General features: G+C 38.1%; 60 protein-coding genes (1 of these 60 running past the window's edge). 42 read left to right on the forward strand and 18 right to left on the reverse strand.

Features of this window, described 5'->3' with window-relative positions:
• The first annotated feature begins 49 nt into the window (after positions 1–49).
• From dnaA to PEPE_RS00065, 13 genes are all read left to right on the forward strand, one after another.
• The gene (gene dnaA, locus PEPE_RS00005; protein ID WP_011672763.1) at positions 50–1,390 is read left to right on the forward strand and encodes a chromosomal replication initiator protein DnaA; all 1,341 of its coding nucleotides are present in this window, start codon (positions 50–52) and stop codon (positions 1,388–1,390) included.
• Between the two features lie 177 nt (positions 1,391–1,567).
• The gene (gene dnaN / locus PEPE_RS00010; RefSeq protein WP_002833860.1) at positions 1,568–2,707 is read left to right on the forward strand and encodes a DNA polymerase III subunit beta; all 1,140 of its coding nucleotides are present in this window, start codon (positions 1,568–1,570) and stop codon (positions 2,705–2,707) included.
• Between the two features lie 220 nt (positions 2,708–2,927).
• On the forward strand, positions 2,928–3,155 hold the full coding sequence (gene yaaA, locus PEPE_RS00015; RefSeq protein ID WP_002833861.1) for a S4 domain-containing protein YaaA: 228 nt from the start codon (positions 2,928–2,930) through the stop codon (positions 3,153–3,155).
• Positions 3,155–4,279 (forward strand): DNA replication/repair protein RecF, encoded by a 1,125-nt coding sequence (gene recF, locus PEPE_RS00020; RefSeq protein WP_011672764.1) that lies wholly within the window; start codon positions 3,155–3,157, stop codon positions 4,277–4,279. The genes yaaA and recF overlap by 1 nt, the downstream gene beginning before the upstream one ends.
• Positions 4,280–4,283: 4 nt before the next feature.
• A complete protein-coding gene (gene gyrB, locus PEPE_RS00025; protein WP_002833863.1) occupies positions 4,284–6,230 on the forward strand; it encodes a DNA topoisomerase (ATP-hydrolyzing) subunit B in 1,947 nt (648 codons plus the stop codon).
• A 99-nt stretch (positions 6,231–6,329) separates the two neighbouring features.
• Entirely contained in the window at positions 6,330–8,810 is a 2,481-nt protein-coding gene (gene gyrA / locus PEPE_RS00030; protein ID WP_269668170.1) for a DNA gyrase subunit A, read from the forward strand.
• Between the two features lie 246 nt (positions 8,811–9,056).
• Positions 9,057–9,341, forward strand: a complete 285-nt coding sequence (gene rpsF / locus PEPE_RS00035; protein ID WP_002833865.1) for a 30S ribosomal protein S6 — start codon at positions 9,057–9,059, stop codon at positions 9,339–9,341.
• 35 nt (positions 9,342–9,376) lie between these two features.
• Positions 9,377–9,904, forward strand: a complete 528-nt coding sequence (ssb, locus tag PEPE_RS00040) for a single-stranded DNA-binding protein (protein ID WP_011672766.1) — start codon at positions 9,377–9,379, stop codon at positions 9,902–9,904.
• Positions 9,905–9,927: 23 nt separating this feature from the next.
• On the forward strand, positions 9,928–10,164 hold the full coding sequence (rpsR, locus tag PEPE_RS00045; protein ID WP_002833867.1) for a 30S ribosomal protein S18: 237 nt from the start codon (positions 9,928–9,930) through the stop codon (positions 10,162–10,164).
• A 202-nt stretch (positions 10,165–10,366) separates the two neighbouring features.
• Entirely contained in the window at positions 10,367–12,367 is a 2,001-nt protein-coding gene (locus PEPE_RS00050; RefSeq protein WP_002833868.1) for a DHH family phosphoesterase, read from the forward strand.
• Positions 12,368–12,372: 5 nt separating this feature from the next.
• Positions 12,373–12,825, forward strand: coding sequence for a 50S ribosomal protein L9 (gene rplI, locus PEPE_RS00055; protein ID WP_011672767.1), 453 nt, complete (start codon positions 12,373–12,375; stop codon positions 12,823–12,825).
• Between the two features lie 48 nt (positions 12,826–12,873).
• Positions 12,874–14,271 carry a replicative DNA helicase gene (gene dnaB, locus PEPE_RS00060; RefSeq protein WP_002833870.1) on the forward strand — a complete coding sequence of 466 codons (1,398 nt, stop codon included), beginning with the start codon at positions 12,874–12,876 and terminating at the stop codon, positions 14,269–14,271.
• Positions 14,272–14,363: 92 nt separating this feature from the next.
• A complete protein-coding gene (locus PEPE_RS00065) occupies positions 14,364–15,563 on the forward strand; it encodes an MDR family MFS transporter (protein WP_011672768.1) in 1,200 nt (399 codons plus the stop codon).
• A gap of 23 nt (positions 15,564–15,586) precedes the next feature.
• On the opposite strand, the gene PEPE_RS00070 is transcribed toward PEPE_RS00065, so the two are convergent.
• Positions 15,587–15,955, reverse strand: coding sequence for a DUF1304 domain-containing protein (locus PEPE_RS00070; RefSeq protein WP_002833872.1), 369 nt, complete (start codon positions 15,953–15,955; stop codon positions 15,587–15,589).
• Positions 15,956–16,198: 243 nt separating this feature from the next.
• Between PEPE_RS00070 and PEPE_RS00075 the strand changes: the two genes are divergently transcribed.
• The 6 genes from PEPE_RS00075 to PEPE_RS00100 all read left to right on the forward strand — a co-directional run bounded on the left by PEPE_RS00075 (position 16,199) and on the right by PEPE_RS00100 (position 21,819).
• Positions 16,199–16,930 carry a sulfite exporter TauE/SafE family protein gene (locus PEPE_RS00075; protein WP_011672769.1) on the forward strand — a complete coding sequence of 244 codons (732 nt, stop codon included), beginning with the start codon at positions 16,199–16,201 and terminating at the stop codon, positions 16,928–16,930.
• 326 nt (positions 16,931–17,256) lie between these two features.
• Entirely contained in the window at positions 17,257–18,741 is a 1,485-nt protein-coding gene (gene abc-f, locus PEPE_RS00080) for a ribosomal protection-like ABC-F family protein (RefSeq protein WP_011672770.1), read from the forward strand.
• A gap of 83 nt (positions 18,742–18,824) precedes the next feature.
• Positions 18,825–19,328 carry a TetR/AcrR family transcriptional regulator gene (locus tag PEPE_RS00085; protein WP_011672771.1) on the forward strand — a complete coding sequence of 168 codons (504 nt, stop codon included), beginning with the start codon at positions 18,825–18,827 and terminating at the stop codon, positions 19,326–19,328.
• Positions 19,329–19,330: 2 nt separating this feature from the next.
• A complete protein-coding gene (locus PEPE_RS00090; RefSeq protein ID WP_002833877.1) occupies positions 19,331–20,395 on the forward strand; it encodes an ABC transporter permease in 1,065 nt (354 codons plus the stop codon).
• Between the two features lie 3 nt (positions 20,396–20,398).
• Positions 20,399–21,076 carry an ABC transporter ATP-binding protein gene (locus PEPE_RS00095; protein WP_002833878.1) on the forward strand — a complete coding sequence of 226 codons (678 nt, stop codon included), beginning with the start codon at positions 20,399–20,401 and terminating at the stop codon, positions 21,074–21,076.
• Between the two features lie 170 nt (positions 21,077–21,246).
• The gene (locus tag PEPE_RS00100) at positions 21,247–21,819 is read left to right on the forward strand and encodes a helix-turn-helix domain-containing protein (protein ID WP_011672772.1); all 573 of its coding nucleotides are present in this window, start codon (positions 21,247–21,249) and stop codon (positions 21,817–21,819) included.
• A gap of 47 nt (positions 21,820–21,866) precedes the next feature.
• On the opposite strand, the gene PEPE_RS00105 is transcribed toward PEPE_RS00100, so the two are convergent.
• The 4 genes from PEPE_RS00105 to PEPE_RS00120 all read right to left on the reverse strand — a co-directional run bounded on the left by PEPE_RS00105 (position 21,867) and on the right by PEPE_RS00120 (position 25,106).
• Positions 21,867–23,051, reverse strand: coding sequence for a GNAT family N-acetyltransferase (locus PEPE_RS00105; protein WP_011672773.1), 1,185 nt, complete (start codon positions 23,049–23,051; stop codon positions 21,867–21,869).
• A 14-nt stretch (positions 23,052–23,065) separates the two neighbouring features.
• The gene (locus PEPE_RS00110; RefSeq protein WP_011672774.1) at positions 23,066–23,251 is read right to left on the reverse strand and encodes a hypothetical protein; all 186 of its coding nucleotides are present in this window, start codon (positions 23,249–23,251) and stop codon (positions 23,066–23,068) included.
• A 6-nt stretch (positions 23,252–23,257) separates the two neighbouring features.
• Positions 23,258–24,493: a PTS sugar transporter subunit IIC gene (locus PEPE_RS00115; RefSeq protein ID WP_011672775.1), complete on the reverse strand. Its 1,236-nt coding sequence runs from the start codon at positions 24,491–24,493 to the stop codon at positions 23,258–23,260.
• 256 nt (positions 24,494–24,749) lie between these two features.
• Positions 24,750–25,106, reverse strand: coding sequence for a winged helix-turn-helix transcriptional regulator (locus tag PEPE_RS00120; RefSeq protein ID WP_011672776.1), 357 nt, complete (start codon positions 25,104–25,106; stop codon positions 24,750–24,752).
• A gap of 136 nt (positions 25,107–25,242) precedes the next feature.
• Between PEPE_RS00120 and PEPE_RS00125 the strand changes: the two genes are divergently transcribed.
• From PEPE_RS00125 to PEPE_RS00135, 3 genes are all read left to right on the forward strand, one after another.
• Complete coding sequence (locus PEPE_RS00125) at positions 25,243–26,082, forward strand: aldo/keto reductase (protein ID WP_011672777.1); 840 nt, start codon at positions 25,243–25,245, stop codon at positions 26,080–26,082.
• Positions 26,083–26,102: 20 nt separating this feature from the next.
• A complete protein-coding gene (locus PEPE_RS00130) occupies positions 26,103–26,897 on the forward strand; it encodes an SDR family NAD(P)-dependent oxidoreductase (protein WP_011672778.1) in 795 nt (264 codons plus the stop codon).
• Between the two features lie 94 nt (positions 26,898–26,991).
• Positions 26,992–27,540 carry an NADPH-dependent FMN reductase gene (locus tag PEPE_RS00135; RefSeq protein WP_011672779.1) on the forward strand — a complete coding sequence of 183 codons (549 nt, stop codon included), beginning with the start codon at positions 26,992–26,994 and terminating at the stop codon, positions 27,538–27,540.
• Between the two features lie 59 nt (positions 27,541–27,599).
• On the opposite strand, the gene PEPE_RS00140 is transcribed toward PEPE_RS00135, so the two are convergent.
• Positions 27,600–27,935, reverse strand: a complete 336-nt coding sequence (locus tag PEPE_RS00140) for an ArsR/SmtB family transcription factor (protein ID WP_011672780.1) — start codon at positions 27,933–27,935, stop codon at positions 27,600–27,602.
• Positions 27,936–28,000: 65 nt separating this feature from the next.
• Here PEPE_RS00140 and PEPE_RS00145 point away from each other — a divergent pair, with 65 nt between their 5' ends.
• The 5 genes from PEPE_RS00145 (at position 28,001) to PEPE_RS00165 (ending at position 31,752) form a co-directional block, all read left to right on the forward strand.
• Positions 28,001–28,606 carry a cadmium resistance transporter gene (locus tag PEPE_RS00145; RefSeq protein ID WP_011672781.1) on the forward strand — a complete coding sequence of 202 codons (606 nt, stop codon included), beginning with the start codon at positions 28,001–28,003 and terminating at the stop codon, positions 28,604–28,606.
• Positions 28,607–28,731: 125 nt separating this feature from the next.
• On the forward strand, positions 28,732–30,021 hold the full coding sequence (locus tag PEPE_RS00150) for a LysM peptidoglycan-binding domain-containing protein (protein ID WP_011672782.1): 1,290 nt from the start codon (positions 28,732–28,734) through the stop codon (positions 30,019–30,021).
• A 23-nt stretch (positions 30,022–30,044) separates the two neighbouring features.
• Positions 30,045–30,512 (forward strand): hypothetical protein, encoded by a 468-nt coding sequence (locus tag PEPE_RS00155; RefSeq protein WP_011672783.1) that lies wholly within the window; start codon positions 30,045–30,047, stop codon positions 30,510–30,512.
• A 261-nt stretch (positions 30,513–30,773) separates the two neighbouring features.
• Positions 30,774–31,094: a DMT family transporter gene (locus PEPE_RS00160; protein ID WP_002833891.1), complete on the forward strand. Its 321-nt coding sequence runs from the start codon at positions 30,774–30,776 to the stop codon at positions 31,092–31,094.
• Between the two features lie 19 nt (positions 31,095–31,113).
• Positions 31,114–31,752, forward strand: coding sequence for a pentapeptide repeat-containing protein (locus PEPE_RS00165; protein WP_002833892.1), 639 nt, complete (start codon positions 31,114–31,116; stop codon positions 31,750–31,752).
• Positions 31,753–31,839: 87 nt separating this feature from the next.
• Here the strand turns inward: PEPE_RS00165 and PEPE_RS00170 are convergent, their stop codons facing one another.
• Positions 31,840–33,201, reverse strand: a complete 1,362-nt coding sequence (locus tag PEPE_RS00170) for an FAD-dependent oxidoreductase (protein ID WP_011672784.1) — start codon at positions 33,199–33,201, stop codon at positions 31,840–31,842.
• Between the two features lie 130 nt (positions 33,202–33,331).
• Here PEPE_RS00170 and PEPE_RS00175 point away from each other — a divergent pair, with 130 nt between their 5' ends.
• The gene (locus tag PEPE_RS00175; protein WP_002833894.1) at positions 33,332–34,012 is read left to right on the forward strand and encodes an EAL domain-containing protein; all 681 of its coding nucleotides are present in this window, start codon (positions 33,332–33,334) and stop codon (positions 34,010–34,012) included.
• Between the two features lie 35 nt (positions 34,013–34,047).
• Here PEPE_RS00175 and PEPE_RS00180 read toward each other — a convergent pair whose 3' ends face one another.
• A complete protein-coding gene (locus PEPE_RS00180) occupies positions 34,048–34,506 on the reverse strand; it encodes a DUF1836 domain-containing protein (RefSeq protein WP_011672785.1) in 459 nt (152 codons plus the stop codon).
• 127 nt (positions 34,507–34,633) lie between these two features.
• On the opposite strand from PEPE_RS00180, the gene trhA reads away from it, so the two are divergent.
• Positions 34,634–35,272, forward strand: a complete 639-nt coding sequence (gene trhA / locus PEPE_RS00185; RefSeq protein WP_011672786.1) for a PAQR family membrane homeostasis protein TrhA — start codon at positions 34,634–34,636, stop codon at positions 35,270–35,272.
• A 71-nt stretch (positions 35,273–35,343) separates the two neighbouring features.
• Here the strand turns inward: trhA and PEPE_RS00190 are convergent, their stop codons facing one another.
• Positions 35,344–35,877, reverse strand: a complete 534-nt coding sequence (locus PEPE_RS00190) for a GNAT family N-acetyltransferase (protein WP_002834251.1) — start codon at positions 35,875–35,877, stop codon at positions 35,344–35,346.
• A gap of 186 nt (positions 35,878–36,063) precedes the next feature.
• On the opposite strand from PEPE_RS00190, the gene PEPE_RS00195 reads away from it, so the two are divergent.
• Positions 36,064–37,335, forward strand: coding sequence for a cation:dicarboxylate symporter family transporter (locus PEPE_RS00195; RefSeq protein ID WP_011672787.1), 1,272 nt, complete (start codon positions 36,064–36,066; stop codon positions 37,333–37,335).
• A gap of 69 nt (positions 37,336–37,404) precedes the next feature.
• On the opposite strand, the gene PEPE_RS00200 is transcribed toward PEPE_RS00195, so the two are convergent.
• From PEPE_RS00200 to PEPE_RS00210, 3 genes are all read right to left on the reverse strand, one after another.
• Complete coding sequence (locus tag PEPE_RS00200; protein ID WP_011672788.1) at positions 37,405–39,198, reverse strand: glycerophosphodiester phosphodiesterase; 1,794 nt, start codon at positions 39,196–39,198, stop codon at positions 37,405–37,407.
• Between the two features lie 124 nt (positions 39,199–39,322).
• Positions 39,323–39,556 (reverse strand): hypothetical protein, encoded by a 234-nt coding sequence (locus PEPE_RS00205; RefSeq protein ID WP_011672789.1) that lies wholly within the window; start codon positions 39,554–39,556, stop codon positions 39,323–39,325.
• Positions 39,557–39,568: 12 nt separating this feature from the next.
• Positions 39,569–40,096, reverse strand: coding sequence for a CvpA family protein (locus tag PEPE_RS00210; protein WP_002834247.1), 528 nt, complete (start codon positions 40,094–40,096; stop codon positions 39,569–39,571).
• A gap of 273 nt (positions 40,097–40,369) precedes the next feature.
• Here PEPE_RS00210 and PEPE_RS00215 point away from each other — a divergent pair, with 273 nt between their 5' ends.
• From PEPE_RS00215 to PEPE_RS00230, 4 genes are all read left to right on the forward strand, one after another.
• Positions 40,370–41,059 (forward strand): VIT1/CCC1 transporter family protein, encoded by a 690-nt coding sequence (locus PEPE_RS00215; protein ID WP_002834246.1) that lies wholly within the window; start codon positions 40,370–40,372, stop codon positions 41,057–41,059.
• Between the two features lie 14 nt (positions 41,060–41,073).
• Positions 41,074–41,754 carry a VIT1/CCC1 transporter family protein gene (locus PEPE_RS00220; protein ID WP_002834245.1) on the forward strand — a complete coding sequence of 227 codons (681 nt, stop codon included), beginning with the start codon at positions 41,074–41,076 and terminating at the stop codon, positions 41,752–41,754.
• 155 nt (positions 41,755–41,909) lie between these two features.
• On the forward strand, positions 41,910–43,502 hold the full coding sequence (locus PEPE_RS00225; protein WP_041526978.1) for an Nramp family divalent metal transporter: 1,593 nt from the start codon (positions 41,910–41,912) through the stop codon (positions 43,500–43,502).
• Positions 43,502–43,933, forward strand: coding sequence for a universal stress protein (locus PEPE_RS00230; RefSeq protein WP_002834243.1), 432 nt, complete (start codon positions 43,502–43,504; stop codon positions 43,931–43,933). Before PEPE_RS00225 ends, PEPE_RS00230 begins: the two co-directional genes overlap by 1 nt.
• Before the next feature lie 55 nt (positions 43,934–43,988).
• Here PEPE_RS00230 and PEPE_RS00235 read toward each other — a convergent pair whose 3' ends face one another.
• On the reverse strand, positions 43,989–44,879 hold the full coding sequence (locus tag PEPE_RS00235; RefSeq protein ID WP_011672791.1) for a diacylglycerol/lipid kinase family protein: 891 nt from the start codon (positions 44,877–44,879) through the stop codon (positions 43,989–43,991).
• The gene (locus PEPE_RS00240; RefSeq protein WP_011672792.1) at positions 44,872–45,768 is read right to left on the reverse strand and encodes a LysR family transcriptional regulator; all 897 of its coding nucleotides are present in this window, start codon (positions 45,766–45,768) and stop codon (positions 44,872–44,874) included. Before PEPE_RS00240 ends, PEPE_RS00235 begins: the two co-directional genes overlap by 8 nt.
• Before the next feature lie 122 nt (positions 45,769–45,890).
• On the opposite strand from PEPE_RS00240, the gene PEPE_RS00245 reads away from it, so the two are divergent.
• The 3 genes from PEPE_RS00245 to PEPE_RS00255 are packed head-to-tail and all read left to right on the forward strand — an operon-like array spanning position 45,891 to position 48,080.
• Complete coding sequence (locus PEPE_RS00245; RefSeq protein WP_011672793.1) at positions 45,891–46,445, forward strand: DapH/DapD/GlmU-related protein; 555 nt, start codon at positions 45,891–45,893, stop codon at positions 46,443–46,445.
• Entirely contained in the window at positions 46,445–47,194 is a 750-nt protein-coding gene (locus PEPE_RS00250; RefSeq protein WP_011672794.1) for an SDR family oxidoreductase, read from the forward strand. The genes PEPE_RS00245 and PEPE_RS00250 overlap by 1 nt, the downstream gene beginning before the upstream one ends.
• A gap of 19 nt (positions 47,195–47,213) precedes the next feature.
• Entirely contained in the window at positions 47,214–48,080 is an 867-nt protein-coding gene (locus tag PEPE_RS00255) for an aldo/keto reductase (protein ID WP_011672795.1), read from the forward strand.
• Between the two features lie 74 nt (positions 48,081–48,154).
• Here the strand turns inward: PEPE_RS00255 and PEPE_RS00260 are convergent, their stop codons facing one another.
• From PEPE_RS00260 to PEPE_RS00270, 3 genes are read right to left on the reverse strand one after another with little or no spacing between them, the layout of a single operon-like run.
• Entirely contained in the window at positions 48,155–48,898 is a 744-nt protein-coding gene (locus PEPE_RS00260; RefSeq protein ID WP_011672796.1) for a hypothetical protein, read from the reverse strand.
• A gap of 1 nt (position 48,899) precedes the next feature.
• Positions 48,900–49,604 (reverse strand): ATP-binding cassette domain-containing protein, encoded by a 705-nt coding sequence (locus PEPE_RS00265; RefSeq protein WP_002834232.1) that lies wholly within the window; start codon positions 49,602–49,604, stop codon positions 48,900–48,902.
• Positions 49,597–49,974, reverse strand: coding sequence for a GntR family transcriptional regulator (locus PEPE_RS00270; protein WP_002834231.1), 378 nt, complete (start codon positions 49,972–49,974; stop codon positions 49,597–49,599). The genes PEPE_RS00265 and PEPE_RS00270 overlap by 8 nt, the downstream gene beginning before the upstream one ends.
• 161 nt (positions 49,975–50,135) lie before the next feature.
• Here PEPE_RS00270 and PEPE_RS00275 point away from each other — a divergent pair, with 161 nt between their 5' ends.
• The 3 genes from PEPE_RS00275 to PEPE_RS00285 all read left to right on the forward strand — a co-directional run bounded on the left by PEPE_RS00275 (position 50,136) and on the right by PEPE_RS00285 (position 53,369).
• Positions 50,136–51,311: a serine hydrolase gene (locus tag PEPE_RS00275; protein WP_011672797.1), complete on the forward strand. Its 1,176-nt coding sequence runs from the start codon at positions 50,136–50,138 to the stop codon at positions 51,309–51,311.
• A 21-nt stretch (positions 51,312–51,332) separates the two neighbouring features.
• Positions 51,333–52,217: a zinc ribbon domain-containing protein gene (locus PEPE_RS00280; RefSeq protein WP_011672798.1), complete on the forward strand. Its 885-nt coding sequence runs from the start codon at positions 51,333–51,335 to the stop codon at positions 52,215–52,217.
• 126 nt (positions 52,218–52,343) lie between these two features.
• Complete coding sequence (locus PEPE_RS00285; protein WP_011672799.1) at positions 52,344–53,369, forward strand: linear amide C-N hydrolase; 1,026 nt, start codon at positions 52,344–52,346, stop codon at positions 53,367–53,369.
• 81 nt (positions 53,370–53,450) lie between these two features.
• Here the strand turns inward: PEPE_RS00285 and pnuC are convergent, their stop codons facing one another.
• Entirely contained in the window at positions 53,451–54,203 is a 753-nt protein-coding gene (gene pnuC / locus PEPE_RS00290) for a nicotinamide riboside transporter PnuC (protein WP_011672800.1), read from the reverse strand.
• A 500-nt stretch (positions 54,204–54,703) separates the two neighbouring features.
• Between pnuC and PEPE_RS09360 the strand changes: the two genes are divergently transcribed.
• A complete protein-coding gene (locus tag PEPE_RS09360; RefSeq protein ID WP_080504369.1) occupies positions 54,704–54,796 on the forward strand; it encodes a KxYKxGKxW signal peptide domain-containing protein in 93 nt (30 codons plus the stop codon).
• Positions 54,772–57,671: the 5' end (the start) of an LPXTG cell wall anchor domain-containing protein gene (locus PEPE_RS09305; protein ID WP_011672801.1), read on the forward strand. 4,105 nt of this gene lie beyond the right edge of the window; only the first 2,900 of its 7,005 coding nucleotides appear in the window; it begins with the start codon at positions 54,772–54,774; its stop codon lies off the right edge, out of view. Before PEPE_RS09360 ends, PEPE_RS09305 begins: the two co-directional genes overlap by 25 nt.

The raw sequence follows: 57,671 nt of genomic DNA on the forward strand, positions 1-57,671 counted from the left end.
TTTTTTATGTTAAACTTAGTGAGCTAAAAATTTTGGAGGAATTGAAAAAGTGCCTAACTATATTGACCTTTGGAACAACATTAAAAATAGTTTCGAAAAAGACGACTCCATGTCAAAGGCCAGTTTCGGTGCTTGGGTAGAAACGGCAGAACCCATTTCATTAGAAAACCACATAATGAAGATTAAGGTTCTTTCGAGTCTACATCGAGATTACTGGACAAAGCATTTGATCGAGAAGTTTGTCGAATATGCCTACCAGTTCACTGATCAAGACATTACGCCTGAATTCGTAACGGAAGATGAATTCAAGACGCAGCAGGCGGAAAGGTCCGCTACCTCTAAAAAAGAAACCAAAGCTTCTACTGAAGATACCCAACTTAATAGTAGATATACTTTTGATACTTTTGTTATTGGTAGTGGTAACCAAATGGCGCATGCAGCTGCGATGGCTGTATCAGATGAACCTGGCGTTCTATATAATCCGCTCTTTTTCTATGGAGGAGTGGGACTTGGAAAAACCCATTTAATGCATGCGATTGGGCATCAGTTATTAGAAAATGATCCCAAAACTCGCGTTAAATATGTAACAAGTGAAGCCTTCACTAACGACTTCATTAATTCGATTCAAAAGAATAAGACGGAAGAGTTTCATGAGAAGTATCGTAACGTTGATCTTTTATTAGTAGATGATGTGCAGTTTTTTGCGGATAAAGAAGCAACTCAAGAGGAATTTTTCCATACATTTGAGGCCTTGTATAATGCCCAAAAACAAATCGTGTTGACATCCGATCGCTTACCAAATGAAATTCCGAAGTTGCAAGAACGTTTGGTATCAAGATTTAAGTGGGGACTTTCAATTGATATCACGCCCCCTAATTTAGAAACTCGAATTGCAATCTTGCGGGAGAAGGCTCAAGCAGATAACGTTGAAATTCCTGACGAAACCTTGGAATACATCGCTAATCGTATTGATTCAAATATTCGTGAGTTAGAGGGGGCGATGGCTCGAATCCAGGCTTACGCTAAATTGCAAAACGCAGCGATTACCACCGATTTAGCTTCAGACGCTCTTCGCAGTTTGAATTTCGGTAGCAACCTTAGCCATATTACGATTCCAATGATTCAAGACAAGGTCGCAAAATATTTCCATGTTACAGTAGCTGACCTTAAAGGAAAGAAACGGATGAAATCCATCGTTATTCCACGCCAGATTGCGATGTATCTATCCCGTGAATTAACTGAAAGTTCATTGCCTAAAATTGGAACAGAATTTGGTGGTAAAGATCATACTACCGTTATTCATTCCTTTGATAAGATCAAAGCTGAACTAGAAAAAGATGAGGAACTTGCTCGCCAAGTTGGAGATTTAAAAAGTGAGCTAAAACCTTAAATTGTGGATAAGTGTTAATAACTTCGAAAGTTATCCACAGGTAGTCCACAGGCTAAAAGTTAAATTATGACGGCTAATTTGAGTTATTAACAGTTCCAACAGCCCTTATTACTACTACTATCTTTTTATTATTAATTAATATATAAAACAGAGAGCAACATAAAGGAGTTTTGTAAAATGAAATTTACCATCGCTCGAAATACATTTATCAAAAAATTAAATGCGGTTCAAAGAGCCATTTCTTCTAAAACCACGATTCCAATTTTGACTGGATTAAAAATTGAAGCAGAAGAAGATCGTTTAATTCTAACTGGAAGCAATACTGACATTTCTATCGAAACCACCATTTCAACTAACGATGAAGAAGCTCATCTTAATATCGAAAGTACCGGAGCGGTAGTTTTAACAGCCCGTTTCTTCGGAGATATTGTTAAAAAATTACCAGACAACACTATGTTACTTGAGGTAAAAGACGGTTTTCAAACGACCATTACGTCAGGTGCTTCTGAATTTAAGATTAATGGTTTAGATGCTAATAACTTCCCTCATTTACCAGAAGTTGATAGTCAAACAACCATTACTTTAAAAGCTGATGTATTTAGCGAAATGATTAATGAAACAGTTATCGCAGTTTCTAATCAAGAAAGTCGTCCAATCTTAACTGGGATTCATTTTACGATTGAAGGAAATAAATTATCAGCCGTAGCAACGGATAGTCATCGTTTGAGCCAACGGGTAATTAATCTCCCAGAACCAATTAAAATGCCTGAAGATATTATCATCCCTGGGAAGAGTCTTTTAGAACTTTCCAGAATGTTAGATGATGAAATTGATACAATTACACTTCAAATTTCAGAAAACCAAGCATTATTTACATTTGATGAAACTTTATTCTATTCACGTCTATTGGAGGGCTTGTATCCAGATACATCCCGTTTAATTCCAAAGGAAAGTTCAACTGAAATGGAATTTGAAGCTCCAGAATTGTTAGCTTCGATTGAACGGGCTTCATTGCTTTCACATGCTGGACGCAATAACGTGGTTAAATTAACGATTAACGCGGCTAACAAGCAAGCAATCATCTCTGGTGATTCTCCTGAAGTCGGTAATGTAGAAGAAGAAGTGGTTACTAAAGATATTGTGGGTGAAGACCTTGAAATTTCCTTTAACCCAGACTATTTGAAAGATGCGCTACGTTCATTTGGACATACATCAATTAAGATGGCCTTTACTTCAGCATTACGTCCATTTACTTTGGTACCAACTGAAGATCAAGAAAACTTTATTCAATTAATCACACCTGTTCGAACATTTTAATAAAGTAACGCTATGGAGTTTGAGAAAATTAATTTCTCAAACTCTTTTTTTGGATAAATCTGGTTAAAAACGCGTATACGTAAATTTGAGAAAAAATAACCCGTTTAAGGCAAAAAACATTCAGAAGGGTTAAATTCGCTGAGAAGCCGTTTTAAGACAGATAAAATTGTTTTTTAGTTAAAATAAAGGTATAATATTATGAGATACGTGGGGTGATAGTATGCAAAAAGATGTTGAAATAAACACAGAGTTTATTACTTTAGGACAACTCTTGAAAGAAGAGGGTATTATTGGCACTGGTGGACAAGCTAAGTGGTTTTTACGTGAAAATACCGTCCTGGTTAACGGAGAACACGATGATCGCCGTGGAAAAAAACTTTACGAAGATGATGTAGTTGAAGTTCCAGATGAAGGTTCTTTCAAGATTACAATGAAATCTGGTAACTAATGTATCTGAAGACACTGGAGTTACATAATTTTCGTAATTATGCTGATCTTGTTGTCGAGTTCGGTTCGGGTATCAATGTTCTATTGGGTGAAAATGCACAAGGCAAGACTAATCTATTAGAATCTATTTATTTCTTAGCTTTGACTAGAAGTCACCGAACCAATAGTGATCGAGATTTGATTAGTTGGAAAACCAAAGCAGCGCGAGTATCAGGGAGTGTCCAAAAAGAACACACCGTTACACCGCTTGAAATCAATTTATCTTCCAAAGGGAAAAATGCCAAAGTAAATCACCTTGAGCAAAGCCGTTTATCGCAATATGTCGGCCAGCTTAATGTGATTTTGTTTGCGCCTGAGGATTTATCAATTGTAAAAGGATCTCCAGCAGTTCGCCGTAAGTTCATTGATATGGAATTTGGACAGATGAGTTCGAAATATCTATATAACTCGGCGCAATATCGATCCGTTCTGAAACAGCGAAACCAGTACATTAAACAGCTACAGTTCAATCCTAAGGGTGACCAAGTTTATTTAGATGTTTTAAGTGATCAGCTAGCAGCCCATGGAGCTGAAATCATTTTCCAACGCATTCAATTCTTGAAGAAGTTGGAAAAATGGTCCCAAGAGGTGCATAAGGAAATCTCGCAGGGAAAAGAAAAATTATCTTTTCAATATGTTTCGCCGATCAGTAGTGATCAAGCCGATACTACTGAAAAAATCTATGCAGCACTACAAGCCCTTTTCCAAAAGCAACGTGAAAAGGAGCTTCAACAAGGTAAAACTTTAGTGGGGCCACATCTTGACGATGTACGATTTATGGTTAATGACAAAAACGTATCGACGTTTGGTTCACAGGGGCAACAACGAACCACGGCCCTGAGTGTTAAATTAGCAGAAATTGATTTGATGAAAGAAGAAACCGGAGAATATCCGGTTCTTTTACTTGATGATGTGTTATCTGAACTTGACGATAGTCGTCAAACACACCTGTTAACTGCCATTCAAAACAAAGTACAAACTTTCATCACGACCACCAGCCTTAGTGGTGTTGCGCAACAATTAATTAATGAACCCCATGTCTTTAATATTGATCACGGAGTTTTAATGCAGAGCAAGGAGGAATAAGCTTTTGGCAGACGAAAAAGAAACGAAAGCAGAATTAGCCAGAGAATATGATGCGAGTCAAATTCAGGTTTTAGAGGGGCTCGAAGCAGTTCGTAAACGCCCAGGGATGTATATTGGGTCGACTAGTTCTCAAGGACTACACCATTTGGTTTGGGAAATTATTGATAATGGTATTGATGAAGCTCTTGCAGGATTTGCAGACAAAATTGATGTGATCGTTGAAAAAGACAATAGCATTACCGTCACTGATAATGGACGTGGGATTCCGGTTGATATCCAAAAGAAAACTGGAAAACCAGCTTTAGAAACAGTCTTTACGGTCCTACATGCCGGAGGTAAATTCGGCGGTGGCGGTTATAAAGTTTCTGGAGGATTGCATGGTGTGGGTGCATCCGTTGTAAATGCGTTATCAACGGAATTAGATGCGCGCGTCATGAAGGACGGTAAAATCTACTACATTGATTTTGCGCTAGGAAAAGTAAAAACACCGATGAAAACGATTGGTGATACTGAACATCCTGACGATCATGGAACTATTGTTCATTTCGTTCCAGATCCAGATATTTTCCAAGAAACTACCACATATGACATTAATATCTTAAAAACACGAATTCGTGAATTAGCCTTTTTGAACAAGGGTCTACGGATTACTTTGAAGGATATGCGTCCTGAAAAGCCAACTGAAGACGACTTCTTGTACGAAGGTGGGATTCGCCACTACGTTGAATACTTAAACGAAGGCAAAGAAGTAATTTTCCCTGAACCTATCTATGTTGAAGGGGTTACAAAAGGTATCACTGTTGAAGTAGCTATGCAATATATCGAAGGTTATCAAAGTAAATTGTTAACTTTTACTAACAATATTCATACCTACGAAGGCGGTACCCACGAAGAAGGTTTCAAACGTGCTTTAACACGAGTTATTAACGATTACGCTAAAAACAACAATATTTTAAAAGAAAATGATGATAAATTGTCTGGTGATGATGTTCGAGAAGGTTTGACGGCAGTAGTCAGCGTTAAGCATCCTGATCCTCAATTCGAAGGACAAACGAAAACAAAATTGGGTAACTCAGATGCTCGGACAGCTGTTAACGAAGTGTTTGCTGAAACTTTCAATAAATTCTTATTGGAAAATCCTAAGGTTGCACGTCAAATTGTTGATAAGGGAATCTTGGCAGCAAAAGCACGAGTTGCCGCTAAACGAGCTCGTGAAGTTACGCGTAAGAAGAGTGGCCTAGAACTCAATAATCTTCCTGGTAAATTAGCTGATAATACTTCTAAGGATCCTTCAATTAGTGAATTATTCATTGTCGAGGGTGATTCTGCCGGTGGTAGTGCTAAGTCCGGACGTTCGCGTCTCACACAAGCTATTTTGCCAATTCGTGGGAAGATTTTGAACGTTGAAAAAGCCACTTTGGATCGGGTTTTGGCCAATGAAGAAATTCGTTCACTCTTTACAGCGCTCGGAACTGGATTTGGTGAGGACTTTGATGTAAGTAAAGCCAACTATCATAAATTGATTATCATGACCGATGCCGATGTCGATGGTGCTCATATTCGGACACTATTATTGACGCTGTTCTATCGTTACATGCGTCCAATGATTGATGCAGGATTTGTTTACATTGCTCAACCACCGCTCTACCAAGTACGTCAAGGTAAGATGATCCAATATATCGATTCTGATGAAGAATTAGAAACAGTACTTGGACAATTATCACCATCACCAAAACCTGTAATTCAACGTTATAAAGGTCTTGGTGAAATGGATGCTGAGCAACTTTGGGAAACAACCATGAATCCAGAAAATCGACGCTTGTTACGAGTTTCAGCCGAAGATGCTGATGCTGCAAGTGGTGATTTTGAAATGTTGATGGGTGACAAGGTTGAACCACGTCGTAAATTCATTGAAGAGAACGCTGTGTTTGTTAAAAACTTGGATATCTAAAAAGATTATTAAAAGTTAGACAGCCCAAAAAATAAGGGGGAAAACGAATTGTCAGAAGAATTGTCAGGACGAATTACAGATGTCAATTTAAGTAGTCAAATGCGTACATCATTCTTGGATTATGCCATGAGTGTTATTGTTGCGCGTGCTTTACCTGACGTTCGGGATGGACTAAAACCCGTCCATCGTCGTATTTTATACGGGATGAATGAGTTAGGAGTTACACCTGAAAAGCCATATAAGAAGTCAGCTAGAATCGTTGGGGATGTTATGGGTAAGTATCATCCTCATGGTGACTCTGCAATTTATGAATCAATGGTCCGGATGGCCCAAGACTTTAGTTACCGTTACATGCTTGTTGATGGACATGGTAACTTTGGATCTGTCGATGGGGATGGCGCTGCTGCTATGCGTTATACCGAAGCTCGAATGAGTAAAATTACATTGGAAATGCTACGTGATATCAATAAAAATACCGTGGATTTCCAAGAAAACTATGATGGAACGGAACGCGAACCATCAATTTTACCAGCACGTTTCCCAAACTTATTAGTTAACGGAGCAACTGGGATTGCCGTGGGGATGACGACGAATATTCCACCACATAATTTGTCAGAAGTCATCAGCGCTATCCATATTTTGATGAATAACGAAGATGCAACAACCGCCGACTTGATGGAAGCTGTCCCTGGGCCAGACTTCCCAACCGGTGGAATTGTGATGGGTAAATCGGGAATCCGTAAGGCATATGAGACTGGACACGGTACGATTATTTTACGGGCGAAAGTTGATATTGAGACTGAAAAAAATGGTCGCGAACGCATTGTGGCTACAGAATTACCATACATGGTCAATAAGGCTAAATTGATCGAACGCATTGCTGAATTAGCTCGTGATAAACGAATTGAAGGAATTACTGATGTAAATGATGAATCCGATCGTGATGGACTTCGAGTTGTCATTGATGTTCGTCGTGATGTCAGTGCATCTGTAGTTTTGAATAATCTTTACAAGATGACATTAATGCAAACGACCTTTGGATTTAATATGTTGGCCATCGTTAATGGTGCTCCTAAAGTATTAGGCCTAAAGGAAATTTTGCAACACTATCTTGTTCATCAAGAAGAAGTTATTCGTCGACGGACTGAATTTGATTTGAAGAAGGCTGAAGCAAGGGCGCACATCTTAGAAGGTTTGCGGATTGCTTTGGACCACATCGATGAAATTATTGCGATTATTCGTAATTCACAAACGGCTGAGGTTGCTAAAGATAAATTGATGAATAACTATTCATTATCAAGTAAGCAAGCTCAAGCAATCTTGGATATGCGTTTGGTGCGTTTGACAGGACTAGAACGTGAAAAGGTTGAAGACGAGTACAACAAGGTCATGGCAGCAATTACGGATTACCGTGATATTTTAGCTCACCGTGAACGAATTAACGAAATCATTTACAAAGAGTTACTTGAAATTCAAGAGCGCTTTGGGGATGAACGTCGGACAGAATTGATGGTCGGTGAAGTTCTTAGCCTTGAAGATGAAGACTTAATCGAAGAAGAAGATGTCATGGTTACTTTAACCCATAATGGTTACATTAAGCGAATGGCTACGTCTGAATTTAAGACGCAAAATCGCGGTGGTCGAGGAATCCAAGGGATGGGTGTTCATGATGACGACTTTATCGAACATCTGGTTTCAACTTCAACCCATGATGTACTCTTATTCTTCACCAATGCCGGTAAGGTTTACCGGATGAAAGGTTACGAAATCCCTGAATATAGCCGAACCGCTAAGGGAATTCCAGTAATTAACTTGCTTGGAATTAGTAGCGGAGAAAATATTCAGGCTGTAATCAATATTGGACGTGATAACGGTGATGAAGATAATGAAAATCGTTACCTCTTCTTTACAACGTTAAACGGTGTGACAAAACGAACACCGGTTGCTGAATTCCTAAATATCCGCAGCAATGGGCTTAAGGCCATTAGCTTGAAGGAAAATGATGAAGTAATTAACGTGGTTATTACCGATGGCGAGCAAAACATTATTATCGGAACGCATAACGGATACGCGGTAAGCTTTAAAGAAGCAGATGTGCGTTCAATGGGACGTTCTGCTACTGGGGTTCGCGGAATTCGTTTACGAGATGAAGATTATGTCGTCGGTTCAGCAATCTTGAAACCTGAAAGCAAGGTCTTGGTTATTACTGAAAAGGGTTATGGAAAACAAACTCCGGCTAGTGAATACCCAATTAAAGGCCGCGGCGGTAAAGGGATTAAGACTGCGAATATCACCGAAAAGAATGGTCCATTAGCTGGATTAGTAACGGTAGAAGGAACGGAAGATGTTATGTTGATTACGGATCGTGGGGTTATGATTCGTTTCGACGTTAATAATGTTTCAACTACAGGTCGGGCGACCTTAGGGGTTCACGTAATCAAGACGGATGAAAATTCTAAAGTTGCTACAATGGCAATTGTTGATGAAGCACCAGTTGATGATGAAAACCAGACTCAAACTCCAGCAACTGAAGCAGCAGAAACTGAAAGTGTAACTGTTGAAGAAAGTTCTGAAGAATAAATTTAATTAAAAAAGCTGATTGAAGTGATTTTTCACTTTTTAATCAGCTTTTTTAATTAATAAAATGAATTAGAAAATTTTGGTGTATTTATCATTTGTATATCGTTAATTAGGATTTTTTGTTATTGCGTCCACTAAAAATGGATGGTATAATACTTATTTGTGAGTTGCCAGCTTTTTTGGCAAACTCTCCTTGCTTTCTACGTTGTGATAGAAGGCCATAAGTCCATGAGGAGGTGTAAATCAATGAAAAACTACGAAATCACATACATCATCGCTCCAAATCTTGACGATGCAGCTAAGACAGCTTTAGTTGACCGTTTTGACAAGATTTTGACAGACAATGGTGCTGAAATTGTTGATTCAAAAGACTGGTCAAAACGCCGTCTAGCATACGAAATCGGTGGTTTTAACGACGGTATTTATCATATCGTTAACGTTAAGGCTAGCGACGACGAAGCTTTGAACGAATTTGATCGTCTATCTAAGATTGCTGACGGAATTCTTCGTCACATGATCGTTGTACGTTAATAATAACAACTAAAAACTAGGAAGGAGCGGATATTATGATTAACCGAACAGTGCTTGTCGGACGCCTAACAAGGGACCCTGAACTACGATATACAGGTAGTGGAGCTGCAGTAGTAACTTTTACAGTTGCTGTTAATCGTCAGTTTACTAATTCACAAGGTGAACGCGAAGCTGACTTTATTAATTGTGTTATGTGGCGTAAAGCTGCAGAAAACTTTGCTAACTTCACTCGGAAGGGTTCATTAGTTGGTATCGACGGACGGATTCAAACCCGTTCTTATGAAAACCAACAAGGCCAACGAGTTTATGTTACCGAGGTTGTAGCCGAAAACTTCTCTCTTCTTGAATCACGTTCATCTTCTGAACGTCGTCAAGGTGGAGAAAATAATTTTGGCAATAATCAATCTGCCCCTTCACAACAACCAACATCATCCGGAAATCCATTTGACGGAGGACAATCGAATAATAGTGGTGCACAACAACCTAACAATTCGAACCCTAATGACCCATTTGCTAATAGCGGTCAGTCAATTGATATTTCTGACGATGATTTACCATTCTAAAATAATAGAGGAGGGCAATCATTATGGCATTTCAAAAACGTGGTGGCCGTCGTCGTCGTAAAGTCGACTACATTGCTGCAAACCATATTGAATACATCGATTACAAAGACACAGAATTGTTAAAACGATTCATTTCAGAACGTGGTAAGATTTTACCTCGTCGTGTCAGTGGTACAAGTGCTAAGAACCAACGTCGTTTGACTATTGCAATCAAGCGTGCACGGATCATGGGCTTGCTTCCATTCGTTGCTGAAGACTAATCTTTAGCTATATAAAGTACCATTCAGGCCGAGGCTTGAATGGTACTTTTTGTTTAAATAAAATTAGGGCGGTGATGGATCATAATTGGTCAATTATGGCTCTATTTTTATTAGAATAACCTTCCAACAAACGATTTTAATTATTGGTTATAAGTATGGTAAAATCAGAGATAGTTAGACACAATTTTTTAGGAGAAGTGCTATGAAATTAGTAGATCATCTACCTGCATTTATCCGTAACCCGCGGGTCGGGATTTTAACAGCAGTTATTATTTTGCTGTCGTTGATTGGGCTGGGATTAGCTTTTTATATTAACTTATTAATCGGCATCATCATGCTAGTATTGGTTATTGTTACTGGCATTTTTAGTGTTCGCACGTTGCGTTTACTGAGTGATGAGACTGATAAATATATTTCTGAATTGTCGTTTCGAATTGATCAGGCTGAAGAAGACGCTACGTTGTCTATGCCAATTGGAATTTTAATTTATAGTGAACAGCATCGAGTGGAATGGGTTAACCCTAATTTCCAAAGTTATTTTGAAGGACAAAAACTTTTGGGACATCCATTGGATGAAATTGATGAAGATTTGGCGAAGATTATTGAAGAACATCAAGATGACGAGAAAGTTAGCCGTGTGAAATGGAACGATCACGTTTTTGATATTTCAATTCAAAAGGATGATCGCGTAGTTTACTTCCTAGATTCGACTAAATACGCGAAAATGGAAGAGCAATTCGATGACCGTCAAGTGGTAATTGGTCAAATCTTTATTGATAACTATGATGAAATTACACAGTCGATGGCTGATTCGGAAGTTTCTAATTTAAACAACTTTGTTACCAACCAGATTTCTAGTTGGGCGCAATCGTTTGGGATGTATTTAAGGCGCGTTGATGATGATCATTTCTTTGTCATCATGTACAACGAAACGTTAGCTAAGGTGGAAGAGGATAGTTTTAAGCTCTTGGATACTATCCGAGAAGCAACTTCTAAACAAAACTCTCCAGTTACATTAAGTATCGGGATTGCTTACGGGGATGATAATCTTAATAAGCTTGCCGATGTTTCGCAAAGTAATCTGGATTTAGCGCTAGGACGAGGTGGTGACCAAGTTGTCGTCAAAGCTGAAGATGAACAAGCTCGTTTCTACGGCGGTAAAACTAATCCGATGGAAAAACGGACTCGCGTTCGAGCGCGGATGATTGGACAAGCCGTTCAAGAATTAATGAACCAAGCAGATCAAGTCTTTGTAATGGGGCACTCCCATGCGGACTTAGATTCAGTGGGTTCAGCGCTCGGGATTCGGCGAATTGCGCAAATGAATAAAAAAGAGTGTTGGATTGTCTTAGACCAAGAAGGCGTGCATTCGGATGTAGCGCGTTTGATTGAAAAAATGGATGAGCATGAAGACCTTAAAGAGTCCATTATTAGTGCAGATCAAGCCGTAGAGCTCGCTAATAGCCAAAGTTTGTTAGTGATGGTTGATCATTCTAAACGTTCCATAACGACATCTGAGGAGCTATTTGATAAGCTTAGTAATCGGGTGATTATCATTGATCATCATCGCCGTGGAACGGAGTTTCCAGAAAATCCCGTGTTGGTTTACATTGAACCATATGCATCATCGACGGGTGAGTTGATTACGGAAATGTTTGAATACCAGTCCCATGATGGTGAACCAATTCAACCGATTGAGGCCACTGCTATTTTGGCAGGGATTGAAGTGGATACTAAATCGTTCACGGAACGTACGGGGACAAGAACTTTTGATGCAGCCAGTTATCTTCGTTCAGTGGGGGCTAACGAGAAGACGATTCGTTACCTCTTAAAAGAGAATGTTGATAGCTATATGCAACGAAACCATTTAATTGATACAATGCAGTTTATTGAAGATAAATATGCAATTTGTACCGGTGAAGATGATCGAATGTATGATCCAGTGATTGCGGCTCAGGCAGCCGATTCACTACTGAATATTTCAGGCGTAGAAGCCTCATTTGTGATCACACGTCGTGGAGACCATGCTGTGGGTATTTCGGCGCGAAGCGCAGGAACGGAAAACGTCCAGGTTATCATGGAAAAACTTGGTGGAGGCGGTCATTTAGCAATGGCAGCAACTCAGATAGAAGATGTGAGTGTTGAAGAAGCCGAGCAACAATTGGTTGAAATTTTACAAGAAAATCAAAAAGATGAGGAGTGATTCTGATGAAAGTAATTTTTTTGGAAGATGTCAAAGGTAAGGGGAAACGTGGCGAAGTTAAGAACGTTTCCGATGGTTACGCCCAAAATTTCTTAATTAAAAATGGTAAAGCTAAAGCTGCTACAAGCGCTGCGGTAAGCGAATTAAAGGGTCAAAAAAAGGCCGAAGCTAAGCATGAAGCTGAAATTTTGGCTGATGCTGAAAAGCTTAAAACGGTTTTAGAAAATGATAAGACCGTGGTTGAAATCAAAGCCAAGGCTGGAAAAGATGGCCGTCTATTTGGTTCAATTCCGAACAAACAAATCGCTACGGCCCTTGAAAAACAATATAAGATTAAAATTGATAAACGCAAAATTGAGTTGAGCAACCCCATCCGTAGCATGGGCTACACAAACGTTCCCGTTAAGTTACACCAAAAGGTAACAGCAACGATTCGGGTGCATGTAGCTGAGCAATAGGATTACTAAGGCTCTCAACTCAGAGTCTAATTCGTACGGGAGAGTAACATGGACAACGGTATTTTAGAAAATCAAACGCCTCCGCAAAACATTGAGGCCGAAAAGGCGGTTTTGGGAGCTGTTTTCTTAAGTTCAGATGCATTGATTGACGCGATGGAATACGTCACGGCGGAAGATTTTTATAAACACGCTCATCAAGTTATTTTTAAAGTGATGGTTGATTTGAACGATGCGGATGAAGCCATTGACGCATTGACAGTCAACAATGCACTTGAAGAACATAATCAAATCGAAGATGCCGGTGGAATTACTTACATTGCTGAATTGGCAGGATCAGTTCCAACCGCAGCCAATGTCGGCTACTACGCTAAGATTGTTCAAGAAAAATCTTTATTACGAAAATTAATTAAGACAGCAACAGCGATTGCTACAAAAGGTTACACCCAAGATGACGATGTGGCTAATATCTTGGACGAAGCTGAACGTGAAATCATGGATGTTGCTGAAAACCGTAATCAAACGGGTTTTAAGCCAATTGCAGATGTTTTAACAACTTCAATGGAAGAAATTGATCGTCTTTATCAAAATGACGATGAGATTACCGGATTACCAACCGGATTTAAAGAGTTAGATAAAATTACTACTGGATTACATGCAGATGAATTAATTATTCTTGCAGCGCGTCCAGCTGTCGGTAAGACTGCGTTTGCGTTAAATATTGCGCAAAATGTGGGTACTAAGACTGACAAATCAGTGGCTATTTTCAGTTTGGAAATGGGAGCTGAACAGCTGGTAAATCGTATGTTATGTGCGGAAGGAAGTATTGATGCAAATCATTTAAGAACCGGTCAGCTAAATGAAGAAGAATGGCAAAATTTAGTGGTGGCGATGGGTTCTTTAGCTAAGGCAAGTATCTATATCGATGATACTCCGGGAATTAAAATGTCGGAGATTCGTGCAAAATGTCGTCGTCTAGCTAAAGAGCAAGGAAACCTTGGCTTAGTTGTGGTAGATTACTTGCAGCTAATTGAAGGTTCTGGAGAAAATCGTCAGCAAGAAGTTTCAGCTATTTCACGACAACTTAAAAAACTCGCCAAGGAACTAGGCGTACCGGTCATTGCGCTTTCACAGCTTTCACGTGGAGTGGAACAACGCCAAGATAAGCGCCCGGTAATGTCTGATATCCGTGAATCTGGTTCAATTGAACAGGATGCGGATATTGTAGCGTTCCTATACCGTGATGATTATTATGAACGGGAAGATGGCAATGAAGACGCAGATCGAGACCAAGATCCACGGGATGAAGAAGATCAAAATGTTGGTCCCGTTGAAGTTATCATTGAAAAAAACCGTAGTGGGGCTCGTGGTACGGTAAATCTGTTGTTTATTAAGTCGTACAATAAATTTTCTTCGTTAGCTTATATGCCTGAAGCGGGAGCGCATTAGGTATTTGAAAAATGAGATTCATTATTTTCAAGACTGGTTTAAGACTTTTTAGTCTAAATCAGTCTTTTATTATAAAAATTAGGGGAGGAATTATGCGCGAATTAAAATTAAAGTGGTTATTATTAGGAGTTTTGATTGATAGTATTGCGATGAGTTCAGTGTGGCCACTAACAACAATTTATATGAACCAAGAACTAGGCCATTCATTAGTAATGGCAGGGATTGTTTTATTTTTAAACTCAGTTGCTAGTATTTTAGGATCTTTTGTTGCCGGGCGCCTTTATGACAAGTATGATAGCTATTATTTAATCTTAGGTGGAATTGCATTTACCTGGATTTCGTTCTTTACGTTGATTTTCTTCAACGGCTGGCCAGTATATCCGATTGTATTGGTACTAATCGGATTTGGAACAGGTTGGATTGTTGCCTTAAATAACTCAATGGGAACATCAATTAAGAGTAAAGATGGCCGATATGTTTTTAACATGCTATATTTCGTCCAAAATTTAGGGGTCATGCTAGGTACTGCTATTGTGGGAGTTTTATTTAAGCACAGTGTCACGCCGCTTTTCACCATAGCAACCATTATGTTTACGGTATTTTTCATTGTAGCGTTCTTTACTTACCGAATTCCACAAGAAGATCGCCCTGCTCAAGTAGTACAAGAAGACGATCATGAGAAAACTAAAATGCCAAAAGTTAACTTGACAATTATCATGGCATTTTTCATTAGTTTGGTAATTATGTGGATTTTCTATCAACAATGGAATAGTACGGTTTCGATCTATATGCTAAAATTGCACATTCCGCTTCGTTTATACAGCTTTTTATGGACGGTCAATGGATTATTCATTTTAATCGTTCAAGGGCTTCTCAGCTCCAAAGGGGGGCGTTTACTGAAGGATCCATATCATCAAGTCTATTTGGGGATTGCATTTTTTACCCTATCTTTTGGAATTCTAGCCGTAGCACACGAATATTACCACTTTGTAATCGCCATGATTGTTTTAACCATTGGAGAAGCAATTGCCTTTCCATCGATTCCAGCAATCGTTAACAGTCTTTCACCTTATGACCAAAAGGGAAAATATCAAGGTCTAGCAAGTGCTTTTCCTTCGGCTGGCCGGGCAATCGGTCCCTTAGTTGGTAGTATGATAATTGAATCAACCTCATTTGTTTTCCTTTATAGTTTAGGACTATTTACAATTTTAATTGTTTTAGTAGTCATTGCGTTCATTATTGAAGGCACTAAACGGAAAGCAATTTTATACGAATCTAATAAAAAAGGATAGCCTCTAAGGCTATCCTTTTTTATTTAGAAAATAAATAATACCAAAATCAAAGTAATCAAGGCAGGTAAACCTTGGACTAAAAGAATCTTTTTGGCGACGGTGAGAGCACCGTATGCTGCTAAGATAAAAATGCTTGCTAGGAAAAAGATGAGCATCATCTTCATAATAGTTCCTGTTGGAATAAAGAGTGCCAAGAAGAGGGCTAAGGCCACGAAGCCGTTATAAAGACCTTGATTGGCTAACGCCGTTCGTAAATGAGGGCGTTGAACTTCCACTAAGGGAATTTCAAAGGTTTTGGCAAGAAATGCACTAGAACCCAATAATTCAATGCCCATGATGCCAATATGCTCAATGGCTACGAGTGCAACTAAGATAACTGTTAATATATGCAAAATATTCAACTCCTTGTGTCCACCATTATAACGCATCCGTATCTTTTTTGATTAAATTGAAGTTCAGCAATGGAGTTTGAAGCAAAAAATGAACTTCAATTTTAAGGTAGAATGGTCAAAGAACACCAATTGAGTAATGGAAATCTTAATTTTATCGACGTCTAAAAATTAGTTTACGCCGTTGTCGATTTTGTTTTTTCCATATACAATTAAGTCTTGTAATGACTGAAATGAGGAATTGAAATGATTATTTTAGGGGTATTGCTAATAGCATGGGTTGGAGCACTAACGCGTACAGTTTTCGGATTTGGGGAAGCTCTAGTTTCGATGCCATTATTGGCATTAATTGGGTTTGATCTACAGACCAGCACCGCATTAATCGGAGCGGTGGGATTACTAGTTGCTTTACCAGCCACGATTCGTGAGTGGCATCATATTGATTTTAAAGCGGTTCGTCGATTAGTGACAGGTTCACTAATTGGAGTACCTCTAGGAATTTTAGTCATCAAGAAAGTCCCTGCCGCAATTGTGTTACATGGCTTAGGAATTTTTTTAATTGCTTACGGGATTTATAGCTTGTGGCATAGTTTTTCAGGTCGAGTCGGGCGCCCCCATCTACAAGCACAAGGCTATGATTATTTGACCGGAATTATTTCAGGCGCGCTGGGTAGTGCATACAACAGCCATGGTGTGCCAGTGGCCGTATATGGAACTTTGAAAAAATGGTCAGCCCAACAGTTACGGGCCATTCTCCAAGCTCACTTTTTATGTGTGGGAATCTTGGTCGTTGCAAGCCATCTAGCAGCGGGTTTTTGGTCGATAGATGCGTTGGAAGTATTAGCTATGGTTATTCCAGGCTTGCTAGTAGTGGTACCTTTTGGTAATTGGCTAGTAGCGCGAATTGCTCCCGAAAGAGCCATTAAACTTGTGTACGGGGCGCTAATCATTTTTGGAATATTATTAATGACTAAATAAATAAGCGTTACACTAATTTTGGTCTTATTTTAATATCAGATTACAAAGAGAGATATTTCTTGAAAAAAAACGCATTCATTGTTAAGCTAAGGCTAGTTTATTAGGAAGGGATGTCGATGGGATTGAAGATTACAGACTAATTTTGGAAATATTGGAATGACGATTTCTTTATTTTCGGGAGTAGTTTGTAGTTTTTGATACATTCGATGTGCCGACCAAAAATAAATTTTTATTGGTATTATGCACTTTGTATTGCATCAGGCCTGCACACCTGGTGCTTTTTTATGCCTTAAAACGAACTACTCCTCGAAAGAGAGGAGACATAAATGGGAATAATACAATTAAAAAACGTAAGCTTTAGCTACGATAACCAAATAAAACCGGTTTTTGACCAAGTAGCGTTGGAAATCGATGCGAGCTGGAAATTAGGTCTGGTTGGCAGAAATGGGCGTGGTAAAACAACGCTGATGAAGATTTTGCAGAATCAGGTTGAATATGAGGGGAAAGTGGAAACCAACCTGAAGTTCAATTATTTTCCAGCTAAAATTACTGAACCACAGGATTCGGTGCGAATGATCCTGATGAAAATTACTGGTCGCGATTACTCTGATTTCTGGGAGGTTGAGCGAGAATTAGACCAAATTGGACTTGCTGAAGAAATTTTAGAGCAGACTTATGCATCACTAAGTCCGGGGCAACAAACTAAAGCCCTTTTAGCAGCCATGTTTGCAGATCAAAATTCATTTCAATTGATTGATGAACCAACGAATCATTTGGATGCTGCTGGCCGCGACCTTTTAGCTAAATATTTAAAACAAAAACAAGGATACATTGTGGTTAGTCATGATCGTTACTTTTTAAATCAAGTTATTGATCATGTTATTTCAATTGATCGTGCTCAAATTAGTAGCTTTAAGGGGAATTATGAAACCTGGGCAGCTGAACGTGCCAATGCGGATGAACGTGAAATCAGTTTGAATGCCACGATGAAAAAAGATATAAAAAAATTAGAACAGGCCACGCGCCAAAAGCAAGAGTGGTCCCGAGCAACGGAACGTAAAAAAGCTGGCGCTCCGGATAAGGGTTTTGTAGGTCATAAAGCAGCTAAAGTGATGAGCAAAGCCTTGAATATTCGGGATCGGGCTGAGAAAAAATTAACAGATAAGAAACAGTTACTAAAGAATATTGAAATTCAGGATGAACTTCAATTGAATTATCAACCGTATCTTGGACCCCAAAACAATGCTTTACTAGAAGCGGATAGTTTAGTTTTACAACGAGCTGGAAAACTATTAAATCAGCCACTTAATTTTGAACTAAAGAAGAATGAGCGGATGGTTATTCAAGGCGAAAATGGTTCTGGAAAATCAACTTTAATTAAGGCAATGTTGGGACAAAATGAACTAATTGCTGAAGGTAATCTAAAAATACGCGAAAATTTACGAATATCATATTTACCACAGGACTTTGACCAACTCCAAGGCACACTAGAACAGTTTGCTGCCGAAAAGGAGGTTGAAGTTCAGGACTTGCTGGCAATGCTGAGAAAACTGGGTTTTGAACGTACGATGTTTGATTATCGAATTGAGCAGATGAGTATGGGACAGAAGAGAAAAGTTGCCTTAGCTCGGTCGCTGTGTGAAGAAGCCAATCTATATATTTGGGATGAACCCCTAAACTACCTAGATGTAATCACACGGGAACAAATTCAAAATTTAGTTTTGAAGTTCAAGCCCACCTTATTAGTGGTGGAACATGATCGAGAGTTTGTCCAGAAAATTGCAACGCAGACCGTTAACTTAAAAAAATAAGCAAATAATTTTGACACGGTGTCACTTTGTGCTATTCTAGCATTGTTGACACGGTGTCATTTTTATTTTAAGGAGGTGGAGGAGTGGCTTCAGATGTTTTACAGAAGTTGAAACCGGATAAAAGAACGGCCATCGAAGAATCGCTATTATTGGAATTCACGCATCATCCGGTTACAGAAGCACAAGTTGCTCGCATCGTGGAAGGTGCCGGAATTTCACGTGGTGCATTTTATAATTATTTTAAAGATGTACCAGATGCTTACCGTTATTTATATCAAATCGCAATTCAGGATATCCACCAGGCAATTCGGCAAAATGAAAGGCGTGGCGAAAATTTGGTCGATGAAGCTCGCCAATTTATTAAGAATACTCAGAATAGTAAGTATTACAAGCTATTTCAAATGCACTATCACTACAACGAAGTTTATGTGACCAGATTAGTTGCACCACTTGAACCGCATGCTGAGATACAGTGGGCGGAAATGACACTAATCCACGATACAATTCGTTGCGCACTGATTGAACCAGGGACTACCGATGCTCGATTACACCAATTAGAAAAAGTCCTAAAAATTCTGGAGGAATAATTATGTTTCTAGCTTTAAAAGAAATCAAAAAAGAAAAATTACGATACAGTCTAATTATCGGAATGATTGTTTTGATTAGTTATTTAATTTTTATTTTAACTAGTTTAGCACTAGGTTTAGCTCATCAAAATACGGATGCCATTAACTCCTGGAAAGTAGAAACAGTAGTTTTAAACCAAGATGCCAACGTTAATTTAAGTCAGTCGTTGGTGACTGATCAACAAGTAAAAGATCAAAAATTAACTAAAAAAGATGCCTTGATTGGACAAGTTGCGGTAGTAGCTAAAGACCAAAAGGGGAAGCAGGCTAAGATTTCTTCTAGTTTTGTTGGAATTGATAATGATCAATTCATTGCTAAAGACTTGAAACTTACTAGTGGGCATAAAGTGAAGCAAGACCACGAAGTAGTGGTAGATGAAAAATTCGAACAAAGTGGTTACCGACTTGGCGATAAAATCGAATTGAATGATGCAGATAAAGCATTTAAAATTGTCGGTTTTACTAAGAATGCGAAGTTAAATATTGCACCAGTAATTTATGGGAAATTATCCGATTGGCAAGCGCTTAAGCATGCTACACCACAGACTAAGGCTAGTGCAATTGTTTCTAAAACTAAGAATTTAAAGGTTAAGGAACCGCTAAAATCTTACAAAGTTAAATCCTTTATTGAGAAGCTTCCAGGTTACTCAGCTCAGAATATGACCTTCTCACTGATGATAGGATTTTTAATGGTCATTTCTTTAATCGTCATTGCCATCTTCCTATACATCCTTACTATCCAAAAACTTCCAAATTATGCCGTTTTACGAGCTCAAGGAATCCCAAGTAGCGTGTTAGTTTGGAGCACGTTAGCTCAATCACTAATTTTGGTGATTAGTGGAACCATTATTGGAACGGCTCTAACAGCTGCTACAGCTGCTATTTTACCTGCTGCAGTTCCAATGGCATTTGATATTCCAATCCTTGCATCAGTAGCCGTAGGATTGGTAATCACAGGGCTGTTAGGGGGCTTGTTACCAATACGAAGTGTACTAAAACTAGACCCAGTAAGTGTAATTGGAGGATAAATGATGACTGCAATTGAAATGAATAATATCAACCAAATTTATGGAAAAGGGATTGCTAAAGTTCACGTATTACATGACGTTAATTTTAAGGCTGAAGCTGGGACATTGAGCTTGATTATTGGTCCCAGTGGTTCTGGGAAAAGTACATTCTTAACCATTGGGGGCGGGTTGCGGACTCCAACTACTGGACAAGTTAAAGTGAATGGACAAGATTATCAAACTAGTTCCCGTAAAGACCTTGAAAAATTAAGACTTAATAACATTGGTTTCGTTCTACAAAATTACCATTTATTACCATTTCTAACGGTTAAAGATCAATTCAAATTGGTCGATAAAGTAAAAAAAGAAGGTAATTTATCTAAAGAAAGTTTAGATAAATTATTGCAACAACTAGGAATCGAAGATTTAGTTGATAAATTTCCAACAGAGTTATCAGGTGGTCAGCAGCAACGAGTGGCGATTGCTCGGGCCTTGTATCCCGATCCTGCCATTATCTTAGCTGATGAGCCAACGGCGGCTTTGGATAGTGAACGGGTTAAAGAAGTTGGTCGTTTATTTGCGGATCTAGCACACGATCGTCATAAAGCGGTAGTAATTGTTACCCATGATATGCGCTTAAAATCGTATGCTGATCAAATGTTCGAAATTAACGATGGTGTTTTAAAAGAATCAACGTTATAAGTAATAAAAATGATGATAGAAATTTTTTCTATCATTATTTTTTTAACCCAAATTTAACTTCAAAAGGAATAAAATGAAGTTAATAAAACTTGATTTTTAAGCCATGTAACAGGTTTGTTGCTTGGTTTTTAAAATGACTGTGGCAGAGTAGAACTAGAAGGGGTGGTTGGATGTCAATCGGAACAACGTTACAAAAAATACGGCAAGCACGAGATCTTACTCAACAAGAAGTGGCGACACAAATGTATGTTACCAGACAAACGATTTCACGTTGGGAACAAGGAAAAACGATGCCAAATATATATGCTTTAAAAGATCTTGCGCAGTTGTATAATGTTTCGCTCGACCAATTGGTTGCAAGGCATCCCTCTAATTCGAAAGAGGAAGCAGGTCATAAAATGAAAAAAATTAATTGGTTAGCATTATTTGGTTTTTTCTGGTTCAACGTTATTGTCACCATGGGAGTTGTCTTGGCAGTTGCCGGAATCTTATGTGGTCTTTGGATTTCCATCATCGGCTTTATAGTGTCTCCAGCCTTATTAGTAGGTGAATGGCTGGTTGTCCATATGATGGGATGGGTAACTCCTGTTAGTTTAAACTTGTATCAAATCCCGCTGACATTGATGCTTTGTGCAATCGGATTAGGCGCTTTTCCATTGCTAAAGCAGCTGACGATGTATTTAGTAAACTTTTTTGAAAAATATATTAGATATAATCTCCGTTCTATCTATACTGAAAAATGATAAAAAGGCAAATCAACTGACGTTGGTTTGCCTTTTTAAAGTTTGATTTAAAAGTAATCCCATAGCATAGGTGGTTCTTTACGTAAGGTAGCATCTAAATTTGTGATAGCCTCATAGCTACCGCGAATCGCTCCAATTCGATTAAGTTCATTTAAGGAACGATAACCTAATAAAACTTTAGTGAGTTCTTGAATAGATATACGAATGTCAGCCATATTATTTTCGTTATCACTAATTTTCTCAAAGCTAGTGCCATTGGCATTGATTAAAAGACGCCAAATTCCGTTATTAGCCGGAAGCATTTTATCAGCAACTGCAACACGAGTGCTTTTGATTTTCTTTAAGAATGGATAGTGATTAATGAAGGTTTCAAGGTTAATAATGCGAGCCATCATGTAAGGCTTAATCTGAACTTCAACATTGGATGGATTCTTTAGAATGTCAGGATGGCCTAAAGGGTCACCACTGGCGTATTCGAAAGTTGAAAACATCGACTCATGTTGGCAGACAAAGCGACTTAGATACTGGAAACTTTCCCAATTAGTAAACATGATTTCTTGAATCGAGAAGGTAGTATCAAGCCCCTCGTAGATAACGTACCCCGCAGATAAATGGTCTTCAGAGAAGTAGACGCCCACCTGCCAATGAGGATGCTTGAGAACGAGATAATCCCACCACCAATCCTCACGAATTAAACCAGCATTGTGGCTGTTGGGATTATTAGCATAAACTTCCTTAATAAATGGAATAGCTTCGGCTAAGGTTAAACGTTCAATACTACCAATCTTTTTGTCAATCTTTACTCTCGGTAAGTCGGTGTTTTTAACCCGATAGATGGTACGATCAAAAACTTCTTCATACCCAAAACGACGATAGAAATCGTATGAAAATGGAGCAAGATATGAGAGAGCAACGTTGTCTTCTAACATATCGTTAAAAGCTTGTTGCATGAGTTGGGTAATTGCTCCGTTACCGCCGTATTCGGGATAACTCATGACATCGCCAATCCCATTCATCTTGTATTTCACACCATGAAAGTTAACGTGAAATGGAATACTTAACATCCCGCTTCCGAGTTTTCCATTATGTTTGATTCCATATTTTAAAGCATGGTTGTAGCGATGGTCAAAGAAAGCTCGTCGTCCGTTTGAATCTAAGTTCGTAAAGGCGTACAGGTATAGTTGATAAAATTCTTCCAAATCTTTTTGGGTTAACTGTTCTAATTTATCCATGTCGTTGGGCCTCATTAATTTTTATTAACTGCTTTTCGTTTTAGAAGTGCTCCTAGTACTACAAATACTATTATACCAGCGATTTCAACTACTCGATTAGTTAGGGTTGAAGTTAAATGAAGTTGGGTCATCGCAATAGCAAGAGCTGCAATCAAGATCGCACCTACTACACTATATTTTAATAGAATTTTGATTTTCATGAAAGATTAAGCCTCACTTGCTTCTTGGGCAACCATTTGTTTTTCAGCCACTTTGAAGAAGGGATAGTAGATTGCTCCGGCAATGACTAGTTCAATTGCTGACCAAACTCCTGCACGCCAATCCCAACCAGTTGCCATTAAAGGTCCGATAATTGGTGGCATGGTCCAAGGAACCATCATTACGGCTGGGCGAACTAAATGGACGCTCATCAAAATGTAGGTTAGGACCGTTAAAATTTGAGGAATCACAATAAAAGGAATCAAGGTGATTGGATTCATAACTATTGGGAAACCAAAAATTACGGGTTCATTAATTTCAAATAAGGCACCGGGGAAGGCAACTTTACCAAGTTCTCGATAAGCCTTACTCTTGGATGAAAGCATCCAAAATACAAGCATAATGGTTGCACCGGTTCCACCAACATTAACAAATAAACTAGAAAAACCAGATGATGTTAAGTATGGTATAGCTTGATGGTGTGCGTAAGCTATACCATTAGCTGTTAGAAATTGAAGGAAGATTGGATCCGAGATCCCTTCGAGTGTCATATCCCCATGGATACCAGCTACCCACAAAACACTAACTAATAACGTGTAGAACATAATTCCTGGTAGACTGTTCATAGCAAATAATAGGGGATGGAAGATGCTTTGAACAAATAGATTAATATCAAAATGAAGGGGAACTCGAAGCCCCCAGAATAATAGCAAAACTAAAAAACCAGGAATTAGTGAAACAAATGATTGGCTAACAGCAGCTGGAACACCATTTGGCAGTTTAATAACCCAATTTTTTTTAACGAATAAGTTCAAAATCAAAACGGAAATAAATGAACAAACAATCGCTGTAAACAAGCCAGATGAAGCGAAGTTTGCAGTATCGAGGGTGTATTTACTGTTGAATGAAGCCACGATAAAAGCCATCGTGGAAAGTCCAGCGCCATTGATAGCGTCTAACTCCAAAGCTTTAGCTAATTCGTAACCAATTCCGATGGCAGCTAACAATGAAATGATTCCGAAAGAACCATTAACTGCAACTCCCATGGCGTCCATATATGGTTTCATAAAATTCGTCCAGGCAGGGATTGGAATATTAGCAATAATTAAGAAAATTGAACCACTAATCACAGCCGGTAGGGTTAATACTAGTCCGTTACGAATGGAAACCAGATATTTATTATTCCCCGCTTTAGCAAGTGGTGGCATTAGGACATTTTGTAACCAGTCCATAAATTTATTCATGAAAAATCTCCTCCTTTATATTTTGGTAACAAAAACAGTATAGTGATAAAAATCATTAATGTAAACCCTTACAAATGATATATAACTAAAAAATGACACAAAAATGCTAAATGTGATGATATTTTAATTATTTTTACTAAAAAATATAATGGAATATACCAATTAACGTTACGAGATAATTTTTTATTTAATAAATTATCAGTGAAATAAAAAAGCGCTAATTATCAGAGCAGTACCGATAATTTAGCGCCCCTTATTAATCGACTTTCACGAGTGCTACGTCTTCACCTTTAGCTTGTAAAGTGCTAACGTGCATTTCGCCCCAACTACACAATGTGTCGAGCAATTTTTCAAGCGATTTTCCATAATCGCTTAGGTAATATTCCACTTTAGGTGGAACGGTGTTGTATGATTTACGAACTACAATGTTATCCTGTTCCAACTCCCGAAGTTGTTGGGTTAACATTTTTTGACTAATTCCTTGGATATTACGCCGTAATTCACTAGGACGTTGTTGTCCATGGCGGAGGTTACATAGGATGATGGGCTTCCATTTACCGCCGATAACATCCATTGTCGCTTCCACACCAATATTATAAATTCGTTTTGTCATAAAGTTTCGCTCCTTTTTTGCCAGTATAACACAAAGCATACTTTTTGGTATGTATAGCACAATAAAGTGGGTACTAGCTGAATAGAAACAGTTTAGTTATAGTTAAAATTATAATTGAACTTCAAAGGAGAAAAAAATGATTAATTCTTTAAACGATCGCATAATGTTAAATAATGGAACTGCAATCCCAGGGCTAGGTCTGGGAGTTTTTCAAATTCCAGATGCAGATACGGCTCAAGTAGTTGCAAATGGAATCAAAAATGGTTACCGTTTAATCGACACAGCACAGATTTACGGAAATGAAGCGGGAACTGGAGCAGGCATTAAAGCCGGGTTGACGGCAACTGGTTTGAAGCGAGCCGATTTATTTGTCACTTCTAAGGTTTGGAATGACCACTTATCGTACGATGAAACGATAGCAGCCTTTGAGAGTAGTCTAAAGAAGTTAGGTTTAGATTATTTGGATCTTTATCTAATTCATTGGCCAGGAGATAATGCATTTCAAGATGCATGGCGAGCACTAGAAACTTTATATAAACAAGGAAAGATTAAAGCGATTGGTGTAAGTAATTTCCAAATTCACCATCTCCAAGCTCTAGCGGAATTTGCTGAAATTACACCGGTGATTAATCAAATCGAAACTCATCCGCAATTAAGTCAGCTCGAGATGCGAGAATATGCAGCTAAACATGATATCAAAGTCCAAGCTTGGTCACCTTTGATGCAAGGAAAAATCTTAGACAACGCTGTGTTAGCTAAGATTGCCCAAAAGTACAATAAGTCTGTCGCTCAGATTGTCCTACGGTGGGATGTTCAACAAAATATTTTGTTAGTAGTTAAATCAGTCCGTGCCGAACGAATGCTAAGTAACGCGCAGATTTTTGATTTCGAATTAGCACCGGAAGATATGGACCAAATTAATGCTTTGAATGAAAACTTGCGCGTCGGACCTAACCCAGATGAATTTGATTTTTAGATTTTAGAAGGAGGTAAACTATGGATTTACATTTAACACATAAATTAGCTTTGATTACCGGCTCAACTAAAGGGATTGGGAAAGCCATTGCTACAGAATTAGCCCGTGAGGGGGCTGACGTAATCATTAACGGACGGAATCAAGATGAGGTTGATCAAGTCGTGGCTGATATTAAAACCCAATTTCCAAATACTAATCCGCAAGGTGCAGCTGCTGATATTGCCAATGAAGCTAGTCGAACACACCTCTTTGAGCAGTATCCCAAGGTTGATATCTTAATCAATAACATGGGAATCTTTCAACCGATGGAATATGCCGATATTGATGATGCTACATGGAATAAATTTTTCCAGATTAACGTATTAGCTGGGAATGCTTTAGCTAAATTTTACTTGCCTAAAATGTTAGATCAGGATTTTGGAAGGATCATTTTTATTGCTAGCGAAGAAGCCGTGATGCCATCGGGAGAAATGCCTCAATACAGCATGACTAAGACCATGAATTTGTCGTTAGCTAAGAGCTTATCGAAACTAACGGTTGCTACACATGTGACGGTTAATACCATAATGCCAGGTTCGACATTAACTGAAGGGGTACAGCAAATGCTAGAAGATATGTACGCTGATAGTGATTTGCCTAAATCAGAATGGGAAGCGGACTTTATGAAAAACCATCGTTCCCGTTCTCAAATTCAACGTTTGATTCGTCCGGAAGAAATTGGCCGTTTTGCAGCCTTTGTTGCTAGTCCAGATGCATCGTCATTTTCTGGTGAAGCATTGCGGATTGATGGTGGATTAGTGCCAACTATTTTTTAAAACGCCAACGCATATCATTATCAATTAACCACTAATTTCTCTATACTGTAGTTAAGGTATTGTTAACGCTTTAAATACGACAAGGAGGAATTTTATGGCAAAAGAAATCGGCATTATCGTTGGTAGTTTGCGTGAAGGTTCATTAAATCGACTTGTGGCAAAAACATTTGAAAGTATCTTACCTAAAGAATACGAGGCAACGTGGATTGAGATTGGCGATTTGCCATTGTATAACGAAGATTTAGATCAAGGTGAAATCCCAGCAGAATGGCAAAGGCTACGTGATACTGTGCAAAATGTAGCAGGGGTAATGTTCTTTACTCCTGAATATAATCGTTCGGTACCAGCGGCTTTAAAGAACGCAATTGATGTTGGTTCTAGACCCATGGGCGAAAACGTTTGGGGTGGCAAACCAGCTTTGGTTGTATCGGCTTCCCCTGGAGCAATTGGTGGGTTTGGGGCAAACCAACACCTTCGCCAGTCTTTGGTATTTGTTGATATGCCAACCCTTCAACAACCGGAAGCTTATATTGGTAATGTTCCGCAACATCTGGATGGTGACCATTTTGATCAATCGACTACGCAATTCTTTAGTACCATTCTTGATTCATATTTAGATTTTTTAGAGCGTTTTACTAACTAACTTAAACTAAATTATGCAAATAAAAATAGCCTAACCAGACGGAAATTCCGTGGGTTAGGCTATTTTTCATTGTGCTTTTTCCCCTTTAGCACGTGATCAGCATGTTCAAGAGTTTCATTAACAATATCTAAGATATGCGGATCATCGAGTTCATAAAAAATCGATTTACCATCACGTTTAGTTGAAACTAACTGGTATTTACGCAAATCTGATAGATGGTGAGAGACCAACGACTGATCGAGATGGAGAAGTTCTACAATTTCAGAAACACTGAGGCTCTGCTGCGACAGAATGTATAAAATTTGAAGTCGCACCGGGTTTTTAAGCAAGCTAAGAATTTTTTGGGTCTCAGCGAGCATCACATCGTCAATTAATTTTATATTTTTTTGCTTCATATTAACTTCCTTTCATATGAATATGTTATCATATGTATGTAAAATAAGGTTGGGGAGGAAAAGCGATGATAAAAGATATTTTAACAGGTGTAACTGCATATATATCAACTAGTATAGACTATTTAATCGTTTTGATGGTCGTATTTGCGATGGTTCCTAAAAATAAGCGTATTTTAGTTTACTTTGGTGATATTGTTGGTACAACTGTTTTAGTTTCAGCAAGTTTAATGATTGCATTGGTTTTAAAGTCCGTCCCCGACGAATGGATACTAGGATTGCTGGGATTAATACCAATTGCTATGGGTATCAAGTTGATAGTTGCGGGCGCTGCTGACGATGAAGATGTGATTCAAAAGCAAATCAACAATCGGCGCGGCGTAATCTTGAATGTTGCTTTTATTACAATTGCGACTTGTGGAGCGGATAATATTGGAATATATGTCCCAATATTTACGCAGTTGAGCGTGGCTAGTTTAATAGTTGTTTTACTAACGTTTGTAGTTATGATGACCTTGTTTGCGCTATTAGGATATCTATTAGTTTGCCTCCCAACAGTGGCAAAGATTTTTGATCGATGGGGAACTTTAGTAACCATTATTGTTTACATTGGATTGGGAATCTATATCCTCTTTGAGAGTGGAACTATTCAACATTTTATTAATCTGATATAAAGTTAATCACAGTCTATGAACTATGCTTTTTTACTCTATGGTATAAAAGTCATTGAGTATTAGGAAGTAAAAGCTTACTATAAAAGGTATATATAGTAATTAAAAAGTCTTTTGGAGGAGTTTTTATGAATAAAAAAAGAATCACTGGTGCAGCTTTAGCTACTGCGCTTTTATTTGCACCTTTAGCTATCCAAACTTCTACAGCAATGGCCGATAGTTTTTATACACAACAAACCAATGCTGAACGTGCCGATATTACTAACTGGGTAGCTAATACGACTGAAGACATTAGTAATAATATTAGTGCTCAACATATTGATACTAACAATTTGCATGGAAATAAATACGTAATTCAATGGGGAGACACACTTTCTGGTATTTCAGATGCTACAGGCATCTCCATGGCTAAATTAGCTTATGATAATAATATACAAAATATCGACTTAATCTACGCTGGTGATACCTTAGTTCTAAATCGTGATGGTGAAGTACCATCGGATTGGCACTATTATGGTGATGGTGTTTATGTTGCTAAGACCAAGGTAACTATCAATAACTTCGTTGATAATAGCCATAACACGGTAAACATTAATGTTTCACCAATAAGTCATGAAGAAGGAAGTTCATCTAGTAAATCAAAAGATGATAGTAACGAATATATATCTGATTTAGATCCAGATGGTAAGAAGGGTGAAGCAGCTAGTGATACTGATAGTTCATCAGATTCTAAATCAAGTTCTAAGAATCATCATTCAGATTCTAAATCAGATAGCGATGAAATGGATGAAAGTGACTTCTCAGATGCAGTTAGCAATGAAGTATCTAGTAAGTTAGGTTTGAATGATGGCAAGCTAACTGTAGACTTCACTGGTAAAGATGATGACTCTGATTCAGATGTTAATACTGATGATACAAGTGACGACTCTGATTCAGATACAGAAGATGTTTATGATAATAATCAAAATATTTCAACCGGTAGTGATAAGCTTACAGATGAAAACGCTGAAAAATTAGCTGACAAGATTGTTGCACAACTTAAGGCTGATGGTAAGACTAAAGATATCGATAAAGCGGATAATGTTGAATTGATGATTGAAGCTAACGATGATGACTTTAGTTTCAACGTAACTTTAACAACTACCGATGATTCCGATTCAGATGAAGACAGCAATAGTGATGATAGTGATGCTGATACAGATAGTGAAGGTGCAGATTCAGAAGATACCGATACAGATTCAGAAGACGTAGACTCAAGTTCTGATGAAAGCTCCGATGAAGATACTGACTTTGATGACGAATCAGAAGACGCTGATACAGATACTGAAGATGAAGATCAAAACTCAAGTTCTGAAGACGAAGATAGTAATAACCAAGTCACAACTAATGATGACGAAAATACAGATACTGAAGAATAATTAACCGAGAGGAACTTTGGCTGATGAAGAAGAAATGGACAATTATTGGGATCATCGTTGCTGTGATCGTAATCGTATGTGGCGGTGTGTACTGGAATATGGGACACTCCGTAGCTAAAAAAATACCGGGTAACACTTATCTTTACCAGAGTGTTTCAAAAGATAAGACTTTATATGTTACCTTTGCTAAGAGTGGTGATCGGGCCGTAGTTAATTCCGATAAGGCTACTGCCCTCAAGGCAGGTAAGAGTCAACAAGATTTTGACAAAGAATATAAGGCTCAATCTAAGTTAACTTCTTGGAATTATAAAGCTGAAGGTGGAACTTTAACTCTGGCTCAAGAAACTAAAGATGGTAAAATTTCACAATGGCAATATAACGGAATTTTAGCGACAAGTAAGAAATTTACTGCCCACAGTTTTACTTATCAAATTGCTAAAGCTGGACAAGGTCAAGTGAAGAGTAAGACGGTATTTGAAAAGATTAATTAACTTAATTTAAGTTAAATGAAACTGCGCTAAAAGGTGATAAAAGCCTCCAAAGAGGATTTCACCTGATGGTACAGTTTTTGGTTACTCTAAGCCTAAAGTAGTAGATTAATTAGGACATAGCTTGCTGGAAAATTAAAAAGTTGCTATGATTAGGTTAAATTAAAACGGAAATCACCACCGGGTGGTCAGGCATTTGTAAAGCTCATTAGGTCAATGAAGAGCTTTACGGATGCCTTTTTTATTTTTTAGGAGGAATTGAAGATGACATGGTTTTATTTAGTTTTGGCAGGTATTTTTGAAGTCGTATGGGCAACTACTATGAAGCTCAGCGAAGGATTTAGTGTTCTAACATATGGAATCGCGACCGCAGTGGGGATGATTATGAGCTTTGTATTTTTATCATTGGCGATTAAACAGATGCCTCTTAGTTTAGCTTATCCGATTTGGACGGGAATTGGTGCAGTGGGTTCAATCATTGTCGGCGTAATCTTATTTCATGATCAAATTCCTAATATTACGTGGGTTTTTATTATAATGTTGATTGTTGGGATTATAGGAATTAAGATGACTGCAGGACATTAAAACGGCGGAGGATGTAGGAGTGCAAAAACCTAAAATAGTTATTGATAATTTACCAGAGGAGTCATTTTTTGAGATTTACAAGGATGAAGACCGGATGCTGATAAATCATCAAATTAGAAATCAAAATGCTGAAAAGCAATTCCTTGAACGGGGCATCATCGAACAATCTTACTTTGAACACGTTAAGTTTAATCAAAGTGATTTTTATCGGCTAGAGTTAACCGACTCGATTTTTGTTGGCTGTGATTTTTCAAACTGTAAAATGGAAGAAGCAGTTTTTTATCGATGTGAATTTAGAAATTGCAAGATGCTAGGGATCAACTTGAATGGCGCAATTTTTAACAACGTTCTGTTAGATGGGACGAATATGCAGTTAGCAGCTCTAAATCAAATGAAAGTTAAAGATACAATGTTCAATGCCTGCAATCTAAAAGATAGTAGTTTTGCTGAAAATAAACTACAAGGAGCAGTTCAATTTGAACATTGTGAAATTGACCAAATGTCCTTTTATGATACATCGCTGAAGCATGTTAATCTCAGTACATGTTTTTTTGAAAAAATTGATGTAGAAGAGCGTTTAATTAGAGGAATGCAGGTCAATGCTACTCAAGCGGCCCAAATTGCGCAATATCTATTAGGTTTACGTGTAGAATATTAAAAAACTACGACTTTAGGTAATTTTCGAAGTGAATTTCGTACTTCGAAGGATTCATTACCTTTTGTCGTAGTTTATTTGTTATTATTATTATGTTCGTAAGTAACCATTTTCTTGTTTAACAGCTAATTGACCAACTAGATTTAAGTAATTGAAAGGTTGATCAAAGTTTGGAGAAAATAGCATATCTATAAAGGATAATTCGTCAATCGTGCCGTGATAATGCATTAAGGCTGAGATTGTATCCGCAGCTTGAGAAACATCATGTTTGCTCCATAGTTGTACTCCCAGAACCTTACGGGAGTTACGATCGTAAACTAATTCGATTTCAACTTTGTGAGCATTAGGCATAAAGTCTGGACGGTAGCTACCTTTATACGCCACTTTAGTAGCGTTAATTCCAGCATCCAAAGCCATGGCTAAGGTCACACCACTACAAGCTAAAGTGCGTCCGAAGATTAGCATTCCAGTTGTTGATTGGGTACCAATTGAACGGAGGCGTTTATCTAACACATTAATACCAGCCAAGGCCCCTTGGCGAACGGCTTGTGATGCTAATGGCATGTAAACATCGGTTTGCAAACCATTATGTTTAACTGAAGCAGCATCTCCAGCAGCAAAGATATCAGGGTTAGATGTTTCCATATAATCATTAACGACGATTGCTCCATTAGTTAGTTGATCTACTTTACCTTGTAATAAATCAGCTTGAGGAAGTAAGCCAGTACAAATTACAGCCATATCTACTTCAAACGCTTCGTCGGCGGTTTTTACGATTAAGGTATCGTTAGCGCCATCTTCGAAGGATTTAACAATCGTACCAGTTTTGACCTGAATGCCTTTATCTTCTAAAAGATTGGTAATTTTGTCAGCAATTTCAGGTTCGATATGACGGTCTAGTGGAGTCTCTTTTTTATGGAAAAGAATAACCTCGTGGTTAGATTTATTGTAACCTTCAGCTAATTCAACACCAATATAGCCACCGCCAATAATAGCGATTCGTTCATCATTTTGGGCTTCGTCACATAAGTCACGAGCTTCTTCATAAGTCTTGCATAGCTTTACTTTGGGATTTTCAACGCCTTGAATAGTAGGAATAGACGTGAGTGAACCAGTAGCCATGATTAACTTATCGAAAGATTCGGTAGTGAATTCTTTAGTCTCTAAGTCTTGAGCAAAGACGGTATGTTCTTCGACATTAATATCAATCACATCGTGGCGTAGACGCATGTCTATCCCCTGAGCCCGGTAGTAGTCGGGATCAGCATACATCGCTTCATCAAGATTAGATATTGTTTTTCCTAATGTTAAGTAAGTGGCGCATGATAAGTATGAAATTGTATCGTGTCGTTCGAAAACAGTAACGTCCGCTTGTGGGTGGTATTTCAAGATTTCATTGACCGCTGCAATACCAGCATGGGTACAACCAACGACGATTATTTTTTCTGTCATCTGTAATGACACCTCTTTTTTATGGTATGAATTATGAATTATAGTATTTATATAGTATACTATAACTTAAACGTTATACATAGTATAGTATATGATTAATTTTTTTAAATTATCGAAGGAGGTATTCTAAATGCCTAAGTATCGTTTTTTTGCGCAACAACAAATTAATACAGCAACGAATGCCGTTTTAGGATACGAACTATTAATTAAGGAGCTAACTCCAGATGGCTGGCGCCTACCAAGTTCATTTATTGATATTGATACAAAAGTTTTTGCTAACTTATTGATAGAAACAACTAAAATATTAGGCCAAAAGGTTCGCTATTGTTCAGTTAACGTTAACCGTGACCAATTAATGAATACTGATATTGCAGAAGCAATCATCGAAAGTCAACGTCAACTTTATCCAACCAAGTTAATCGTTGAATTAACCGAAGATGTTAGTGAACGCGAATACACACCTACAGAAATAAAAGAGCAACTTGAACGCTTTGTCAGCAAAGGAATCCAAATTTCACTTGATGACGTGGGTACAGGACACAATCAGTTTGAAGATATTGAAGACTTCCTTCCCTTAGCTTCAGAAATTAAATTTGCCGTTCAAAACTTTAAGTCTACAATTCAAGATCCTAAAATCAAACAAAAGGTCCGTTTCTGGAACGCGATTAGTTCTGAATACAATATTCATTTGGTATTGGAAGGCATCGAAGACCAAGCAGACAATCAGCTAAGCCAAAGTTTTGGTATTAGCCGCCGCCAAGGTTATTTCTTCAGTAAACCACAATTACTAAGCCTTCCAGGCGATAAATAAAAGTCAAAAAAACTACTAACCTCAAAAGTTAGTAGTTATTTTTTTACAATTTTTTGCTCTAAGATAAGCTTATATAAAACGGTTCGAATAGCTATTTCTAATTGAGAAAATGACGCGACGGGTTCTTCTAAATGGCTGATTTCATGATTAAAACGCCTAATAAATTGGTTGAAGTAGGTTTCAATATCATCTGTAGCTAGCAATTGTTTGATAGTATCTAGCGCAAAAGCAGTTTTAAAAATGCTAATCATCATAATAGAAGCAATGTGGCTAGCGTTGTACTTCTTTTTAGTAGGGCGCGTTACAATTTCCATTTTGACGTAACTATTGACCATAGTTTTGGTGATTTTAGTACCTAAGATTGGTGTCAAGTAGCGGTTAACTTCTTGAATGACTTGGTCCATGTATAAATCAAGGTCTGGAAAGTCTTTAAATTCAGGCAAACGAAGTTGTTTAAAATCCTGTAGCCACTTTTGATAAGTTTCTTCTGTCATCAATAAATCCTCCAGCTAGTATCATAGCATAAATTTTATTCAAATTGATATGCATTTTGCTTTACGTAGAATACGATTCTATGTATAATGGCACCAACAACTACATAATACGAAATGAGGGATAAAAATGGTGCAAACACGAAGAAATCAGATTATATACGAAGTTTGGAATGCTGTGACCCATGGTGTGGCCTTTTTTGGTAGCTTAGGCTTAGTTATTTTATTGATTGTTAAAGCCGTCACGCAAAATTTATCATCCACCGCTATTACCAGCTTGGTTATTTATGGAGCAACCTTACTAATGTTATATTTGGCTTCAACGTTGTTTCACTGTTTAGCATTTACGAAAGCCAGACGAGTTTTTCAAATTTTCGACCATAGTAATATTTTTTTGCTAATCGCAGGGACTTACACGCCATATTGTATTATTTTTGTCGGCGGAACTAGTGGGATATTGATGTTGAGTATGATTTGGGCAATGGCGTTGGCAGGAATCATCACTCATATTTGGAGCAAAGGTCGTTTTCAAAAGGTGGAAACAACGATTTATGTGATTATGGGATGGATGTGTTTGTTAGCAGGAAAGGCGCTATATGCTAACTTATCACCAACTGGATTTTGGTTGCTAGTCGCAGGAGGCGTGGTATTCACCGTGGGAGCGGTGATTTATAGCTTTCCGCGCATCCCGGGACTACATTTGATTTGGCACTTTTTCGTGATGGCGGGAACGATGCTCATGTTTGGATCAATTTATTTGAATATATAGGAAGTAATCAGATCAAAACACAACAAAAAGAGATTTCAGTATCGACTGAAATCTCTTTTAAAATATACTAATTAATTTAGATATAATTGATAAGCAAAACGGGTTGTATCAACTTCATTTTCGTCATTGAAGTCGATAATGCCACGATATTCGAAACCATTATTAGCAATAACTTTTTGCATACCTTTATTTTTGGGGTGGGTATCAATACGGAGTTCATTGTAGCCTAGTTCGGAACTAATTGTGAAAAGTCCGGACATCATTTTTTCAGAGAGCCGTTGACCGCGGAATTTAGAAGACATCGCAATTCGATGAATAGACATGTAAGTATCTTCCGGATTACCTCTCCAACTTCCTTCCAACATGTCATCGTAATTTACGTCTCGATCAGGCCATAAAGCAGCAGTGGCGGCAATTTCACCGTCGACCATTAAAACATAGCTAATTTTTTGTTCAATATCTTTTTCAATATCTTGGTTAGTAGGGTAGCCAGCTTGCCACTGATTAATTCCTTGTTCCTTAAGGTAAGCTTTGGCTGCATCAATTATTTCTAAAATGGCTGGCAAGTCAGCCTTAGTTGCTTTGCGCAAGTAAGATGTTGTCATAATTATTCTCCATTTATTTTTTTATCAGAAATGCTATTTTAACGTAAATGAAAAGAGTTGTCATTACTTTTTATAGATGAAAACGTATTCGTTATTTCTCAAAAGATTTTTGGAATTAACCTATGATTAATTTTTAATTAAAAATATGATAATATAGTAAATAGCATAAATTTTAGGGGTGTGAATATGAAAAAAGTTCGGAATTGGAGATTGACGCTGGGGTGGCAAATCCTGATAGGTTTGATTTTAGGAGTGGTTTTAGGTGCCGTTTTCTACCATAACCAGGTTGCCATTACGGCGATGCAAAATATTGGAACCATGTTTATCCACTTGATTCAAATGATTGTTCTTCCAATCGTTATATCCTGCTTAACCGTAGGGATTGCGGGAATGGGTGACATTGGAGAATTGGGTCGTGTTGGATTGAAAACTTTGATTTATTTTGAAATTCTAACCACCATTGCTTTAGTAGTCGGAATGATTTTTGCTAACGTTTTTCATCCAGGAACTTATATTGATATCCATAGTTTGCAAAGTACGGATATTAGTTCATACGTGGAAACTGCAAAACACGCTAAAGAAAGCAGTGGCCTATGGTCAACGATTATGAACATTATTCCAACTAATATCTTTAGTTCGTTATCTGAAGGAAACATGATGCCCATCATTCTATTTTCAGTTCTTTTTGGATTAGGAATTACGGCAATTGGTAAACAAGGACAAATCTTGATTGATGGCCTTACTGCTATCCAAGAAGTAATGTTTAAGATTACCAACTGGATTATGCACCTTTCTCCTATTGGGGTTTGCGCTCTAATTGGGGTAACAATCGCTCAAATGGGGATTGATGCTCTAAAACCATTAGGATTGTTCATCTTGATTGCCTACGTGGCGATGGTATTCTTTGTAATTGTGGTACTAGGAATTGTGGCTAAGATTCACCACGTGAAATTCTTCCAGTTACTCAAGGTAATCAAAAATGAATTGATTTTAGCATTTTCAACAGCCAGTTCAGAGGCTGCACTTCCTAAAATTATTGATAAAATGCAAAAATATGGTGTTAGCCAAGGGATCGTATCCTTCGTTATTCCAACTGGATACACGTTTAACCTGGACGGATCAGCTATCTATCAAGCAGTTGGGGCACTCTTCTTAGCCCAGGCTTATCATATTAATTTAAGTATTGGACAACAAATTACATTGCTAGTAGTATTGATGATTACTTCTAAAGGGATGGCTGGTGTTCCTGGTGCTTCATTTGTGGTTCTCTTAGCTACTGTTTCTACCATTGGTGTTCCAATGGCTGGTTTAACGTTTATTGCTGGTGTCGACCGCATTATTGATATGGGTCGAACCGCGGTTAACGTGGTGGGTAACTCACTAGCTGCAATTATCATGGGCAAGTCGGAAGGCGAGTTCGATGAAGAGAAGCATGCAGAATATGTAAAAAATATTTAGAGTATGAAATAAAATACAGCGAAAAAAGGCGACCATGACATTAATGTCATGGTCGCCTTTTTGAATATTTTAACTGCCAAGTTCATAAGTAAAGTTGATTAATCGACTGCCATAACTTGGATGGTGGTTAAGTTGTTTAACCGTTTTTTGTAGAAGTTCAAGTTTATCGGTGATAATGCCATCGACTCCCATAAAGTTCAATCTGGCCATTGCATCGTCACTATTGACGGTCCAAGCATAAACTTTTCGACCAGTTAGTTCGGCAGTTAGTAAAAATGAGTTATTTAAAGTTGAATATTCCATCGTGTAAAAATCGGCGCTAGACTGTGGAACTCCAATAAAATTGAAAGGCAGAATATAGCCCACGGTTAATTTTGGATTAAGTTCTTTAAGTTTTTCAACGGCATCATAATCTAGGCTATGGACTTGATCATGATTTTTTAGAATTCTTTGTCCGTATTTAGCATTAAAACGCTCAACCACTTTTGGATCATCGTATTTAGTAGTTTTAAATTCAATTAGTAGGGGTTGTTTAAGCTTTTCAGCAGCGTCCATGTAATCATCTAAGCTAGCTATCTTAGCTGAACTTCCATTTTCATGCGCAGTTAATTTGGTGAGTTGCTTTAAAGTCAGTTGATGCGGCGCTTTATCAACCCCGGTTAAATTTTTAAGATTTTCATCATGCATTAATACAAATTGATGGTCCTTAGTTTCATGGATATCGATTTCGATGAAATCAGGATGTAATCGACTAGTATTCTTAAGGGATTCAATGGTATTTTGCACTCCATTTTTAGCGTTAACCCCGCGATGAGAAATGGTAATGGGAGTGTCACTAAAAAATCCAGTTAGATACAACGAATTAAATCCAATGCCCCCGATAACAAGTAAACCAGCAATAATTCGAATCCAACGTTGGTTTCCGACGTTGTAGCTAAGTTCTTGAAGCTGGTCGCTTAATCGATGAGTATGGGCAGTAAAGCGCTGATCTCCAGCCAGGTATTCAGTCATGATCATCAAAGAACCAGCACCCGCGGCAATGCTCGAAAGAAACATAAAAAATTCAATCAAAATTAAGTTTACGGAAGCGGCGAGAAAGGCCACTCCGGTTGGTGTCATACGGTCGAAAAGGGTTTGTTCCCCTAGTACTAAAAGCTGCCCAGCAATTATTACAACAATGGTGGTGGCAAAGAGTAATACAAGTCGTAAAACAATTGGCTTAAAGTTAATCTTAGTTATTTGCCAACTCTGTTTTACCGCAGTATGGGCGTTCCGTTTACCCAAAATGATTAATGGTAGAACTAGGAATAAGCGAATTCCGAGATAAAAAGTAACCACGTATAGCAAAATCATCACTAACAAAAGTGGACGATTTTCAGTTAAAAAATAATCAACTAGGAAACTAGGAATCCTAATTTTATTTAATAAAGGTGTCGAAAAACCTAATCCACCAAAAGGTAAGATTAAAATGCAGTAGATTAGTAAGAACCAAACGGAACGAAAAAAGGTCTTACGGACACGTTGAATGGAAAGCCGTAAGAGTGAATCAATCGTTAACTTCTTTCCATAATTAATTTGCATGGTTCCTAAAAATAGAAATGTGACTTGCCAATAGATGGCCACAATTACTGCTAGAATTAAAAGAATTAAACCTAAATCTAAAACAGGATGCTGGCTAATAATTTCAATTAAATTGGTATTAGAGATGTAACGAACTCTTGCCAAACGTAGCATTACGCTTCCAATTAGTGTAAAAATTGGGATTAAAATTCCGTATACAGCAACTGTAGAAGCAATAAAAAGCCAAATATAGCTAAAAATGTGTTTAAAAATATAACGATAAGTTTTCAGAGTGCTCGACATGATTCTCCCCTAAGTAATTTTTTGTGTGAATTTGCCCAAAATAAAAGGAGCTACAACAAAGTCTAATCTAAATCGGATCAAGGTTAAAACTTAGATTAAACGTCTTTGTCGCAACTCCTAACAGTTATTTTTCAGTTGTGGTAAAAGCTTTAGTCTCAGTATTGTAAACATGAACATAGATATGATCACCATATTCTTCAAAGAAGGTGTTTTCGTCGTTGGCACTGGGATAAAAGAAACTTTCATTACCATTAATATCAACTTTAATTCCGGGCATTGGTGCTTCCACAGTCTCTAAACGGGTTGTTGTGGTTGATAGGTAGGCTGCGATATATTTCTTGATTAATTGAAATTCCATAGTTCCTCCTGATTATAGTACGTTTTTAGTTTGTTCGGTATGAATAATGTAGTTATTGATCAGTTCTGATGAAACAGCGGGAGTTTTCGACAAGATGGTCTGAGCTACTACTGATTGGGAGAGCTGCTCTTGATAAAAATCATTGGGAATAAATTGGCTGATGCTGAGAATAACAAAGGAAATTCCATAAGTAATTACTAAACCAACCACCGCGCCAGCTAGGCTATTTACTTGATGGATAACTGGTAGCCAAGTAACCATTTGCGATAAACGCCCTACTAAACGAATAATGATCCAGCCGATGGACATTAGTAGAATAAAGGCGACGGAATGCATGACTGTTAAATTAGTAACTTGGTTACTAGTCCAGCCTCCGAAAGTAGTAGTTAGGAAAGCAGCAAAGTCATTGGTAAAAACTTTAGCAAAAATAAAAACAACGATATAACCCAGTGAATACAATAATTCCAGGATGAGCCCTCGGCGCCAGCCGCGAGCAATCGCCATAATTAAAATTAAAATTATTATTAAAGATAGTAGCATTAAGAGCTCCTTTACTTAATTAGTAGTTGAGTCTGTGAACAGATTCTCCCGTATATCAATGGACGAGAGAATCCTAAGTATCTAAACACTATAGATGAAAAATCACTTGTTTTCAAGATTGTTGTACTTCATTTAACTTCAATTTAACCTAAATATAGCCAGTTTAAACGGGATTTATAAAAGATTTAAAAGAACTTTACAATTCCGGATGAAAAGAAGTAGAATTAGTTGTCAGTTTAAAATGATTCTAAATTAGAACAAGGGGATAGTAAGATGGATAAGAAACAAAAAGCTGGAACACTCGCACAAAAAATCAATATCATCCGAGCTAGCGTAATGGGCGCAAATGACGGTATTTTATCTGTTGCAGGAATTGTTTTAGGTGTAGCAGGAGCCACCACTAATAGTTTTGCCATATTTATATCTGGAATTTCGGGGATGTTAGCTGGAACGGTTTCGATGGCCATGGGCGAATATGTATCGGTTAACTCCCAAAAAGATTCCCAAGAAAATGCGGTCAATGTTCAGCGTCAAGCTTTAAAAGATGACTATCAAAAAGAATTGGATTTTGTTGCTGAAAAATATGCGAATGACGGGATTCCAACAGACCTAGCCCAGAAGGCTGCGTCCGAAATGATGGAAAAAGATGCTCTCTTGACTACGGTCCGTGAGCGATATGGTTTTGATATGAATAACTTTACCAGTCCTTATATGGCGGCCATTTCCTCCATGATTTCATTTTCATTGGGATCCTTGTTGCCCTTGTTCACCATCACTTTCGCTAAACATAGTATTCGTGTGCCTTTAACCGTTGTTTCGGTTGCGATTGCCTTGGCAGTTACTGGTTATGCAGCGGCAGTCATTGGTAAAGCGGTTCGTAGACGAGCGGTTTTACGAAACGTCTTGGCAGGTTTAATTACAATGGCGATGACATACTTAATCGGTTCGCTATTTGCTAGATAAGGGGGAAAATAAGCATGAAGAAGAAAAAAGAAATCAGTTTAGACAATAAATTAAACATGCTACGGGCCGGAGTGCTAGGTGCTAATGATGGAATTCTAACGGTGGTCGGTGTTCTTTTTAGTGTAATTGCAGCAACGACTAATCCATTTATTATTTTCATTGCTGGATTATCGGATCTTTTGTCCTGTGCTTTTTCCATGTCAGCCGGCGAATATGCTTCAGTTAGTTCACAACGTGATACTGAAAAAGCGGTAGTGGGTGAAGAAAAATTACGTTTGCAAACTGATCCCCAAGCTGAACAAGAATTAATCGCACGTTTTTATGTCGATAAGGGCGTTAGTGAACAAACAGCTCATGAAATTTCACAAGCTTTGATGCAAGAAAAACCACTAAAAACCGCGGTTAGTGTACGCTACGATATGGATATTGAAGATTACTTGAATCCTTGGAGTGCAGCTGTTTCATCATTGATTTCAGCAGCTTTAGGGGGCTTCTTCCCGTTAGTAGCGATGTCGATGGCACCAACTTCTTTTAAAATGCAAGCGACGATTATAGCGACCGTCTTTTCCGTAGCACTAACTGGTTTTTTGAGCGCCAAATTGGGAAATGGGATGGCCAAAAAAGCTATTATTCGAAACGTGATTGTGGGAATTATCACAATGTTTATCCATTACTACATTGGAAAATTATTTTAAAATTTTTAAGAAATCGTTTTCGAGCTTCATCTATCAAGCTTTTCTTAATCATTGAAGCCACAAATGCCCGTCTAACGGCAATAAAAAGAGTTTGCGCATCGTGAACAATATGTTACGATAGCCGTGGTTCAAGATTGAGGAAAGGAATGATTTTGATGAGTAATGAGATCAAGAACCCAAAGAAACGTCGCAAATTAGTGGAATACGCTAATGGACGATCATTGGAAGAAATAAATGGGACAGTTAAGGTGCCTAAGAATATTGGTTTTTGGAAGGCACTGTTTATGTATTCGGGTCCGGGAGCATTAGTTGCTGTTGGTTATATGGACCCTGGTAATTGGTCAACATCAATCACTGGGGGTCAAAACTTCCAGTACATGCTAATGTCGATTATCTTGATTTCGAGTTTAATCGCGATGTTGTTACAATATATGGCGGCTAAACTGGGAATTGTGAGTCAAATGGACTTAGCGCAGGCAATTCGCGCTAGAACAAGTAAGTCATTGGGAATTGTATTATGGATTTTAACGGAATTGGCAATTATGGCGACTGATATCGCTGAAGTAATTGGTGCTGCAATTGCGCTGTATTTGTTGTTCCATATTCCGCTAGCCATCGCGGTTTTCATTACCGTTTTGGATGTACTGCTATTACTGTTATTGACTAAGATTGGTTTTAGAAAAATTGAAGCCATTGTGGTGTGTTTAATCATGGTTATTTTAGTGGTTTTCGTCTACCAAGTTGCTTTATCAAATCCAAATTGGGGTGCGGTATTTAGCGGCTTAGTACCAACCACTAAAGCATTTGAAACTTCACCAACAATTGGCGGAATGACTCCTTTAAGTGGGTCACTAGGAATTATTGGTGCGACAGTTATGCCTCATAACTTGTACTTGCACTCAGCGGTTTCACAAACGCGTGAAATTGATCATAACGATGAAGAAGACGTAGCAAGAACGCTACGCTTCTCAACTTGGGATTCAAATATTCAGCTATCATTCGCATTTATCGTTAATTCACTTCTATTGGTGATGGGAGTTGCCGTATTTAAGTCCGGCGCTGTCCAAGATCCATCATTCTTTGGTCTATTCCATGCGTTAAATGATACTTCAACTTTGAGTAACGGAATTTTGATTGGAGTTGCCAAAACTGGGGTACTTTCGACATTATTTGCGGTAGCTTTGTTGGCTTCTGGTCAAAATTCAACCATCACGGGAACGTTAACCGGCCAGGTTATCATGGAAGGGTTCATTCACATGCGAATGCCACTTTGGGCACGGCGTTTGATTACCCGTTTGATTTCAGTTGTACCAGTTTTGATTTGTGTCATGATTACCAGCGGTAAAGGTGATCTTCAAGAACACGAAGCCCTAAATCAGTTGATGAATAACTCTCAAGTATTTTTGGCTTTTGCATTACCATTCTCAATGATTCCATTGTTGATGATGACGGATAGTCGCGTTGAAATGGGTGATCGATTTAAGAATAGTTGGGCGGTCAAAATTTTAGGTTGGATTTCGGTTATTTTCCTAACCTACCTCAATATGACTGGTTTACCAAATTCAATTACGGCCTTCTTTGGAGCTAATCCAAGTGCTGGTGAAGTAGAGCTGGCGCACATAATTGCCTATATGCTAGTGGCAGTAGTTCTAGCACTCCTAGCTTGGACAGTCTTTGAACTCCATAAAGGTAACCAACGTTACGAATTGGAAATGCGAAGTAAAGCAGAAGCTAAGGAGGAAGCATAATGACCTTTGATGTTAAGAGAATATTAGTTGGTGTAGATGATTCGGAAGATGCCGTTTTAGCCTTTGATTATGCAATTAATCTGGCTAAAAAATCGGGTTCTGAATTGGTAATCGTATCAGTTTTGGAAAGTGACGAAATGAATGTTTTTCAAGCGCTAGATAAGGACTTTATTCATGGAGAACGGGCCGAACTTGAACAACATATCTTAAAATATCAGAAAAAGGCTCAGGATGCGGGAGTCCAAAATGTAAAGTGCGTCGTTACGGAAGGCGATCCGGGCGAGACCATTGTGGAAGAAGTTATTCCAGCTGTCCAACCCGATTTGTTAGTGGTTGGCGCAGAGTCTAAAAAAGGGTTAGCACGACATTTTGGTAGCCAAGCAGCCTACATGGCGAAGTATGCTCCTATCACGGTAACTGTGGTTCGATAATATAAAAAATGGATCAACGCTTTGATTGCGTTGGTCCATTTTATTTTGAGTTAAATTATTTAGGTACCATAACTTGAACGAAGCCTTGCTCTACGCCCAGTTTGATGGGGAGTTGGTCACTAGGATCACCATCAATTCGAGTTTCAACCTTCAAGTGTGAATCAACGGCAGAAATTTCAACTTCCTGAGCGGTAAGTTGATCAACATCTTTGATATCTCGAAAACGTCCAGTTAGGAAATAACTTAGGTAACCTAAAAGACGCATGAATGAAAAATGTTTCAGGATAACCAAGTGAATTTTTCCATCTGCTGGAGATGCAGATGTATCAAAATTAGTAAAACCACCCACTGAGTTGGTAGTGGTTGCTAATAGGAAGCGCGTGCGATAGACATGGTCGCCATCCGCAGTACTAACTTTAATCTGGTAAGATTTCTTAGCAATTAACTGGCGAATTCCTTTACTCAAATAAATTAAAGGTCCCCATTTTTTCTTTTCATCTTGTCCGACATGGCGGGCCATATCAGCAAGGGTTCCAAGTGTAAGGCTACTAATGATGGCACGGTCTTCAGTATGGGCCAAATCCACAGCGAGGGGATGACCATTAAGAATGGTATCAAAAGCGGCTTCTTCATCTTGAGGAATTTCGAGTGCTTTAGCAAAATTATTGACGGTACCACCAGGAATAATTCCCACTTCGACTGATTTTTTAGCCTTAAGGAAGGCTGAAAACACGGTATTAATGGAGCCATCTCCTCCAATCGTAATAACTGTATCCAGTTGATCAATATGATCAACTACATAATCGAGCGCTTCTTGACGACTAGACGTGGCCTTTAAGGTGGTTGATCGCTTCAATCGTTCAGCCGCTTGCTGAAAGCGTTCAGCGATGGATTTATTATCATTTTTTCCAGCATCTTCATTATAAATAACGGTATATTTAGGCATCAGAGCCTCCTTGTTGAGCTAAATTTTTTTGTAAAGTATCTAAAAATAATCGATTTAAATTGGGTAAATTTCGATTTTTACTCCAAATGAGTGTGTTCGCTTCTGACATGTCAGGATTAAGCGGGCGGGCGACCAAACCACTTGTTGGTGAAACGTCCACAAGTTGATCATATAAAAGTGCAATTGCTGCTCCCGTTTTGACTAGTAAACTACCATTAAAAGCCAAATTGAAAGTTCCCACAAAATTAAGTTGATCATAAAGGGTGTTACTCCATTTTTGGAATAAACCGTGTTTGTAAGCCTGACGTGAAGTAATTAAAGGACGACCGACTAGATCAATTGGTCGGATTTCTTTCTGTTGGGCGAGCGGTTCATCTGCTCGCATGATGGCGCACCAATGATTTTTAGCTGGTAAAACCAAAGTGTTGTAATTATTAAGGGGGCGATTTCCCATAATAATGCCAAATTCTAAAATGCCTGCATCGAGGTCAGCTAAGATGGGTTCCGCATCTGCACTTCGAAGATTAACACGAACATCGGGGTATTGACGCATGATTTGCTGGGCCGCCTCCATGACTGGCATAATCCCCACACTTTCTCCTGCTCCAATGTCGAGCGTCCCACTAACTACATCTTGTTTTTGTAAGTTATAAGTAGTTTTATCAACTAAACCAATAATTTGTAGCGCCCGTTCTAATAGGTAATGACCTTCCTGCGTAAGTTGAATATGGCGATGGGCGCGAGTGAATAATTTGGTCCCTAATTCATCTTCTAAATCAGCAATTTGGCGTGATAAAGCCGGTTGGGACACGTTAAGTAAAGTGGCCGCTCGTGAAATGTTTTGTTCCTGAGCAATTACCACAAAATAGCGTAAGACACGAATATCCATAATATTTTCCTTTAATTCATAACTAAAAGTTATTGTTTTTGATGTTTAATAAGTATTTAACATTATAGTAACGATCCCGTAGACTAGAGTCAATCAATAAGGTTAGGAAGCGGGGTGAGTTAATGCAATCCAAAATGGATTTGGGAACAGCGGCCTATGATGGTGTCGAAGAAATCGTAGCTAAAAACCAACGGTTGGTTCAGCAATTAAATACTGGAGTTCATTCGGCAAATGAAGTACTTAGCATTGTAAGCCAAATCACTAACGAGCGAATTGATGGTTCGACTGAAATTCGATTACCTTTTCAAACCGATTTTGGTCGCAATCTCCACATTGGTAAAAAAGTTTTCATTAATAGCGGATCGATGTTTGTGGACTTAGGTGGTATCTATATTGGTGATCACGTCTTGATTGGTCCAAACGTAACGATTGCTTCCGTTAATCACCGTCTAGAACCTAGCGAGCGCCGTAATCTAGATTTATACTCGGTTTGTATTCATAATAATGCTTGGTTAGGCGCCAATGTGACGGTAACTCCTGGCGTAATTATTGGTGAAAATGCAGTAGTTGCTGCGGGCGCCGTGGTTACCCGCGATGTTCCACCCAATGCGGTAGTTGCTGGTATTCCAGCACGTGTAATTAAAATAATCAAGAGTACTAAGGAGGATCAAAAATAATGAGTAATAAGAATAAAGTAGTAATCATCATGGGGGCTTCGAGTGGAATCGGAGCTGCGACAGCAGCAATGCTAGCGCAACAAGGAGCTAAGCTTAGCTTGGCCGCTCGTCGTCTGGATCGATTACAAGAAATCCAAGCTCAATATCCTGAGGCTGAAATCGAAATTTTCAAAGCCGATGTAACCAATGAAGATGAAGTTCAAGCTGTAATTGATGGTACGGTTGCTAAGTTTGGTCGGATTGATGTGTTATTTAACAACGCTGGAATTATGCCAGTTAATAATTTAAATCAAGTTGCTCAAAATGAATGGCAACAAATGTTAGATATTAATGTTAAAGGTGTGCTAAATGGGATTGGATCAGCTCTACCCATCATGCGTAAACAACAAAGTGGCCATGTCATTACAACTTCTTCGGTATTAGGCTATGAAGTTTTACCGGGTTATGCGGCTTATTCAGGTACTAAGTATGCGGTCCGCGCGATTATGGAAGGTCTTCGACAAGAAGAACACCAAAATAATATTAAAACTACGGTTATTGCTCCAGGTACCGTGAAGACTGAACTATTTAACTCAATCAATAATGAAAAAATTCGTAATGAATTGAAGGATGCTCAAAAATTACCGGGAGCTGAAATGACGGGACTTGATCCAGAAGAAATTGCTCAAGCAGTGGCCTTTGTGATTGACACCCCAGCTAATATGGCTGTTAATGAAATGGTAATTCGTCCTACAGGTCAAACCGTTTAATTAAAGGAGAAATGATAATATGAATGTTTTTGAAGAATCGTACAAATTAAGTAATGGTGTAAAAATCCCTAAGTTAGCTTTAGGAACATGGGAAATTGATGATGATCAAGTTGCTGACGCTGTGCGCAGCGCAATTGAAATGGGCTATCGTCATATCGATACCGCCCAAGCTTATGCTAATGAACGTGGCGTAGGTGAAGGCGTACGTACTGCAAGTGTTCCTCGTGAAGAAATTTTTGTTAACTCAAAAATTGCTGCTGAAATTAAAAATTATGATGATGCCAAAAAGTCTATTGATGAAACTTTAAACAAAATGGGTCTAGATTATTTGGATATGATGATTATTCATAACCCCCAGCCCTGGGCAGAAGTAAATCAATCCGATGATCGTCATTTTGAAGGTAACCTTGAAGTTTGGCGTGCTCTTGAAGATGCCATGCATGAAGGTAAGCTTCGTGCAATCGGTGTTTCTAGCTTCCAAAAAGAAGACTTGGATAATTTAATCAAAAATAGTGATACTAAGCCAATGGTTAACCAAATCTTATCGCATATAGCGGCTACACCAATGGATTTGATTAACTACTCTCATGAAAATGGGATTGTGGTTGAAGCATTTTCACCAATCGCTCATGGACAAGCACTTCGTAGCGAAGCTATTCAAAAAATGGCGGCAAAATATAACGTTAGTGCACCACAATTATCAATCCGTTACGATTGGCAATTAGATACGGTAGTACTTCCTAAAACTTCTAATCCGGAACACATGAAATCAAACGCCGAGCTTGATTTTGTAATTTCTGATGAAGATATGGAAATTTTGAAACAAGTCAAACCGCTAGATTACGGGGATGCAAGTGTCTTTCCAGTCTTTGGTGGAAAAATGTAAGAGTAATATCAATTTAATCCAAAAAAATAATCTAAGGTTGGTCCTAAAAGGGATCATTCTTAGATTATTTTTTATTATGCTGTTTTGGGAGTAGCCTGAACCCAGTTTTTAAGTAGGTAGATGTTAATAATTGAAACAACGATAGTAGTAAGGATTAGATAAATAAACGATAGATAGAAGTTAGCATCAGACGTAGCTTGAGATGAAGCAAAAATCATGGTAAAGGAGTTTGTTGCTAAATTACTTATTTTACCTAATCCGTATACAAGAATAATGATTAAAACGACTCGAGAAATGCGTTGAATATTTATTGGTAGAAAATCACTAAAGGTATTCGTTAGTAAGTGAACTAAACTGACTGAGCACCAAATGAAGGTTGGGAAAATCAATATGATTCCAGCCCCTACTGCATATTCTAAAAAACTACCATTATTCATGATTGGAAGAATTTTGACAAAACTAGTAGGACCCATAATGAACGTTAGTAGAACTACCAGAATTTCAAAGTAAATCCAACTAAAAAAGTTTGTAAGTACATTACCGATATATAGCTTAGTTTCCGAAAGCGGTAAAAGTCGGTAGAGGGGAGCCGTCCAAACCCGTTCTTGTTTAACTGCTAGAATAACGGCCAGTACCAATGAGGCCAATACACCGAAACTAAAGCTAAACATTAACCAGTCGGTTATTCTAAGTCCATGAATTAAGGTTTGGTAGAAACAAGTGACTAGGGTAACTAGTAGATAGATGCCAAAGACCTTATGAATAAGATTTACTCGGGTTTTCAACATTGTTTTCGTTAATTGTGAGAAAGTGGTCATCTTAAAGCTCCTCTCTATAAAAATCTTCGTAGTAAGTTTCAATATCTTTACCAAGGGTTTCACGAATAGTGTCTGCGGCCTCTTGTGCAGCTACATGTTGGTCCTTAATAATGACGACTTGATCGAGCAGGTTAGCAATATCACCGACATGATGATCGCTGACTAAAACCGTCGCATTTTCAGGCTTCCATTGAATAATACTGGAGATGATTTTTTTGCGAGTCATACTGTCAATCCCGTCGAAAGGTTCATCTAATAGGTACAAATCAGTTTGACGAGCAAGCGTAACAGCAATTACTAACTTGCGGAAATTCCCTTTAGAAAGTTGATTAACACGTTGGTCAGGGCTCAAGTTGAGATTTGAAAGTAATTGGTTGAAAGTGGTGAGGTTGAAATCTTCATATAAAGCATCGTAAAAATTACCAATTTTGAAAATACGAGGATGGCCCGACCAGCCACCGACTTGTTCGGTAAAACTAACTAAAGATTTGCGAACTGCGCTATTGGTTTCTGTATTAATGGAAATAGAATTTTTACGATCAATATAATTTCCAGCAATCAAACGCATTAACGTCGTTTTACCAGCACCATTGGTACCCAACAAGCCTACAATTTGCCCGTACGGAAGCTCTAAATTGAGGTCTTTTAGGATTAATTGGAGATTACGAGAATAGCTTAAATGATTAATTGTTAGTAGATTAGCCATGATGCGTTTCCTTTCTCTTGTTCACGTATTCAGTTAATGCTTGAATCATCTCGTCTGGGGTCAGTTGGAGGCTGGCTAGGTGATCGTACATTAAAGAAAGTTGTTCTTCGACAATATTTTTGCGTAAGTTGTTCAAAATCTCTGGATTAGTAGTTACAAAATTACCCTTCCCGCGCTGGGATTCCAAAACGCCTTCACTGATTAGCTCTCTTAATGAGCGTTGAACCGTGTTGACGTTAACGGCCAAGTCTAATGCTAGCTGCCGAACTGCTGGAACTTTAGATCCTGGGGTCAGGTGGTTAATAATAATTTCTTTATAGATGTATTGTTTTATTTGGTAATAAATTGGAATCTTATCATCAAACTTCATAACTTTCCTCCTTTGTGTACTAGTTTTCTAATACACTATAACTTCTTTTGGGAGATTTAGCAAGAGTTAACTAAAAATAATGAAAGGATTGCATAACTACGAGCATAACTATGATAAAATTAACGGGTATAGTGTCGAAATAAAAAATCGGGAGAGTAGCCATGTTTTGTCAAAATTGTGGTAGTAAGAATAAGCAGGGTGCTAAGTTCTGTTCTAAATGTGGAACGACGTTGCGCACCAGCCAGTCCCAACCTGTAAAGGTTGATAAATCAGTTATTTCCGAAGTTCAACCGCAAGCTGAAACAAAAGTTAAAACAAATTCTGAACTTCAAAATGAAGTTGGAACACGTAGTGAAAAGTCACACGGGCCTAAATGGTGGATGTGGGCAGTTCCACTGATACTAGTGGTTTTAATCGGCGGAGGATTTTTTATTTATAAAAATAATCAATCTACAACTCAGCCAGTAAGTAGTTCAGTAGCGGATAAAAGCAGCAGTTCGAGTTCATATTCCGCTCCTTCGAAAGCTTCGAAAAAATCAACCATTGATTTTCCAAAGAGTACCATCCAAGGTACGATTGACGACGCTTTTGGAGATATGAAGGGTGAAACTTCTGTATACGTTTCACCGACAGATTCTACTGAAGAAGTTGTTTCTAACAGTAAAGCGCAACGAGCAGCTAGTAATATCAAGCTATTTATTTTAATCACCGCTTATCAGCAAGTTAATGAAGGTAAATTGAACTTAAATGATAAGTACACTTTAAAAGATTCCGATAAGGTCGACGGAACAGGTGAAATCCGTAATATGAGTAGTGGTTCAGAAATTTCAATGCAAGATCTACTAGAAGATATGATGGAAGACAGTGATAATACCGCGGCTAACATCGTTATTCGTCAACTTGGTGGGATGGACAAAGTTAACGCTCAAATTAAGAAAATTGGTGCTAAAGATACCAAGCTTGAACGAATGTTGATGGATACAGACGCCCTTAAAGATGGAAAAGATAACTACACATCAGTTGCAGATTTAGGGATGGTCTTAAAGAAAATTTACAATCATCAGATGGTATCAACCAAGTATGACAATGCCATGCTAGATATTTTAAAGAAGAATAATAATCATACAAAATTACCGCATGATTTACCGGAAGAAGCCACGGTTTATAACAAAACTGGGGAGTTTGATGACTATGGTGTTGAGAATGATGCAGCTATTTTCGGTAATAATAAAGGCTCTTTCGTCATCGTGGTGATGTCACAAGATGGTAGTCGTGATGAACAGATTAAGAAGATGAATAGCTTTGGATCGGTTATGTATGACGGATTATTAGGATAATAAATTTGGAGGATGTTAGAAATGAAATTTTGTACTAATTGTGGAGCACAACTAGAAGCCGAGGATAAATTTTGTACGAGTTGTGGAACTGCAGTGGCAGCAAATACTGCGTCAGCTACTACAGAAATCCCAGAAAATAAAATCAATGTCGACAAGGAAGCTGTAAACGAACGTGTTCAACAAACTAAGCAATATGCGCAAAACTATTGGAATTGGGTAAAGACTTCAATTCAAAAACCGTTTGAAACTCAAAATGATGCTCATCCATTTTATGGAATGACAACGTTCATCTTATTTTCTATTATCGGTGCCTTATTCGTCGTAATTCCAGGAGGACAAATTTTTGGTAAGTTTAGCGAAACTACTAGTCACTATGGCGTTAATACGGAAAGTATTATGGATAATCCCTTCACCATTGGAATGTTCTTTAAACTATTAGTAGTTATCGCTATCATTTACGCTTTATACATTGTCATTGGTTATCTAGTTGAAAAACTTCTTAGTACAGAAGACAGTGAAACTTCAGTCATTGAGTATACCAACAAATTTGCTCATTTTATTAATTACACACTTATTTTCTCGGTTGTGGCTTTAGTGATAACTATTTTTAGTACTCAAACGATTGTTAACAACCTGAGTGAAGGTCGTACAGACCTTGGAAGCCTTAACTTGGTAGTTGGATTACTCGCCTTGGCTTCTCTAGGATTTAGTACAGGATTTTTAGCGACTTTCTTTGATAAAAATGTGAAATATAAAATTGATCGAATCTATGTGGTAGTGATTGCTCAATTGGTCGTTTCACTAGTTATTTATATTTTAGTTCGTTACATGATTGTTCCAAATGCTGAAAGTTATGCTACAGGCCTCTTTGGTAGTGTATTCAGTACTTTCGATAATTTATTTTAAAGTATCAAGGCTTGGTGGAAGTTAAAAACTTTCTCTAAGCTTTTTTATTTAGAGGGATAATGTTTTTATTCTTAAGTTAAAAATGGTATAAAGGTTTCGTTAGAATTATTGAAAGAAGGCAATTAAATGTGTACTAATATTGAAATTACGGCTAAAAATGGAGAGCATTTTTGGGGGAGAACCATGGATTTAGCTTTACCAATGTTTGGCGAAGATCCAGAACACGACTTAGGAGCCCGTGGAATGATTACAACGATTCCAGCTGGCGTTGATATTGACAGCCAACTTGCAAATTGGCAAGCAGACTATGCTGCCATGGGGATTGGTATAGGTGGAACGCACATTTTATTTGACGGGATTAACGAGCATGGATTAGCTGGTGACCTTCAAGTATTATTTGAGAGTACCGCCGATACATTGGAAAATATTCAACAACGGCAACAGGTTCCAGTGATGAATACAGAATTCGTAACGTACGTATTAACGCACTTTAAGAGCGTTAAAGAAATCCGTGAAAACTATCAAAATTTCGCGGTAGTGGATCAACCTACAATGCTTAATGGTCATTCGATTTCATTCCCACTTCACTATAGCTTTGTTGATGAGAGTGGCGATGGAGTGGTGCTCGAGCCTGTAGATAATGGCTCCTTCAAACTTTATGATTCAGTGGGAGTGGTCACTAACAGCCCCGAATATAACTGGCACACTGTTAATTTACGTAATTATATTGCTTTAAATGAACTTAATATCAAACAACCTAAAACCTATAAAAATGGGGTAACATTAAATCCGATTGAAGGCGGAACGGGATATGGCTTAACCGGCTTACCAGGAACGTATACATCACCCGATCGTTTGGTGAGAAGTTTTATGGTTGCTAATTTAATGGATGATTTTGAAGCCGAAGATGGGATTGCTCAACTTTATGCAGCTTTCCGACCGGTTATAATTCCACGAGGGATGGAGCGCAACACTTCAGAAGACATTTTGTCAGATTATACGCGTTATTGGTCAGGATATGATTTGAAACAACGCAAAGTTTACATTCAAACTGGTCGAGGACTGGCTATTACAGCTAAGTGTTTAAATCAAACAGCCACTACCATTAGTTTTGATGAGGTTGACACTGGAAACTATATTCATGAAATTTAATTGAATATAAAATTGCACCCAGAGTTCTCATTCTCGGTGCAATTTTTTTGTACAAAAAAGACCTCCAACGAGGTCTTTAGATTATTTATTTTGGTCTGGATGGAACCATTTGCTAGAAACCAATGCTACAACATCATTTAAGAGATAGAGGCAGTAAGTGAAGAATAGTACCCAAACAGGATGACCAGAAAGAGCTGTCATACTCCAAAGCGCAATACTCATAATAGATTGAGCAAGCCAGAAATAATAAGTTGAACGGAATCGACGAACAGTTAAAACTGCTCCTGTTAATCCTAAAGTGGCACTCAATGAATCAATAATAGGACGTGGACTAGTCAAAATAATGGTGTCTAATCCGTAAGTTAAGGCCCAGAAAATTAAGAAAGTGATTATCGTTTGAACGATATATTTCCCAGACATTAAGCGTGGAACGAGGCCTTCACTGCTATTCCAGTGTTTATTGAAAACCACGGGAATATCTAATAAAACGATGTAAGCTGCTTGCATGATTACATCACTAAAATTACCAGTAATTGTAGCAACGTAAATCAACATGATTGCGGACACAAAACCTAAAATCCCGTTAATGGGTTTTCCATTAGTGATACTTAGGGTACATGTGAAGCCGATCACGCCGGCAATAGTGGATGTAATTCCTAGTGCATTAAGGTTGTGATATAAACCGGTAACTAAGAGAAATAAAACTCCAAAAGTTAATAAAATGTAGCTAGAAGTCATCCAACCCGACATTTGGTCTTTGTACCAATGAAGGTTGAAAACCCGCATTGGTGATTCGGGATTGTAACTAAAATCTGTGTCTTGTGTACTCTGCAAAATAATTCCTTCTTTCTATGATTTGTATTAGCCCGGTAGAAAGGTGATTCAGGCTGAAAAGGTTGCAAAAAAAAGTAGTACTAAACTAGTATACGCTCCTTAAATGAGGGATGCGAAGGTTTCTTTGTGTCCATTCAAGGGGGTTAAATAGTATTTTAAAGGGTAAATAGGATTAGGACGGAGCTTATTGAGAATTTCATTTTGGAAAATGTATTAAATTTTTTTGTTAAACTTCCAAAAGTAAATTTAGAAACTAAAAATCGAAAAATTTGTACAATAAAAATATTTTTATGTACAAATGGAAAAACGTTACAAACCTTGTTAAATCCAATAATACATGGCGTTGATGGTTTTGATTCTTAAAAGTAAGTATTGACGCAAAAAAACATATGATGGTATGCTACGTGTGTTAAAAAATACACATCATTGATAAGTGTCAGGATTCATAATGCGTTGGCTGTATAAAATTTATATTTTGTGTAAGGGCAGTGGAGGAATACATGTCAAGAAGAAAGCTGTTAAATGCTAATGAAAAAAAGCATTATAAAATGTATAAAAGTGGAAAACAATGGTTTTTGCTGGTATGGGAGTAGTTGCAGGTTTATTTGGCGCGGGTAGTGGAATGACGGTTAGTGCTGATGAAAAACCGGGGGTCAGTTTAGATTTGAGTCAATCTGAGGATTTATTGGCGACTCAAACGAGTGCGACGATTCCTGGTTCAACCAGTACAAGTAGTTCATCTACTGGAGAAAGTACGTCAAATAGTACAAAAGCAGTAGATTCAAAAAGTACTAATGCTACTACTGATGCAAAATCTGAAACACAAAGTAATAGTAGTGCCAAAAGTACCTCAGCAGATAAAAATTCGGCTAGTCAAAAGACTTCAGAAAGCACAAGTCTTTCAACAAGTGCAAGTACCAGCCAATCTAAAAGCTTAAGTAGTTCATTGAAAGAAGCTCAAACAAAGAGTACATCTAAGGATGCAACTAAAGTAGCTGATAATCAACAAAGTAAACAAAAAGATGGTAAAGAACAGAAAAATGCAAAATCAGATGCTAAGCAAGATGTAAAACAAACCGCTAAAGATGATAATGTGAAAACCAGCCAATCTACGGCGTCTTCATCTACTGCATCAAATCAAGGAAGTGAGCATGCTCAAATTAATGACAATATCAGTAGTTTGAGTAATAGTACGTCAGGAAGTATTACTGAAAGCGCTAGTGGTTCCTTAAGTGTGTCTCTCTCTAATTCGTTATTTGTAAGTGATTCTCGTAAACGGGATAAAGACTCGGCTTCAAATAGTCAAAGTCTTGCAAAATCATTGTCTAATGCAAAAGCTCAAGCTGAGAATGCCAGTGTTCAAGGTGTTAATGATGCCACGCAGATTGTAACTTACACAGACGAAAATGGAAAAGAGCTAGCACCATCAGAGACTACGTTGCACAATTCGGGAGAGAAGCCAGATATACCAGGACCAAAGAAAATTAAAGGATATGTCGTAGATACCAGCAAATCCGAAATCATAAGTAATGGTGCTGCGGTACCTTTCTCACTTTACTTACAACTTGGAAAGTTTAGCTCAATTGAAGAACTGCTAGACCTGATAAACTCCTCCGACGCCTATCCAGTAGGAACGGTTGAAATTAAATACGTTTATAAGGTATATAACAGTAAGATCAGTATTACTGGTAAGAACGGGGCAACAACTACCGGAAATCCTCTCGACATTGCTAGTTTGGTAAACTCAATTACCAACGCGGATGGTTCAAAGGGTGATATCAATAATGTTACTTCACCAGATTTAGATCAAGTAGATTGGAATAAAGGTGGTACATACACCGTTACGTTGAACTACTTTGATCCTAGTACTTTAGAAACTGCAACGACTACTGTTACCGTTACAGTCGAAGATAATTCAGCAAGTACTAGTACTTCAACATCATCATCATTGTCAAACAGCGTCTCGAAGAGCGACTCCATTACTAGTGATTCAACTTCAAAAAGTGCATCAACTAGTGGTTCGACTTCCACATCAGTATCAGGTTCGAAGTCAGTGAGTCAATCGATTTCAGCTTCAAAGAGCACGTCAACTAGCGGCTCAACGTCCGTATCGGTATCGAATTCGAAGTCAACGAGTGACTCAGCAAGTCGATCAGTATCAACATCAAAGAGTACGTCAACCAGTGGTTCGACATCCGTATCAAATTCGAAATCAACGAGTGATTCAGTGAGCCAATCGATTTCAACATCGAAGAGCAATTCAGCATCTGCATCAGGATCAGTTTCGGACAGTGTGTCGAAATCGAAGAGCGATTCTATAACCAGTGACTCGATTAGTAACTCAATTTCAACGTCCGTGTCAGGCTCGAAATCAACGAGTGATTCAGCGAGTCAGTCAATTTCGACATCGAAGAGTACGTCAACTAGTGGCTCAACGTCAGTGTCAAATTCGAAATCAATGAGTGATTCGGTGAGTCAATCGATTTCAACATCAAAGAGTACGTCAACCAGTGGTTCAACATCCGTATCAAATTCGAAATCAACAAGTGATTCGTTGAGTCAATCGATTTCGGCATCAAAGAGTACGTCAACCAGTGGCTCAACATCCGTATCAAATTCGAAATCAACGAGTGATTCAGTGAGCCAATCGATTTCTACATCGAAGAGCGATTCAACATCTGCATCAGGATCAGTTTCGGATAGTGTATCGAAATCGAAGAGCGATTCTATAACTAGTGACTCGATCAGTAACTCAATTTCGACGTCTGTGTCAGGCTCGAAATCGACCAGTGATTCGGTGAGTCAATCGATTTCAACATCGAAGAGTACGTCAACTAGTGGTTCAACGTCTGTATCAAATTCGAAATCAACGAGTGATTCGGTGAGTCAGTCAATTTCGACATCGAAGAGCGATTCTATAACCAGTGATTCCATTAGTGACTCGATTTCAACGTCTATATCCGATAGCACATCGACAAGTCATTCAACATCTGATTCAGTATCGACATCAAATTCAAACTCAGATTCGAAGAGTAAGTCGGAAAGTCGCTCGACCTCAACATCTATATCGGATTCAATTTCGGATAGTAACTCAAAGAGTACATCAGAAAGTCGCTCGACTTCGACATCTAGTTCTGATTCGAAATCAGATAGTGCATCAAAATCAGATAGTATTTCGAAGAGTGATTCTATAACAAGTAACTCAATTAGTGAGTCAATCTCAACGTCAAATTCTGATTCAAGCTCGAAGAGTGATTCCAAGAGTACATCAGAAAGTCGCTCGACTTCGACATCTGTATCGGATTCAATTTCAGACAGTAACTCAAAGAGTACATCAGAAAGCCGTTCGACCTCGACTTCTGTATCGGATTCAACTTCGGATAGTACATCGACAAGTCATTCGACATCGGATTCAGTATCGACATCAAATTCAGATAGTAACTCAAAGAGTACATCAGAAAGTCGCTC

This window comes from Pediococcus pentosaceus ATCC 25745, from assembly GCF_000014505.1.
In the GTDB taxonomy this organism is placed as follows: Bacteria; Bacillota; Bacilli; order Lactobacillales; family Lactobacillaceae; genus Pediococcus; species Pediococcus pentosaceus.

Bases quoted from the DNA above. Each gene is read 5' to 3' on its own strand.
- dnaN (WP_002833860.1), top strand. From the start codon at position 1,568: ATGAAATTTACCATCGCTCGAAATACATTTATCAAAAAATTAAATGCG.
- yaaA (WP_002833861.1), top strand. From the start codon at position 2,928: ATGCAAAAAGATGTTGAAATAAACACAGAGTTTATTACTTTAGGACAA.
- recF (WP_011672764.1), top strand. From the start codon at position 3,155: ATGTATCTGAAGACACTGGAGTTACATAATTTTCGTAATTATGCTGAT.
- gyrA (WP_269668170.1), top strand. From the start codon at position 6,330: ATGCGTACATCATTCTTGGATTATGCCATGAGTGTTATTGTTGCGCGT.
- rpsF (WP_002833865.1), top strand. From the start codon at position 9,057: ATGAAAAACTACGAAATCACATACATCATCGCTCCAAATCTTGACGAT.
- ssb (WP_011672766.1), top strand. From the start codon at position 9,377: ATGATTAACCGAACAGTGCTTGTCGGACGCCTAACAAGGGACCCTGAA.
- rpsR (WP_002833867.1), top strand. From the start codon at position 9,928: ATGGCATTTCAAAAACGTGGTGGCCGTCGTCGTCGTAAAGTCGACTAC.
- PEPE_RS00050 (WP_002833868.1), top strand. From the start codon at position 10,367: ATGAAATTAGTAGATCATCTACCTGCATTTATCCGTAACCCGCGGGTC.
- rplI (WP_011672767.1), top strand. From the start codon at position 12,373: ATGAAAGTAATTTTTTTGGAAGATGTCAAAGGTAAGGGGAAACGTGGC.
- dnaB (WP_002833870.1), top strand. From the start codon at position 12,874: ATGGACAACGGTATTTTAGAAAATCAAACGCCTCCGCAAAACATTGAG.
- PEPE_RS00065 (WP_011672768.1), top strand. From the start codon at position 14,364: ATGCGCGAATTAAAATTAAAGTGGTTATTATTAGGAGTTTTGATTGAT.
- PEPE_RS00075 (WP_011672769.1), top strand. From the start codon at position 16,199: ATGATTATTTTAGGGGTATTGCTAATAGCATGGGTTGGAGCACTAACG.
- abc-f (WP_011672770.1), top strand. From the start codon at position 17,257: ATGGGAATAATACAATTAAAAAACGTAAGCTTTAGCTACGATAACCAA.
- PEPE_RS00090 (WP_002833877.1), top strand. From the start codon at position 19,331: ATGTTTCTAGCTTTAAAAGAAATCAAAAAAGAAAAATTACGATACAGT.
- PEPE_RS00095 (WP_002833878.1), top strand. From the start codon at position 20,399: ATGACTGCAATTGAAATGAATAATATCAACCAAATTTATGGAAAAGGG.
- PEPE_RS00100 (WP_011672772.1), top strand. From the start codon at position 21,247: ATGTCAATCGGAACAACGTTACAAAAAATACGGCAAGCACGAGATCTT.
- PEPE_RS00105 (WP_011672773.1), bottom strand. From the start codon at position 23,051: ATGGATAAATTAGAACAGTTAACCCAAAAAGATTTGGAAGAATTTTAT.
- PEPE_RS00110 (WP_011672774.1), bottom strand. From the start codon at position 23,251: ATGAAAATCAAAATTCTATTAAAATATAGTGTAGTAGGTGCGATCTTG.
- PEPE_RS00115 (WP_011672775.1), bottom strand. From the start codon at position 24,493: ATGAATAAATTTATGGACTGGTTACAAAATGTCCTAATGCCACCACTT.
- PEPE_RS00120 (WP_011672776.1), bottom strand. From the start codon at position 25,106: ATGACAAAACGAATTTATAATATTGGTGTGGAAGCGACAATGGATGTT.
- PEPE_RS00125 (WP_011672777.1), top strand. From the start codon at position 25,243: ATGATTAATTCTTTAAACGATCGCATAATGTTAAATAATGGAACTGCA.
- PEPE_RS00130 (WP_011672778.1), top strand. From the start codon at position 26,103: ATGGATTTACATTTAACACATAAATTAGCTTTGATTACCGGCTCAACT.
- PEPE_RS00135 (WP_011672779.1), top strand. From the start codon at position 26,992: ATGGCAAAAGAAATCGGCATTATCGTTGGTAGTTTGCGTGAAGGTTCA.
- PEPE_RS00140 (WP_011672780.1), bottom strand. From the start codon at position 27,935: ATGAAGCAAAAAAATATAAAATTAATTGACGATGTGATGCTCGCTGAG.
- PEPE_RS00145 (WP_011672781.1), top strand. From the start codon at position 28,001: ATGATAAAAGATATTTTAACAGGTGTAACTGCATATATATCAACTAGT.
- PEPE_RS00150 (WP_011672782.1), top strand. From the start codon at position 28,732: ATGAATAAAAAAAGAATCACTGGTGCAGCTTTAGCTACTGCGCTTTTA.
- PEPE_RS00155 (WP_011672783.1), top strand. From the start codon at position 30,045: ATGAAGAAGAAATGGACAATTATTGGGATCATCGTTGCTGTGATCGTA.
- PEPE_RS00160 (WP_002833891.1), top strand. From the start codon at position 30,774: ATGACATGGTTTTATTTAGTTTTGGCAGGTATTTTTGAAGTCGTATGG.
- PEPE_RS00170 (WP_011672784.1), bottom strand. From the start codon at position 33,201: ATGACAGAAAAAATAATCGTCGTTGGTTGTACCCATGCTGGTATTGCA.
- PEPE_RS00175 (WP_002833894.1), top strand. From the start codon at position 33,332: ATGCCTAAGTATCGTTTTTTTGCGCAACAACAAATTAATACAGCAACG.
- PEPE_RS00180 (WP_011672785.1), bottom strand. From the start codon at position 34,506: ATGACAGAAGAAACTTATCAAAAGTGGCTACAGGATTTTAAACAACTT.
- trhA (WP_011672786.1), top strand. From the start codon at position 34,634: ATGGTGCAAACACGAAGAAATCAGATTATATACGAAGTTTGGAATGCT.
- PEPE_RS00190 (WP_002834251.1), bottom strand. From the start codon at position 35,877: ATGACAACATCTTACTTGCGCAAAGCAACTAAGGCTGACTTGCCAGCC.
- PEPE_RS00195 (WP_011672787.1), top strand. From the start codon at position 36,064: ATGAAAAAAGTTCGGAATTGGAGATTGACGCTGGGGTGGCAAATCCTG.
- PEPE_RS00200 (WP_011672788.1), bottom strand. From the start codon at position 39,198: ATGTCGAGCACTCTGAAAACTTATCGTTATATTTTTAAACACATTTTT.
- PEPE_RS00205 (WP_011672789.1), bottom strand. From the start codon at position 39,556: ATGGAATTTCAATTAATCAAGAAATATATCGCAGCCTACCTATCAACC.
- PEPE_RS00210 (WP_002834247.1), bottom strand. From the start codon at position 40,096: ATGCTACTATCTTTAATAATAATTTTAATTTTAATTATGGCGATTGCT.
- PEPE_RS00215 (WP_002834246.1), top strand. From the start codon at position 40,370: ATGGATAAGAAACAAAAAGCTGGAACACTCGCACAAAAAATCAATATC.
- PEPE_RS00220 (WP_002834245.1), top strand. From the start codon at position 41,074: ATGAAGAAGAAAAAAGAAATCAGTTTAGACAATAAATTAAACATGCTA.
- PEPE_RS00225 (WP_041526978.1), top strand. From the start codon at position 41,910: ATGAGTAATGAGATCAAGAACCCAAAGAAACGTCGCAAATTAGTGGAA.
- PEPE_RS00230 (WP_002834243.1), top strand. From the start codon at position 43,502: ATGACCTTTGATGTTAAGAGAATATTAGTTGGTGTAGATGATTCGGAA.
- PEPE_RS00235 (WP_011672791.1), bottom strand. From the start codon at position 44,879: ATGCCTAAATATACCGTTATTTATAATGAAGATGCTGGAAAAAATGAT.
- PEPE_RS00240 (WP_011672792.1), bottom strand. From the start codon at position 45,768: ATGGATATTCGTGTCTTACGCTATTTTGTGGTAATTGCTCAGGAACAA.
- PEPE_RS00245 (WP_011672793.1), top strand. From the start codon at position 45,891: ATGCAATCCAAAATGGATTTGGGAACAGCGGCCTATGATGGTGTCGAA.
- PEPE_RS00250 (WP_011672794.1), top strand. From the start codon at position 46,445: ATGAGTAATAAGAATAAAGTAGTAATCATCATGGGGGCTTCGAGTGGA.
- PEPE_RS00255 (WP_011672795.1), top strand. From the start codon at position 47,214: ATGAATGTTTTTGAAGAATCGTACAAATTAAGTAATGGTGTAAAAATC.
- PEPE_RS00260 (WP_011672796.1), bottom strand. From the start codon at position 48,898: ATGACCACTTTCTCACAATTAACGAAAACAATGTTGAAAACCCGAGTA.
- PEPE_RS00265 (WP_002834232.1), bottom strand. From the start codon at position 49,604: ATGGCTAATCTACTAACAATTAATCATTTAAGCTATTCTCGTAATCTC.
- PEPE_RS00270 (WP_002834231.1), bottom strand. From the start codon at position 49,974: ATGAAGTTTGATGATAAGATTCCAATTTATTACCAAATAAAACAATAC.
- PEPE_RS00275 (WP_011672797.1), top strand. From the start codon at position 50,136: ATGTTTTGTCAAAATTGTGGTAGTAAGAATAAGCAGGGTGCTAAGTTC.
- PEPE_RS00280 (WP_011672798.1), top strand. From the start codon at position 51,333: ATGAAATTTTGTACTAATTGTGGAGCACAACTAGAAGCCGAGGATAAA.
- PEPE_RS00285 (WP_011672799.1), top strand. From the start codon at position 52,344: ATGTGTACTAATATTGAAATTACGGCTAAAAATGGAGAGCATTTTTGG.
- PEPE_RS09360 (WP_080504369.1), top strand. From the start codon at position 54,704: ATGTCAAGAAGAAAGCTGTTAAATGCTAATGAAAAAAAGCATTATAAA.